Raw genomic sequence first — 57671 nt, forward strand, 5'->3', positions numbered from 1 at the left:
ACATTCATATGTCTGGTGACTATAGCAAGGAGGTCACACCTGTTCCCATGCCGAACACAGAAGTTAAGCTCCTTAGCGTCGATGGTAGTCGAACTTACGTTCCGCTAGAGTAGAACGTTGCCAGGCAAAAAATGGATGCGATGAGCCGCATTGAGACCGCAAGGTCTCTTTTTTTATGTCTAAAACGTCAAAATAAAAAGCAAACACAAAGAAAAATGGCTTGGCGAAGTGAAAACGTTTGAATCTGACGAAACGAGAAAAGAACGCAACGAGTTTAGTAGAGCTAAATGAGTAAGTGAGAGCCGTAGGAGAGGAAAGAAGCAAGCGATTGTCACAAGTCAAGAAAGGTTCTTAGCGACGATGGTAGCCAACTTACGTTCCGCTAGAGTAGAACGTTGCCAGGCAAAAATGGATGCGATGAGCCGCATTGAGACCGTGAGGTCTCTTTTTTTATGTCTAAAACGTCAAAATAAAAGTTAACACAAAGAAAATGGCTTGACGAAGTGAAAACGTTTGAATCTGACGAAACGAGAAAAGAGCGCAACGAGTTTAGTAGAGCTAAATGAGTAAGCGAGAGCCGAAGAAAATGATAATTTAATAATGTACACTTTCGATTGTCTAAGTATGTATAACTTTAATTTTGTGTTTATATAAATTTAAAATGATATCATCGAAAACAAAATATTGTATAAATAGAGAAGAGCAGTAAGACGGTATCTAATTGAAAATGATCTTACTGCTCTTTTATATACTTTATTGAAATACAAAATGGAAATTAATTATTATACAATAGACAAGCTATTGCATAAGTAACACTAACTTTTATCAAAGAAGTGTTACTTTATAATTAATGATTTTATTAGAGCGTCTACATGCGGTTTTAAAGCATCATCGTCTATACCGCCAAAGCCTAATATAAATTTAGGGGTTTTCTTATAGTCTTGATCATCATCAAAATTATAAACTTGTAATTTTAACTTTACTTTGTTTGCTCTATCAAGACACTCTTGTAATGTTAATCCATTTTTTACTGTAATTGTAAAATGCATACCCGTTTCAGCACCTTGAATATCAAGCTGCTCTTTGTAAGGTTTCAATCTTTTTAAAATATAGGTTAGTTTTCTACGATAAATTCGTCTCATTTTATTTAAATGCCTTTCAAAACCACCGGAAGATATAAACGTTGCAATAAGGTTTTGCATATGAACAGGTACAGTGTTGCCTTCAATGTGATTTTGAGAATGATATTTTTTCATTATAGAATAGGGTAACACCATATATGCAACTCGACAGCTAGGAAAAATAGACTTTGAAAATGTACTGATATAAATCACTTTTTCTCCTCTTGAATATAGACCTTGAATTGCTGGAATGGGTTTGCCGAAATATCTAAACTCGGAATCATAATCATCTTCTATAATAAATCGTTCTTCTTTTTCTTGAGCCCATTGTATTAATTGAGTTCGCTTTTTTAAGTCCATCACATATCCAGTTGGAAATTGATGGGAAGGCGTTATATATACTATATTTTTTTGTGATTTAATAACTTCATCTACGTTTATTCCATTATCTTCAACTTCAATTTGTTCATATTCAACTTGTTTTTTATCTAAAATATTTTTGATTGGTGGATAACTAGGTTTTTCGATAATAAATGTTGAAGTATAAAGTAAATCGACTAATTGATTTACTAATTGTTCGGTAGATGAGCCAATTATAATTTGATTAGGATCACAAATTACACCACGATTAGTAAATAAATAAAATGCCAGTTGAAATCTTAAATGTAATTCTCCTTGAAAATGTCCTCTACGTAATTGATTTAAATGATTTGTATCATAAAGATCTTTGGAATACTTTCTGAAAAGTTCTATAGGGAAATGTTTCGTATCTATTTCATCCAAATTAAAAGCATAATCATAAGCTTCATCACTCGCTTTTGGTTTATATGAATCATCATCAAAAAGAGAGGGGATAGGTTGATTGTTTAAAATTGTTAAAGATTCAATTTCGGACACAAAATATCCAGAGCGAGGTCTTGAATAAATGTAACCTTCGTCTAATAGAAGTTGATATGCATGCTCTACGGTTGTTTGGCTGATAGATAAATGTTTGCTTAATTGTCTTTTAGAATAAAATTTATCGCCTTCTTTAAATTGACCTTCAATTATTTGTTTTTTTAATTTTTCATAAAGTTGATGGTATAAAGTGTTTTTCAATTTTATAACTGACCTCCTAAATTTATCTTATTTTGTACCTTTTTAAATATCAGTTTATACATTACAATGTATTTAATCAACTTGAAAAGGGGTTTTATGTATAATGAGTAAAATTATTGGATCAGACAGAGTCAAAAGAGGTATGGCTGAAATGCAAAAAGGCGGCGTTATTATGGATGTCGTTAATGCTGAGCAAGCAAGAATTGCAGAAGAAGCAGGCGCGGTAGCAGTTATGGCATTAGAACGAGTACCTTCTGATATTAGAGCTGCTGGTGGCGTTGCACGTATGGCAAACCCTAAAATTGTAGAAGAAGTAATGAATGCTGTTTCTATTCCAGTCATGGCTAAAGCACGTATTGGTCATATCACTGAAGCAAGAGTATTAGAGGCGATGGGTGTTGACTATATTGATGAATCAGAAGTGTTAACACCAGCAGATGAGGAATATCACTTAAGAAAAGATCAATTTACAGTACCATTTGTATGTGGATGTCGTAATTTAGGTGAAGCTGCGCGTAGAATTGGTGAAGGTGCTGCTATGTTACGTACTAAAGGTGAACCAGGTACAGGTAATATTGTTGAAGCTGTAAGACATATGAGACAAGTTAATTCAGAAGTTAGTCGATTGACTGTAATGAATGATGATGAGATTATGACTTTTGCGAAAGATATCGGTGCGCCTTATGAAATTTTAAAACAAATTAAAGACAATGGTCGTTTACCGGTAGTTAACTTTGCAGCTGGTGGCGTTGCGACTCCTCAAGATGCTGCTTTAATGATGGAATTAGGTGCCGACGGTGTATTCGTTGGATCAGGTATTTTTAAATCAGAAGATCCAGAAAAATTTGCTAAAGCAATTGTTCAAGCAACAACACATTACCAAGACTATGAGCTAATTGGAAGATTAGCAAGTGAACTTGGCACTGCTATGAAAGGTTTAGATATCAATCAATTATCATTAGAAGAACGTATGCAAGAGCGTGGTTGGTAAGATATGAAAATAGGTGTATTAGCATTACAAGGTGCAGTACGTGAACATATTAGACATATTGAATTAAGTGGTCATGAAGGTATTGCAGTTAAAAAAGTTGAACAATTAGAAGAAATCGAGGGCTTAATATTACCTGGTGGCGAGTCTACAACGTTACGTCGATTAATGAATTTATATGGATTTAAAGAGGCTTTACAAAATTCAACTTTACCTATGTTTGGTACATGCGCAGGATTAATAGTTCTAGCGCAAGATATAGTTGGTGAAGAAGGATACCTTAACAAGTTGAATATTACTGTACAACGAAACTCATTCGGTAGACAAGTTGACAGCTTTGAAACAGAATTAGATATTAAAGGTATCGCTACAGATATTGAAGGTGTCTTTATAAGAGCGCCACATATTGAAAAAGTAGGCCAAGGCGTAGATATCCTATGTAAGGTTAATGAGAAAATTGTAGCCGTCCAGCAAGGTAAATATTTAGGCGTATCATTCCATCCTGAATTAACAGATGACTATAGAGTAACTGATTACTTTATTAATCATATTGTAAAAAAAGCATAGCTTAATGTATGCTAAATCAACGAATTATTGATATTTATAGATTTGTTGAGAAGACAATATCTCCTTCAAACTTAGCTTTGGAGGAGCTATTTTTTTATGTCAAAATTAAAAATGATAAAAAATAAAGATATACATAAAAAAACCCTTCAAAGAGACTGAGAATAGTCAAAATTTTGAAGGGGTTAATTCGATGTTGATGTATTTGTTAAATAAAGAATCCAGCGATTGCAGCTGAAATGAAAGATACTAGTGTTGCACCGAATAATAGTTTCAAACCAAAGCGGGCAACTGTATCTCCTTTTTTGTCATTAAGTGATTTAATCGCACCTGAAATAATACCAATAGAGCTAAAGTTAGCAAATGATACTAAGAATACAGATGTAACACCTTTTGCGTGTTCAGATAAATCACTAAGTTTACCAAGTGCTTGCATTGCTACAAATTCGTTAGATAATAGTTTTGTCGCCATAACTGAACCGGCTTGAACTGCATCTTGCCATGGCACACCGACTAAGAATGCAAATGGTGCAAAGACAAAACCAATTAATGTTTGGAAATCCCAAGAAATAGCGCCACCTGAAACTGTACTAAAGATATTGCTTACAATTCCATTTAATAGAGCGATAATAGCAATGTATCCGATTAACATTGCGCCTACAATGACAGCTACTTTAAATCCATCTAAAATATATTCTCCTAGCATTTCGAAGAATGATTGTTGTCTTTCTTCAGTTTCTTCAACTAATAATTTGTCATCTTCTTCATTAACTTTATAAGGGTTAATAATTGAAGCGATGATGAAACCACCAAATAAGTTTAAGACAACAGCCGTTACAACATATTTAGGTTCAATTAAGGTAAAGTATGCACCGATAATTGAAGCAGAAACAGTCGACATTGCTGAAGCTGTTAATGTGTATAAACGTTGCTTAGGTATGTATGGTAATTGTTTTTTAATTGAAATAAATACTTCAGATTGTCCCAAAATTGCTGCAGCAACTGCATTGTATGATTCTAAACGTCCCATACCATTAATTTTAGAAATTAAGAATCCTAAAACATTAATGATTAAAGGTAAAATCTTTGTGTATTGAAGGATACCGATAATCGCTGAAATAAATACGATAGGTAATAATACACTGAAGAAGAATGGTGGTTGCTTAGGATCGATATATTGAATACCACCGAATACAAAGTTAACACCATCTGCTGCTTTTAATAATAAGTAGTTAAAACCGTTTGAAATACCACCAATAACCTTGATTCCCATTGTAGTTTTAAGCAAGATAAATGCAAAGATAAGCTGAATTGCAAGTAAAATTCCTACATATTTCCAGCGAATATTTTTCCTGTCTGAGCTAAATAGAAACGCAAGTGCTAAAAAGAAGATAATTCCGATAATCCCAATTAGAATATGCATATATTTCTCATTCCTTTAGTTTTTTCTACAATCTATCATACAATAAAATGGAAGGGCTAACATCATAAATTTTTGAAAATATAAAAACAAATTAATTGAAAAAGGTCAAAATAGGTCATATAATATAGTCAAAGAAGGTCAAAAAGGGGTGATATACATGCACAATATGTCTGACATCATAGAACAATACATCAAACGTTTATTTGAAGAGTCGAATGAAGATGTCGTTGAAATTCAGAGAGCGAATATCGCACAGCGTTTTGATTGTGTACCATCACAATTAAATTATGTAATCAAAACACGATTCACTAATGAACATGGTTATGAAATCGAAAGTAAACGTGGTGGTGGTGGTTACATCCGAATCACTAAAATTGAAAATAAAGATGCAACAGGTTATATTAATCATTTGCTTCAGCTGATTGGACCTTCTATTTCTCAACAACAAGCTTATTATATTATTGATGGGCTTTTAGATAAAATGTTAATAAATGAACGTGAAGCTAAAATGATTCAAGCAGTTATTGATAGAGAAACGCTATCAATGGATATGGTTTCTAGAGATATTATTAGAGCAAATATTTTAAAACGTTTGTTACCAGTTATAAATTATTACTAAATGAAATGAGGTGTTGAAGTGCTTTGTGAAAATTGTCAACTTAATGAAGCGGAATTAAAAGTTAAAGTTACAAGTAAAAATAAAACAGAAGAAAAAATGGTGTGTCAAACTTGTGCTGAGGGGCACCATCCGTGGAATCAAGCTAATGAACAACCTGAATATCAAGAACATCAAGATAATTTCGAAGAAGCATTTGTTGTTAAGCAAATTTTACAACATTTAGCTACGAAACATGGCATTAATTTTCAAGAAGTAGCGTTTAAAGAAGAAAAACGTTGCCCATCATGTCATATGACTTTGAAAGATATTGCACATGTTGGTAAATTTGGGTGTGCTAATTGTTATGCAACATTTAAAGATGACATCATTGATATCGTCCGCAGAGTTCAAGGTGGACAATTTGAGCACGTTGGAAAGACACCACATTCTTCACATAAAAAGATAGCTTTAAAGCGAAAAATCGAAGAAAAGAATGAATATTTGAAAAAACTTATTGAAATCCAAGATTTTGAGGAAGCAGCCATTGTTAGAGATGAAATTAAAGCACTAAAAGCTGAGAGTGAGGTGCAACATGATGACGCATAATATTCATGATAATATCAGCCAATGGATGAAAAGTAATGAAGAAACACCAATTGTTATGTCTTCTAGAATTCGGTTAGCGCGTAATTTAGAAAATCATGTGCATCCACTAATGTATGCTACTGAAAATGATGGATTTAGAGTTATAAATGAGGTACAAGATGCCTTGCCAAATTTTGAATTAATGCGTCTTGATCAAATGGATCAACAAAGTAAAATGAAAATGGTTGCAAAGCATTTGATTAGTCCTGAACTAATAAAACAACCAGCAGCCGCAGTATTAGTGAATGATGATGAATCTTTAAGTGTCATGATAAATGAAGAGGACCATATTCGTATTCAAGCTATGGGAACTGACACGACATTACAGGCTTTATATAATCAAGCTTCATCAATTGATGATGAATTAGATCGAAGCCTTGATATAAGTTATGATGAACAACTTGGTTATTTAACTACATGTCCTACCAATATAGGTACTGGTATGAGAGCAAGCGTGATGCTACATTTACCAGGTCTATCTATTATGAAAAGAATGACACGGATTGCTCAAACCATTAATCGTTTTGGATATACAATCAGAGGTATTTACGGTGAAGGTTCGCAAGTTTATGGACATACTTATCAAGTATCCAACCAACTTACACTTGGTAAATCTGAGTTAGAAATCATAGAAACATTAACAGAAGTTGTTAATCAAATCATTCATGAAGAAAAACAAATACGACAAAAGTTAGACACTTATAATCAATTAGAAACACAAGACCGTGTTTTTCGCTCGCTAGGTATTTTACAAAACTGTAGAATGATAACTATGGAAGAGGCTTCTTATAGATTAAGCGAAGTTAAACTTGGTATAGATTTAAATTACATTGAATTACAAAACTTTAAATTTAATGAATTGATGGTAGCTATACAGTCACCATTTTTATTAGATGAAGAAGATGACAAATCTGTAAAAGAAAAACGAGCAGATATACTAAGAGAACATATAAAGTAGGAGGTCATTATTTATGTTATTTGGTAGATTAACTGAGCGTGCACAGCGCGTATTAGCACATGCACAAGAAGAAGCAATTCGTTTAAATCATTCAAATATAGGAACAGAACACCTATTATTGGGATTAATGAAAGAACCTGAAGGAATTGCTGCAAAAGTATTAGAAAGTTTTAATATCACTGAAGATAAAGTAATTGAAGAAGTTGAAAAATTAATCGGACATGGTCAAGATCATGTTGGTACATTGCATTATACACCTAGAGCTAAAAAAGTTATTGAATTATCGATGGATGAAGCTAGAAAATTACATCACAATTTTGTTGGAACGGAACATATTTTATTAGGCTTGATTCGTGAAAATGAAGGTGTTGCAGCAAGAGTTTTTGCAAATCTAGATTTAAATATTACTAAAGCACGTGCACAAGTTGTGAAAGCTTTAGGAAACCCTGAAATGAGTAATAAAAATGCACAAGCTAGTAAGTCAAATAATACTCCAACTTTAGATAGTTTAGCTCGTGACTTAACAGTCATTGCCAAAGACGGTACATTAGATCCTGTTATAGGACGTGATAAAGAAATTACACGTGTAATTGAAGTATTAAGTAGACGTACGAAAAACAATCCTGTACTTATTGGAGAGCCAGGTGTTGGTAAAACTGCTATTGCTGAAGGTTTAGCGCAAGCCATAGTGAATAATGAGGTACCAGAGACATTAAAAGATAAGCGTGTTATGTCTTTAGATATGGGAACAGTAGTTGCAGGTACTAAATATCGTGGTGAATTTGAAGAGCGTCTGAAAAAGGTTATGGAAGAAATCCAACAAGCAGGTAATGTCATCCTATTTATTGATGAGTTGCATACTTTAGTTGGTGCTGGTGGTGCTGAAGGTGCTATCGATGCTTCGAATATTTTGAAACCGGCATTAGCACGTGGTGAATTACAATGTATTGGTGCTACTACATTAGATGAATATCGCAAAAATATTGAAAAAGACGCGGCTTTAGAACGTCGTTTCCAACCTGTACAAGTTGATGAACCTTCAGTAGTAGATACAGTTGCTATTTTAAAAGGATTAAGAGATCGTTACGAAGCACACCATCGTATTAATATTTCAGACGAAGCTATTGAAGCAGCTGTTAAATTAAGTAACAGATACGTTTCAGATCGTTTCTTACCAGATAAAGCAATTGATTTAATTGATGAAGCAAGTTCTAAAGTAAGACTTAAGAGTCATACGACACCTAATAATTTAAAAGAAATTGAACAAGAAATTGAAAAAGTTAAAAATGAAAAAGATGCTGCAGTACATGCTCAAGAGTTTGAAAATGCTGCTAACCTGCGTGATAAACAAACAAAACTTGAAAAGCAATATGAAGAAGCTAAAAATGAATGGAAGAATGCACAAAATGGCATGTCAACTTCATTGTCAGAAGAAGATATTGCTGAAGTTATTGCAGGATGGACAGGTATCCCATTAACTAAAATCAATGAAACAGAATCTGAAAAACTTCTTAGTCTAGAAGATACATTACATGAGAGAGTTATTGGGCAAAAAGATGCTGTTAATTCAATCAGTAAAGCGGTTAGACGTGCCCGTGCAGGGTTAAAAGATCCTAAACGACCAATTGGTAGCTTTATCTTCCTTGGACCAACTGGTGTTGGTAAAACTGAATTAGCTAGAGCTTTAGCTGAATCAATGTTTGGCGATGATGATGCGATGATCCGTGTAGACATGAGTGAATTTATGGAAAAACACGCAGTGAGCCGATTAGTTGGTGCTCCTCCAGGATATGTTGGTCATGATGATGGTGGACAATTAACTGAAAAAGTTAGACGTAAACCATATTCTGTAATTTTATTTGATGAAATTGAAAAAGCTCATCCAGATGTATTTAATATTCTATTACAAGTTTTAGATGATGGACATTTGACAGATACAAAAGGACGTACAGTTGATTTCAGAAATACAATTATCATAATGACATCAAACGTTGGGGCACAAGAATTACAAGATCAACGATTTGCTGGATTCGGTGGTTCAAGTGATGGACAAGATTATGAAACAATTCGAAAAACGATGTTAAAAGAATTAAAAAATTCATTCCGTCCAGAATTTTTAAACCGTGTAGATGATATCATTGTATTCCATAAACTAACAAAAGAAGAATTAAAAGAAATTGTAACAATGATGGTTAATAAATTAACAAATCGATTATCTGAACAAAACATAAATATTATTGTTACTGATAAAGCGAAAGACAAAATCGCAGAAGAAGGATATGATCCAGAATATGGTGCAAGACCATTAATTAGAGCGATACAAAAAACTATCGAAGATAATTTAAGTGAATTAATATTAGATGGTAATCAAATTGAAGGTAAGAAAGTTACAGTAGATCATGATGGTAAAGAGTTTAAATATGACATTGCTGAACAAACTTCAGAAACTAAAACACCATCGCAAGCATAATTATAAAACAGTCCAAAACAAATTAAAGTTTTGGGCTGTTTTTTTAGTAGCATTGAACTATAGAAATTCGTGAAAGTATCCATCAACGAAACAATCTATAAAACAATCATCAAAGGATAGTTAAGAATTATATGTAACAAGTTAATGAGCCTACAGCGATAGCATAAAGGTATGAATTTTTATAAAGGTTTTTTGTTTGAAGATACTAGCAACTTACGTCAAAATAAAATAGGTCTATATAATATTGTGATAAATCTAGAGAAAAGAGTTTACTAAGAAATTATTAAGATTTTATCTTTGAAAGATACCGACTATCAACATGATGTAAGTTTATTTTATAATATTCATAAAAAATAAATCTGGTAAAACAGTTTGCGTTAGTAGTCATGTTAAAATACAAACAAATGTAACTCACATTTAATTTGTCATAATGGGAATGTGCGTTTAAAATAGATTTGTTCAAAGGAAAGTGGAGGTGCAATTTTGGCCAAGAAAAAAGTGATTTTTGAATGTATGGCTTGTGGTTATCAATCTCCTAAATGGATGGGGAAATGTCCTAATTGTGGCGCTTGGAATCAAATGGAGGAAATTGTTGAAAAAGCAGCCAATCCTAAACATGGAGTTAAAACCAAGGAATTAGCAGGTAAAGTACAAAAATTAAATAGTATTAAACATGAAACAACGCCGAGAGTGTTAACAGATTCAGCAGAATTCAACCGTGTATTAGGTGGAGGTATTGTGAGCGGATCGTTAGTACTTATTGGTGGGGATCCAGGTATTGGTAAGTCAACGTTACTTTTACAAATTTGTGCATCGTTATCTCAAAAGAAAAAAGTACTATATATTACTGGAGAAGAATCGCTTAGTCAGACTAAATTACGTGCAGAGCGATTAGATGAAGATTCAAGTGAATTGCAAGTATTAGCTGAAACAGATCTTGAAGTTATTTATCAAACAGTAAAAGAAGAACAACCTGATTTATTAGTAGTGGATTCGATTCAAACAATATATCATCCTGAAATCAGCTCTGCGCCAGGTTCTGTTTCACAAGTTCGTGAAAGTACACAAAGTTTAATGAATATTGCTAAACAAATGAACATTGCAACTTTTATAGTGGGTCATGTAACGAAAGAAGGTCAAATTGCTGGCCCAAGATTGCTAGAACACATGGTTGATACTGTGCTTTATTTTGAAGGCGATGAACACCACGCATATCGAATTTTGCGAGCTGTTAAAAACCGTTTTGGTTCAACGAATGAAATGGGAATCTTCGAAATGAAGCAAAGTGGATTAAAAGGTGTAAATAATCCATCTGAAATGTTTTTAGAAGAACGTTCAACAAATGTTCCAGGTTCAACAATTGTTGCAACCATGGAGGGAACCAGACCACTTTTAATAGAAGTTCAAGCGCTGGTAACTCCAACGACTTTTAACAATCCGAGACGAATGGCAACAGGGATTGATCATAATCGATTAAGTTTGTTGATGGCTGTTTTGGAAAAGAAAGAAAATTATCTATTACAACAACAAGATGCTTATATCAAAGTAGCTGGCGGTGTAAAGTTAACGGAGCCAGCAGTTGATTTAAGTGTAATTGTAGCAACTGCATCTAGCTTTAAAGATAAAGCTGTCGACGGATTAGATTGCTATATTGGAGAAGTTGGTTTAACGGGTGAGGTACGTCGTGTATCTCGGATAGAACAACGCGTGCAAGAGGCTGCAAAACTAGGTTTCAAACGTGTAATTATTCCTAAAAATAATATAGGCGGATGGACATATCCTGAAGGTATACAAGTAATAGGTGTAACTACTGTACATGAAGCATTGTCATTTGCTCTTCATTCATAAAACATCAAGAAAGGAGGACATTGTGTGAATATCGTTAAACTAATGGTTATTATTATTTACTTAATTATTGGGAGCGCATTAGGAATAATTATTATTCCTGAAATTGCAAATGATCTTGGATTACAAAACTCCAGCTTTTTAAAAAATCACTATGTAGATGGCATTATCGGTAGTATTTTTATGTTCTTAATTTTTGGTGTATTTATTAGACGAGTTACTAACGCTATAAAAGGTTTAGAACATTTTATTATGCGTAGAAGTGCTGTTGAAATACTATTCGCAACAATAGGTTTAATAATCGGATTACTTATTTCTGTTATGGTGTCGTTTATATTAGAATCAATTGGTAACTCTATTTTTAATCATTTCATTCCTGTCATAATTACGATATTACTATGTTATTTCGGTTTCCAATTTGGCCTTAAAAAACGAGATGAAATGTTAATGTTTTTACCTGAGAATATAGCGCGTTCCATGTCACAACATACTAAAAGTGCTACGCCAAAAATTATCGACACAAGCGCAATTATTGATGGTCGTATTTTAGAAGTCATTCGTTGCGGTTTTATCGATGGCAATATTTTAATTCCACAAGGTGTTATTAATGAATTACAAATTGTTGCAGATTCAAATGACAGTGTTAAACGTGAAAAGGGTAAAAGAGGCTTAGATATTTTAAATGAATTGTATGATTTAGACTATCCTACAAAGGTTATACATCCAACTAAAACACATAGTGATATTGATACGATGTTATTAAAACTAGCAAAACAATATCATGCAAGTATTATAACGACAGATTTCAACCTAAATAAAGTTTGTCATGTACATGGTATTAAAGCATTAAATGTTAATGATTTATCAGAAGCAATCAAACCTAATGTACATCAAGGTGATCAACTGCATATTTTACTGACAAAAATGGGTAAGGAGCCTGGTCAGGCAGTAGGATATCTAGATGATGGTACGATGGTGGTTGTTGATAATGCTAAAAATCTTATTGGCAGTCATGTCAATTTAGAAGTAGTCAGCTTATTGCAAACATCTTCAGGAAGAATTGTTTTTGCTAAAAAAATCGAAGATACAGTATCATTATAAAAACTGTAGTTGACGAAAACAAAATAGATATTAAAAGGTATATGAAATGGCGAAGTTTGTAATTTGAAGTATAACTATAAATAAATGCAAAACATATCAGTTATCAAAAAATGCAAATAGTGCTAATATATCATTGAAACAAGTTCATTAAGTGTTAAATTTTAGATATTAATAAAGTTATTCTTATAGCAATCAAGACATACAAAATTAGAATCAATTTTAACGTATTTGAATAGTTAATTTGAAGTTTAATTTCACAGTACATAATATTCATTTTTAAGTCGTTGAAATGTTTATGTAGTGCAGTCTTGATTCTTAGGGATAGCTTTTTTAAAGTGTTGAAAAAACAACTGCTTTCTATTTAAAATTTAAGCATATTACCCAGGGAATTATGTTATGATTAAACAATGAAATTATTTTAAGGTCATGTTAAAAAGCATTGTTTCGTTTTAACAATAAGACGAGTTAGACATTTGTTATGACGGTCGAAGATAGCAAATGAACAATTTATATGAACTAACTTGAAAATCTGATATTTAATTTAGGAGTGAAAAAAATGAGCGATCGTATAAGAGTAAGATATGCACCAAGTCCAACTGGTTATCTTCATATTGGTAATGCAAGAACAGCATTATTCAATTACTTGTATGCTAAACATTACAACGGAGATTTTGTGATTCGAATTGAAGATACTGATAAAAAACGTAATTTAGAAGATGGAGAAACATCACAATTTGATAATCTTAAATGGTTAGGATTAGATTGGGATGAGTCTGTAGATAAAGACAATGGCTACGGACCATATCGTCAATCTGAACGTCAACATATCTACCAACCATTAATAGATCAGTTACTAGCAGAAGATAAAGCATATAAATGCTATATGACAGAAGAAGAATTAGAAGCTGAACGTGAAGCACAAATCGCTCGTGGTGAAATGCCTCGCTATGGTGGACAACATGCGCATTTGACTGAAGAACAACGTCAACAATTTGAAGCAGAAGGACGCCAACCATCAATTCGTTTCCGAGTACCTCAAAACCAAACGTATTCATTTGATGATATGGTAAAAGGAAATATTTCATTTGATTCAAATGGTATTGGTGACTGGGTTATCGTAAAAAAAGATGGCATTCCAACGTACAATTTTGCAGTAGCTATAGATGATCATTACATGCAAATTTCAGATGTAATTCGTGGTGATGATCATATTTCAAACACGCCTAAACAAATTATGATTTATGAAGCATTTGGCTGGGAGCCACCTCGTTTTGGTCATATGTCATTAATTGTTAATGAAGAACGTAAAAAGTTAAGTAAACGTGATGGGCAAATTTTACAATTTATTGAGCAATATCGTGACTTAGGTTATTTACCTGAAGCGTTATTTAATTTTATTGCGTTATTAGGTTGGTCTCCTGAAGGTGAAGAAGAAATCTTTTCTAAAGAAGAATTTATCAAAATCTTTGATGAAAAGCGTTTGTCAAAATCACCAGCATTTTTCGATAAGCAAAAATTAGCATGGGTTAATAACCAATATATGAAACAAAAAGATACTGAAACAGTATTCCAATTAGCATTACCTCATTTAATTAAAGCAAATTTGATTCCTGAGGTGCCGTCAGAAGAGGATTTATCTTGGGGACGCAAATTAATTGCGCTTTATCAAAAAGAAATGAGTTATGCCGGTGAAATTGTACCTTTATCAGAAATGTTCTTTAAAGAAATGCCAGCTCTTGGTGAAGAAGAACAACAAGTGATTAATGGAGAGCAAGTACCAGAGTTAATGACGCACTTATTCAGTAAATTAGAAGCACTTGAACCATTTGAAGCGGCTGAAATTAAAAAGACAATTAAAGAAGTTCAAAAAGAAACAGGAATAAAAGGCAAGCAATTATTTATGCCTATTCGTGTTGCTGTAACAGGCCAAATGCATGGTCCTGAATTACCAAATACAATTGAAGTACTTGGTAAAGAAAAAGTGCTAAACCGTTTAAAACAATATAAGTAATGAAATAGACAAGATCAAGGTAGTATATACTTGAATTTTATAACGTAACCACATATGATAAAGTTGTATTAACAAATTACAACAATATGAATAAAGTATTTTATATAAAACGAAGGATTAGTAATTAAATTTATACGATGCAGAGAGTGTACGGTTGCTGTGAGTACAACGTAGAAATTAATGAATGCACCTTCGTAAAATGAATTAAATATATAATGAGAGTGATGAGCATTAAGTTGACTTAGTTTCCTTGATAATTTGGAAGCGCCCGCAATATTATTAATGTTATTCGCTAAATTCAGAGTGGAACCGTGCGGAAGCGCCTCTAACAATACAATTTGTATGTTAGTGGTGCTTTTTTGATATTTAATTTCGCAGGTACTTCAATTATGTATTTACGTAGTTCAATCATTGAGGAGGAAATGATCTTGTTAAAAAGAATGAGAGACGATATAAAAATGGTATTTGAGCAGGATCCAGCGGCACGTTCAACATTAGAAGTCATTACAACGTATGCAGGTTTACATGCAGTTTGGAGTCATTTGATTGCACATAAGTTATACAACCAAAAAAAATATGTTGCAGCACGCGCGATATCTCAAATTTCAAGATTTTTCACAGGTATAGAAATCCATCCAGGTGCTAAAATTGGAAAGCGTCTATTTATAGATCATGGTATGGGCGTTGTAATAGGAGAAACATGTACAATTGGTGATAATGTGACAATCTATCAAGGCGTGACACTTGGTGGGACAGGGAAAGAAAGAGGGAAAAGACACCCAGATATAGGAGACAATGTTTTAATAGCAGCCGGTGCGAAAGTTTTAGGAAATATTAAAATAAATTCAAATGTAAATATTGGTGCAAATTCAGTTGTTTTACAATCAGTTCCAAGTTATTCAACGGTTGTTGGTATACCAGGACATATTGTTAAGCAAGATGGTGTTCGAGTTGGAAAAACATTTGATCATCGCCATCTACCTGATCCAATTTATGAACAAATTAAGCATTTAGAACGACAACTTGAAAAGACTAGGAATGGAGAGATTCAAGATGATTACATTATATAATACGCTTACACGTCAAAAAGAAGTGTTCAAGCCTATAGAACCAGGGAAAGTAAAAATGTATGTATGTGGTCCTACTGTATATAACTACATTCATATTGGTAACGCAAGACCAGCAATTAATTATGACGTAGTGAGACGTTACTTTGAATACCAAGGATATAATGTAGAATATGTATCAAATTTTACAGACGTAGATGATAAATTAATTAAACGTTCTCAAGAATTAAATCAGTCTGTTCCCGAAATTGCAGAAAAATATATCGCTGCTTTTCATGAAGATGTTGGTGCGTTAAATGTTAGAAAAGCGACTTCAAATCCAAGGGTAATGGACCATATGGATGACATTATTCAATTTATTAAAGATTTGGTGGATCGAGGTTATGCATATGAAAGTGGTGGCGATGTTTACTTTAGAACACGTAAATTTGAAGGTTATGGTAAATTAAGTCATCAATCCATAGATGACTTAAAAGTGGGTGCTCGTATAGATGCAGGAGAGCATAAAGAAGATGCACTTGATTTTACATTGTGGAAAAAAGCGAAGCCTGGCGAGATTAGTTGGGATAGCCCATTTGGTGAAGGTAGACCAGGATGGCATATAGAATGTTCTGTAATGGCATTTCATGAGCTAGGACCTACAATTGATATACATGCGGGTGGTTCAGATTTACAATTTCCACATCATGAAAATGAAATAGCACAATCAGAAGCACATAATCATGCGCCATTTGCTAATTATTGGATGCATAATGGTTTCATTAATATTGATAATGAAAAAATGAGTAAATCACTAGGCAACTTTATTTTAGTTCACGATATTATTAAAGAAGTTGATCCAGATGTACTAAGATTCTTTATGATTAGCGTACATTATAGAAGCCCAATTAACTATAATCTAGAATTGGTAGAATCAGCACGTAGTGGACTAGAGCGTATTCGCAATAGTTATCAATTAATTGAAGAGCGCGCACAAATTGCTACTAATATTGAAAATCAACAGACATATATTGATCAAATTGATGCGATTTTAAATCGTTTTGAAACAGTTATGAATGATGATTTTAATACAGCTAATGCAATTACAGCTTGGTATGATTTAGCAAAACTTGCGAATAAATATGTACTAGAGAACACAACATCAACAGAAGTAATTGATAAATTTAAAGCAGTTTATCAAATTTTCAGCGATGTTTTAGGTGTACCGTTAAAATCTAAAAATGCAGATGAATTATTGGATGAAGATGTTGAAAAATTAATCGAAGAGCGTAATGAAGCAAGGAAAAACAAAGATTTTGCACGAGCAGATGAAATTCGAGACATGCTGAAATCACAAAACATTATATTAGAAGACACACCTCAAGGGGTTAGATTTAAACGTGGATAATCAACAAGATAATCACATTAAATTATTGAATCCATTGACCTTAGCATATATGGGAGACGCAGTCTTAGATCAATATGTACGTACCTATATCGTTTTAAAGCTTAAAAGTAAGCCTAATAAACTACATCAAATGTCTAAAAAATATGTATCTGCCAAAAGTCAGGCGCAAACGTTAGAATATTTAATGGAGCAAGAATGGTTTACAGACGAAGAAATGGATATTTTGAAGCGAGGGCGTAACGCGAAAAGTCATACTAAAGCTAAAAACACTGATGTTCAAACATATCGTAAAAGTTCAGCGATAGAAGCAGTGATAGGTTTTCTTTATTTAGAAAAAAGAGAAGAACGATTAGAGGCATTATTAAATAAAATAATAACAATAGTAAACGAAAGGTAGTGACGATGTGGAAGATACGGTTATTGTTGGTAGGCATGCTGTTAGAGAAGCGATTATTACTGGGCATCCGATAAATAAGATATTGATTCAAGAAGGTATTAAAAAGCAACAAATTAATGAAATTTTAAAAAATGCAAAAGATCAAAAAATCATTGTTCAAACTGTACCAAAATCTAAATTAGATTTTTTAGCAAATGCACCACATCAGGGTGTTGCAGCGCTTATTGCACCATATGAATATGCTGACTTCGATCAATTTTTAAAACAGCAAAAAGAAAAAGAAGGTTTATCGACAGTACTTATATTAGACGGCTTAGAAGACCCGCATAACTTGGGATCAATTTTAAGAACAGCCGATGCAACGGGAGTTGATGGTGTTATTATTCCTAAACGTCGTTCAGTTACACTAACGCAAACAGTTGCAAAAGCCTCAACAGGTGCAATTGAACATGTACCAGTTATTCGAGTGACAAATTTAGCTAAAACTATCGATGAACTAAAAGATAATGGCTTTTGGGTAGCTGGCACTGAAGCTAATAATGCAACAGATTATAGAAATCTAGAAGCGGACATGTCATTGGCTATTGTAATTGGTAGCGAAGGACAGGGTATGAGTCGCCTAGTAAGTGATAAATGCGATTTTTATATTAAGATTCCAATGGTTGGACATGTAAACAGTTTGAATGCTTCGGTTGCAGCAAGTTTAATGATGTACGAAGTATTTCGAAAAAGACATGATGTTGGAGAAATATAATGAAAGAACGTTACTTAATCATTGATGGATACAATATGATAGGACAATCACCAACGCTAAGCGCCATTGCAAAAGAGAATTTAGAAGAAGCTAGAATGCAATTAATAGATGCAATTGCAAATTATAATGCAGTTATTTCAGATGAAATTATTTGTGTTTTCGATGCTTATGACCAATCGGGTGTTGAAAGAGAATACATGTATCATGGCGTTAAAACGATTTTTACCAAGGAAAAAGAAACAGCTGATAGTTTCATAGAACGTTATGTTTATGAACTTTATGACAAGCATACTAAGCATATTACAGTTGTAACAAGTGATATGAGTGAGCAACATGCTATCTTTGGATCAGGTGCATATAGAATATCATCTCGCGAAATGTGGAGAGATTTAAAAGAAAATGAAATTGATGTGAGTAAATCATTAGATGATATAAGTGAAAACAAGCCAAGAACTCGAATTCCGTTATCTTCTGAAATCCTTGTAGAATTTGAAAAAATACGAAGAGGACATCATAAGAAATGACATTTCCGTCATCTTGAAATTTTGAATGTAACAATATTAAACTAACCTTAAATTTTAGATAGAAGGGGTTAGTTTAATATTTGAAATACGATTTGACAACTCAAGACAGTACAATCAAACGTAACAATGCAATAAATGATAAAGACTTCGAAAAGTTAGTAATGGATCTACAACCATTAATTATTCGACGCATCAAAACATTTGGATTTAATCATTATGATTTAGAAGACTTATATCAAGAAATACTTATACGGATGTATAGGTCGGTCCAAACATTTGATTTTAGTGGAGAGCAGCCTTTCACAAATTATGTTCAATGTTTAATTACGTCTGTAAAGTATGATTATTTGAGAAAATATTTAGCTACAAATAAAAGAATGGATAATTTGATTAATGAATATAGAGTTACGTATCCATGTGCAATAAAGCGTTATGATGTTGAAAACAATTATTTGAATAAATTAGCAATTAAAGAGTTGATTCGTCAGTTTAAGTATTTGAGTGTATTTGAAAAAGATGTCATGTATTTAATGTGTGAACAATATAAGCCGAGAGAAATTGCTCAACTGATGCATGTAAAAGAGAAAGTGATTTATAATGCCATACAACGATGTAAAAATAAAATAAAACGTTATTTCAAAATGATTTGAAAAGCGCCTTAGGACGTGAATTGAATTAGAACGTGTTACTTACTGATGGTTTGACATTTGTTATAAATTTTATGTATAGTATACTGGTATTATAATGAATAAAGGTGAATTATTGTGAGAAAAATACCTTTAAATTGTGAAGCTTGTGGCAATAGAAATTATAATGTTCCTAAGCAAGAAGGCTCGGCAACAAGATTAACCTTAAAGAAATATTGTCCAAAATGTAACGCGCACACAATTCATAAAGAATCGAAATAAATACATTCGAAATAATACTTTGATAATATGTTCAAAGGATTTGGAGGTTGAGCAGATGGCTAAAAAAGAAAGTTTCTTTAAAGGCGTTAAGTCTGAAATGGAAAAAACAAGTTGGCCGACGAAAGAAGAGCTATTTAAATATACTGTAATTGTAGTTTCTACTGTTATATTCTTCTTAGTCTTTTTCTATGCCTTAGATTTAGGAATTACAGCATTGAAAAATTTATTATTTGGTTAGAGGAGTGAAGACATGTCTGAAGAAGTTGGCGCAAAGCGTTGGTATGCAGTGCATACATATTCTGGATATGAAAATAAAGTTAAAAAGAATTTAGAAAAAAGAGTAGAATCTATGAATATGACTGAACAAATCTTTAGAGTAGTCATACCGGAAGAAGAAGAAACTCAAGTAAAAGATGGCAAAGCTAAAACGACTGTTAAAAAAACATTCCCTGGATATGTTTTAGTGGAATTAATCATGACAGATGAATCATGGTATGTGGTAAGAAATACACCAGGTGTTACTGGTTTTGTAGGTTCTGCAGGTGCAGGGTCTAAGCCAAATCCATTGTTACCAGAAGAAGTTCGCTTCATCTTAAAACAAATGGGTCTTAAAGAAAAGACTATCGATGTTGAACTCGAAGTTGGCGAGCAAGTTCGTATTAAATCAGGTCCATTTGCGAATCAAGTTGGTGAAGTTCAAGAAATTGAAACAGATAAGTTTAAGCTAACAGTATTAGTAGATATGTTTGGCCGAGAAACACCAGTAGAAGTTGAATTCGATCAAATAGAAAAGCTTTAATTAACAATTAAAGTTATTAAACTAACCAAAAGATAAAAAAGAGTATTGATTTTTTAATTAGAAAAGTGTTAAAATTATGTGGTCGCGCTTTTAGAGCGCCCATTTCGTCACGAAATGTTAAGAGTGGGAGGGCAAAACTGAGCCCTGTGACCACATCACGATATCAAGGAGGTGCACATCGTGGCTAAAAAAGTAGATAAAGTTGTTAAATTACAAATTCCTGCAGGTAAAGCGAATCCAGCACCACCAGTTGGTCCAGCATTAGGTCAAGCAGGTGTGAACATCATGGGATTCTGTAAAGAGTTCAATGCACGTACTCAAGATCAAGCAGGTTTAATTATTCCGGTAGAAATCAGTGTTTATGAAGATCGTTCATTTACATTTATTACAAAAACTCCACCGGCTCCAGTATTACTTAAAAAAGCAGCTGGTATTGAAAAAGGTTCAGGCGAACCAAACAAAACTAAAGTTGCTACAGTAACTAAAGATCAAGTACGCGAAATTGCTAACAGCAAAATGCAAGACTTAAACGCTGCTGACGAAGAAGCAGCTATGCGTATTATCGAAGGTACTGCACGTAGTATGGGTATCGTTGTAGAATAATTTTACGAATATTAAATTTGATTACATGATTTAAACGATGAAGCAGATAACAGAGATAATAATGATGAATTATAAATATAATCTGAATGACTAGATTAATGATTGATTTATTCATAAGATTAATTCTTCTGTTGTCTGCTCTTAACTTGCATATAGCAAGTAATGTGGGAGGAAATTCCGCTAAAACCACTAAAGGAGGAACTATAAATGGCTAAAAAAGGTAAAAAGTATCAAGAAGCAGCTAGTAAAGTTGACCGTACTCAGCACTACAGTGTTGAAGAAGCAATTAAATTAGCTAAAGAAACAAGCATTGCTAACTTTGACGCTTCTGTTGAAGTTGCATTCCGTTTAGGAATTGATACACGTAAAAATGACCAACAAATCCGTGGTGCAGTTGTATTACCAAACGGAACTGGTAAATCACAAAGTGTATTAGTATTCGCTAAAGGTGACAAAATTGCTGAAGCTGAAGCAGCAGGTGCTGACTATGTAGGTGAAGCAGAATACGTTCAAAAAATCCAACAAGGTTGGTTCGACTTCGATGTAGTAGTTGCTACACCAGACATGATGGGTGAAGTTGGTAAATTAGGTCGTGTATTAGGACCAAAAGGTTTAATGCCAAACCCTAAAACTGGAACTGTAACAATGGATGTTAAAAAAGCTGTTGAAGAAATCAAAGCTGGTAAAGTAGAATATCGTGCTGAAAAAGCTGGTATCGTACATGCATCAATTGGTAAAGTTTCATTTACTGATGAACAATTAATTGAAAACTTCAATACTTTACAAGATGTATTAGCTAAAGCTAAACCATCATCTGCTAAAGGTACATACTTCAAATCTGTTGCTGTAACTACAACAATGGGTCCTGGAGTTAAAATTGATACTGCAAGTTTCAAATAATAAATAATATAAACAATTACAGGCTGAAAGAAATATCTTTCAGTCTGTAAAAATATATTGACAATAAGTAATTTCCAAGTTATATTACTTATTGTGATTATTTTACCTAAGACAGTAGGAGTTATTTATAACTTAAAATTTATCCTGCCGAGGCTAAAATTGACTTGAACGTGATGATCTATGATCTTTCAAGCACTTTTTGCCGTGGGTAGAAAGTGCTTTTTTTATTAATTTTAAAAAAAGCACCAAAAATTTAAATGGAGGTGTCTGAATGTCTGCTATCATTGAAGCTAAAAAACAACTAGTTGATGAAATTGCTGAGGTACTATCAAATTCAGTTTCAACAGTAATCGTTGACTACCGTGGATTAACAGTAGCTGAAGTTACTGACTTACGTTCACAATTACGTGAAGCTGGTGTTGAGTATAAAGTATACAAAAACACTATGGTACGTCGTGCAGCTGAAAAAGCTGGTATCGAAGGCTTAGATGAATTCTTAACAGGTCCTACTGCTATTGCAACTTCAAGTGAAGATGCTGTAGCTGCAGCGAAAGTAATTTCTGGATTTGCTAAAGATCATGAAGCATTAGAAATTAAATCAGGCGTTATGGAAGGCAATGTTATTACAGCAGAAGAAGTTAAAACTGTTGGTTCATTACCTTCACACGATGGTCTTGTATCTATGCTTTTATCAGTATTACAAGCTCCTGTACGCAACTTCGCTTATGCGGTTAAAGCTATTGGAGAACAAAAAGAAGAAAGCGCTGAATAATTTTTAGCGTAAAAAAATTAAAAATAATGGAGGAATTATAAAATGGCTAATCATGAACAAATCATTGAAGCGATTAAAGAAATGTCAGTATTAGAATTAAACGACTTAGTAAAAGCAATTGAAGAAGAATTTGGTGTAACTGCAGCTGCTCCAGTAGCAGTAGCAGGTGCAGCTGGTGGCGCTGACGCTGCAGCAGAAAAAACTGAATTTGACGTTGAGTTAACTTCAGCTGGTTCATCTAAAATCAAAGTTGTTAAAGCTGTTAAAGAAGCAACTGGTTTAGGATTAAAAGATGCTAAAGAATTAGTAGACGGAGCTCCTAAAGTAATCAAAGAAGCTTTACCTAAAGAAGAAGCTGAAAAACTTAAAGAACAATTAGAAGAAGTTGGAGCTACTGTAGAATTAAAATAATTCAAGTATCTTAAACTTAATAATCAAAGTTTTATAGCAAGTATTGCTATAATATAATGATTCTTTGAGAAGTTAAAACCCCGTTATTTTGATAACGGGGTTTTATTCATTTAAAGACTGAGTGAAATGTTATAATTATAATGACGAGTTACAAAGTGAAGATGAGGTGGAATAATGAGTCATTATTACGATGAAGATCCAAGTGTAATTAGCAATGAACAACGTATTCAATATCAATTAAACCATCATAAAATTGATTTAATAACTGATAATGGAGTGTTTTCGAAAGATAAAGTAGATTATGGTTCAGATGTTCTTGTTCAAACTTTTTTAAAAGCGCATCCACCTGGTCCAAGTAAGCGAATTGCCGATGTTGGTTGTGGTTACGGACCAATTGGTTTGATGATTGCTAAAGTATCACCACATCATTCAATTACAATGCTAGATGTTAATCACAGAGCGCTAGCCTTAGTTGAAAAAAACAAAAAAATAAATGGTATTGATAATGCGATCGTAAAGGAAAGTGATGCTTTGTCTGCTGTGGAAGACAAAAGTTTTGATTTTATTTTAACCAATCCACCAATAAGAGCAGGGAAAGAAACCGTGCATCGTATATTCGAGCAAGCATTACATAGATTAGACTCGAACGGTGAACTATTCGTTGTAATTCAGAAGAAGCAAGGTATGCCATCTGCAAAGAAAAGAATGAATGAACTTTTTGGAAATGTAGAAGTGGTAAATAAAGATAAAGGATATTACATTCTGAGAAGTATAAAAGCTTGAAATGAAATGGATATTCTGTTATAGTTATATAATGTAAAAATTTATGTTCAATAAGTGTGTACTTTTACGTTAAATAGATAAGTTAATTAAGAATAAATATAGAATCGAAAATGGTGTCATCATTAGTGTTGCCGTTTTCTTTTTGTCTTTTTATTAATATGCTTATGGTATTTAGCTAAAAGCGGATCACATAATTTTTGAGGGGTGAATCTGTTTGGCAGGTCAAGTTGTCCAATATGGAAGACATCGTAAACGTAGAAACTACGCGAGAATTTCAGAAGTATTAGAATTACCAAACTTAATAGAAATTCAAACTAAATCTTACGAGTGGTTCCTAAGAGAAGGTTTAATCGAAATGTTTAGAGACATTTCTCCAATTGAAGATTTTACTGGTAATTTGTCATTAGAGTTTGTGGATTACCGTTTAGGAGAACCAAAATATGATTTAGAAGAATCTAAAAACCGTGACGCTACTTATGCTGCACCTCTTCGTGTAAAAGTGCGTCTAATCATTAAAGAAACAGGAGAAGTTAAAGAACAAGAAGTCTTTATGGGTGATTTCCCATTAATGACTGATACAGGTACGTTCGTTATCAATGGTGCAGAACGTGTAATCGTATCTCAATTAGTTCGTTCACCATCCGTTTATTTCAATGAAAAAATCGACAAAAATGGTCGTGAAAACTATGATGCAACAATTATTCCAAACCGTGGTGCATGGTTAGAATATGAAACAGATGCTAAAGATGTTGTATACGTACGTATTGATAGAACACGTAAACTACCATTAACAGTATTGTTACGTGCATTAGGTTTCTCAAGCGACCAAGAAATTGTTGACCTTTTAGGTGACAATGAATATTTACGTAATACTTTAGAGAAAGACGGCACTGAAAACACTGAACAAGCGTTATTAGAAATCTATGAACGTTTACGTCCAGGTGAACCACCAACTGTTGAAAATGCTAAAAGTCTATTGTATTCACGTTTCTTTGATCCAAAACGCTATGACTTAGCAAGCGTGGGTCGTTATAAAACAAACAAAAAATTACATTTAAAACATCGTTTATTTAATCAAAAATTAGCTGAGCCAATTGTAAATACTGAAACTGGTGAAATTGTAGTTGAAGAAGGTACAGTGCTTGATCGTCGTAAAATCGACGAAATCATGGATGTACTTGAATCAAATGCAAACAGCGAAGTGTTTGAATTGCATGGTAGCGTTATAGACGAGCCAGTAGAAATTCAATCAATTAAAGTATATGTTCCTAACGATGATGAAGGTCGTACGACAACTGTAATTGGTAATGCTTTCCCTGACTCAGAAGTTAAATGCATTACACCAGCAGATATCATTGCTTCAATGAGTTACTTCTTTAACTTATTAAGCGGTATTGGATATACAGATGATATTGACCATTTAGGTAACCGTCGTTTACGTTCTGTAGGTGAATTACTACAAAACCAATTCCGTATCGGTTTATCAAGAATGGAAAGAGTTGTACGTGAAAGAATGTCAATTCAAGATACTGAGTCTATCACACCTCAACAATTAATTAATATTCGACCTGTTATTGCATCTATTAAAGAATTCTTTGGTAGCTCTCAATTATCACAATTCATGGACCAAGCAAATCCATTAGCTGAGTTAACGCATAAACGTCGTCTATCAGCATTAGGACCTGGTGGTTTAACACGTGAACGTGCTCAAATGGAAGTACGTGACGTTCACTACTCTCACTATGGCCGTATGTGTCCAATTGAAACACCTGAGGGACCAAACATTGGATTGATTAACTCATTATCAAGTTATGCACGTGTAAATGAATTCGGCTTTATTGAAACACCATATCGTAAAGTTGATTTAGATACACATGCTATCACTGATCAAATTGACTATTTAACAGCTGACGAAGAAGATAGCTATGTTGTAGCACAAGCAAACTCTAAATTAGATGAAAATGGTCGTTTCATGGATGATGAAGTTGTATGTCGTTTCCGTGGTAACAACACAGTTATGGCTAAAGAAAAAATGGATTATATGGATGTATCGCCGAAGCAAGTTGTTTCAGCAGCGACAGCATGTATTCCATTCTTAGAAAATGATGACTCAAACCGTGCATTGATGGGTGCGAACATGCAACGTCAAGCAGTGCCTTTGATGAATCCAGAAGCACCATTTGTTGGTACAGGTATGGAACACGTTGCAGCACGTGATTCTGGTGCAGCTATTACAGCTAAGCACAGAGGTCGTGTTGAACATGTTGAATCTAATGAAATTCTTGTACGTCGTCTAGTTGAAGAGAACGGCGTTGAGCATGAAGGTGAATTAGATCGCTATCCATTAGCTAAATTTAAACGTTCAAACTCAGGTACATGTTACAACCAACGTCCAATCGTTGCAGTTGGAGATGTTGTTGAGTATAACGAGATTTTAGCAGATGGACCATCTATGGAATTAGGAGAAATGGCATTAGGTAGAAACGTAGTAGTTGGTTTCATGACTTGGGACGGTTACAACTATGAGGATGCCGTTATCATGAGTGAAAGACTTGTGAAAGATGACGTGTATACTTCTATTCATATTGAAGAGTATGAATCAGAAGCACGTGATACTAAGTTAGGACCTGAAGAAATCACAAGAGATATTCCTAATGTTTCTGAAAGTGCACTTAAGAACTTAGACGATCGTGGTATCGTTTATATTGGTGCAGAAGTAAAAGATGGAGATATTTTAGTTGGTAAAGTAACGCCTAAAGGTGTAACTGAGTTAACTGCCGAAGAAAGATTGTTACATGCAATCTTTGGTGAAAAAGCACGTGAAGTTAGAGATACTTCATTACGTGTACCTCACGGCGCTGGCGGTATCGTTCTTGATGTAAAAGTATTCAATCGCGAAGAAGGCGACGATACATTATCACCTGGTGTAAACCAATTAGTACGTGTATACATCGTTCAAAAACGTAAAATTCATGTTGGTGATAAGATGTGTGGTCGACATGGTAACAAAGGTGTCATTTCTAAGATTGTTCCTGAAGAAGATATGCCTTACTTACCAGACGGACGTCCGATCGATATCATGTTAAACCCTCTTGGTGTACCATCTCGTATGAACATCGGACAAGTATTAGAGCTACACTTAGGTATGGCTGCTAAAAATCTTGGTATTCACGTTGCATCACCAGTATTTGACGGCGCAAACGATGACGATGTATGGTCAACAATTGAAGAAGCTGGTATGGCTCGTGATGGTAAAACTGTACTTTATGATGGACGTACAGGTGAACCATTCGATAACCGTATTTCAGTAGGTGTAATGTACATGTTGAAACTTGCGCACATGGTTGATGATAAATTACATGCGCGTTCAACAGGACCATATTCACTTGTTACACAACAACCACTTGGAGGTAAAGCGCAATTCGGTGGACAACGTTTCGGTGAGATGGAGGTATGGGCACTTGAAGCATATGGTGCTGCATACACATTACAAGAAATCTTAACTTACAAATCCGATGATACAGTAGGACGTGTGAAAACATACGAGGCTATTGTTAAAGGTGAAAACATCTCTAGACCAAGTGTTCCAGAATCATTCCGAGTATTGATGAAAGAATTACAAAGTTTAGGTTTAGATGTAAAAGTTATGGATGAGCAAGATAATGAAATCGAAATGACAGACGTTGATGACGATGATGTTGTAGAACGTAAAGTAGATTTACAACAAAATGATGCTCCTGAAACACAAAAAGAAGTTACTGATTAATACGCAATTTACAAAACAGGCAAAAAGATACTAAGCTGAATTTTATTGATGATTCAGTTTAGTACTTTAAGCCATTTTAAATAAATGCAAATCAATCAAATAGCACAGCTAATCTAAATTGAAGGAGGTAGGCTCCTTGATTGATGTAAATAATTTCCATTATATGAAAATAGGATTGGCTTCACCTGAAAAAATCCGTTCTTGGTCTTTTGGTGAAGTTAAAAAACCTGAAACAATCAACTACCGTACATTAAAACCTGAAAAAGATGGTCTATTCTGTGAAAGGATTTTCGGACCTACAAAAGACTGGGAATGTAGTTGTGGTAAATACAAACGTGTTCGCTACAAAGGCATGGTCTGTGACAGATGTGGAGTTGAAGTAACTAAATCTAAAGTACGTCGTGAAAGAATGGGTCACATTGAACTTGCTGCTCCAGTTTCTCACATTTGGTATTTCAAAGGTATACCAAGCCGTATGGGATTATTACTTGACATGTCACCAAGAGCATTAGAAGAAGTTATTTACTTTGCTTCTTATGTTGTTGTAGATCCAGGTCCAACTGGTTTAGAAAAGAAAACTTTATTATCTGAAGCTGAATTCAGAGATTATTATGATAAATACCCAGGTCAATTCGTTGCAAAAATGGGTGCAGAAGGTATTAAAGATTTACTTGAAGAGATTGATCTTGACGAAGAACTTAAATTGTTACGCGATGAGTTGGAATCAGCTACTGGTCAAAGACTTACTCGTGCAATTAAACGTTTAGAAGTTGTTGAATCATTCCGTAATTCAGGTAACAAACCTTCATGGATGATTTTAGATGTACTTCCAATCATCCCACCAGAAATTCGTCCAATGGTTCAATTAGATGGTGGACGATTTGCAACAAGTGACTTAAACGATTTATACCGTCGTGTAATTAATCGAAATAATCGTTTGAAACGTTTATTAGATTTAGGTGCACCTGGTATCATCGTTCAAAACGAAAAACGTATGTTACAAGAAGCCGTTGACGCTTTAATTGATAATGGTCGTCGTGGTCGTCCAGTTACTGGCCCAGGTAACCGTCCATTAAAATCTTTATCTCATATGTTAAAAGGTAAACAAGGTCGTTTCCGTCAAAACTTACTTGGTAAACGTGTTGACTATTCAGGACGTTCAGTTATTGCAGTAGGTCCAAGCTTGAAAATGTACCAATGTGGTTTACCAAAAGAAATGGCACTTGAACTATTTAAACCATTCGTAATGAAAGAATTAGTTCAACGTGAAATTGCAACTAACATTAAAAATGCGAAGAGTAAAATCGAACGCATGGATGATGAAGTTTGGGACGTATTGGAAGAAGTAATTAGAGAACATCCTGTATTACTTAACCGTGCACCAACACTTCATAGACTTGGTATTCAAGCATTTGAACCAACTTTAGTTGAAGGTCGTGCGATTCGTCTACATCCACTTGTAACAACAGCTTATAACGCTGACTTTGACGGTGACCAAATGGCGGTTCACGTTCCTTTATCAAAAGAGGCACAAGCTGAAGCAAGAATGTTGATGTTAGCAGCACAAAACATCTTGAACCCTAAAGATGGTAAACCTGTAGTTACACCATCACAAGATATGGTACTTGGTAACTATTACCTTACTTTAGAAAGAAAAGATGCAGTAAATACAGGCGCAATCTTTAATAATACAAATGAAGTATTAAAAGCATATGCAAATGGCTTTATACATTTACACACTAGAATTGGTGTACATGCAAGTTCGTTCAATAATCCAACATTTACTGAAGAACAAAACAAAAAGATTCTTGCTACGTCAGTAGGTAAAATTATATTCAATGAAATCATTCCAGATTCATTTGCTTATATTAATGAACCTACGCAAGAAAACTTAGAAAGAAAGACACCAAACAGATATTTCATCGATCCTACAACTTTAGGTGAAGGTGGATTAAAAGAATACTTTGAAAATGAAGAATTAATTGAACCTTTCAACAAAAAATTCTTAGGTAATATTATTGCAGAAGTATTCAACAGATTTAGCATCACTGATACATCAATGATGTTAGACCGTATGAAAGACTTAGGATTCAAATTCTCATCTAAAGCTGGTATTACAGTAGGTGTTGCTGATATCGTAGTATTACCTGATAAGCAACAAATACTTGATGAGCATGAAAAATTAGTCGACAGAATTACAAAACAATTCAACCGTGGTTTAATCACTGAAGAAGAAAGATATAATGCAGTTGTTGAAATTTGGACAGATGCAAAAGATCAAATTCAAGGTGAATTGATGCAATCACTTGATAAAACTAACCCAATCTTCATGATGAGTGATTCAGGTGCCCGTGGTAACGCATCTAACTTTACACAGTTAGCAGGTATGCGTGGATTGATGGCCGCACCATCTGGTAAGATTATCGAATTACCAATCACATCTTCATTCCGTGAAGGTTTAACAGTACTTGAATACTTCATCTCAACTCACGGTGCACGTAAAGGTCTTGCCGATACAGCACTTAAAACAGCTGACTCAGGATATCTTACTCGTCGTCTTGTTGACGTGGCACAAGATGTTATTGTTCGTGAAGAAGACTGTGGTACTGATAGAGGTTTATTAGTTTCTGATATTAAAGAAGGTACAGAAATGATTGAACCATTTATCGAACGTATTGAAGGTCGTTATTCTAAAGAAACAATTCGTCATCCTGAAACTGATGAAATAATCATTCGTCCTGATGAATTAATTACACCTGAAATTGCTAAGAAAATTACAGATGCTGGTATTGAACAAATGTATATTCGCTCAGCATTTACTTGTAACGCACGACATGGTGTTTGTGAAAAATGTTACGGTAAAAACCTTGCTACTGGTGAAAAAGTTGAAGTTGGTGAAGCAGTTGGTACAATTGCAGCCCAATCTATCGGTGAACCAGGTACACAGCTTACAATGCGTACATTCCATACAGGTGGGGTAGCAGGTAGCGATATCACACAAGGTCTTCCTCGTATTCAAGAGATTTTCGAAGCACGTAACCCTAAAGGTCAAGCGGTAATTACGGAAATCGAAGGTGTCGTAGAAGATATTAAATTAGCAAAAGATAGACAACAAGAAATTGTTGTTAAAGGTGCTAATGAAACAAGATCATACCTTGCTTCAGGTACTTCAAGAATTATTGTAGAAATCGGTCAACCAGTTCAACGTGGTGAAGTATTAACTGAAGGTTCTATTGAACCTAAGAATTACTTATCTGTTGCTGGATTAAACGCGACTGAAAGCTACTTATTAAAAGAAGTACAAAAAGTTTACCGTATGCAAGGTGTAGAAATCGACGATAAACACGTTGAGGTTATGGTTCGACAAATGTTACGTAAAGTTAGAATTATCGAAGCAGGTGATACGAAGTTATTACCAGGTTCATTAGTTGATATTCATAACTTTACAGATGCAAATAGAGAAGCATTTAAACACCGTAAGCGTCCTGCAACAGCTAAACCAGTATTACTTGGTATTACTAAAGCATCACTTGAAACAGAAAGTTTCTTATCTGCAGCATCATTCCAAGAAACAACAAGAGTTCTTACAGATGCAGCAATTAAAGGTAAGCGTGATGACTTATTAGGTCTTAAAGAAAACGTAATTATTGGTAAGTTAATTCCAGCTGGTACTGGTATGAGACGTTATAGCGACGTAAAATACGAAAAAACAGCTAAACCAGTTGCAGAAGTTGAATCTCAAACTGAAGTAACGGAATAACAAGTATATAACAGAGGCTAATGCTTTAGCCTCTTGTTATTTTTATGTAAATTATTTGATTTAATGTTGACGAATTCTCTTGTTCAATGTTAATATATTAAAGGTTGATGCAAGCAGAACTTTGGAGGATAAATTATTGTCTAAGGAAAAAGTTGCACGCTTTAACAAACAACATTTTGTAGTTGGTCTTAAAGAAACGCTTAAAGCGTTAAAGAAAGATCAAGTTACATCTTTGATTATTGCTGAAGACGTTGAAGTATATTTAATGACTCGCGTGTTAAGCCAAATCAATCAGAAAAATATACCTGTATCTTTTTTCAAAAGCAAACATGCTTTGGGTAAACATGTAGGTATTAACGTCAATGCGACAATAGTAGCATTGATTAAATGAGAATTAGTAAGTGTTTTACTTACTAAATTTTATTTAACCTAAAAATGAACCACCTGGATGTGTGGGATTAAAAAGTGAAGAGAGGAGGACATATCACATGCCAACTATTAACCAATTAGTACGTAAACCAAGACAAAGCAAAATCAAAAAATCAGATTCTCCAGCTTTAAATAAAGGTTTCAACAGTAAAAAGAAAAAATTTACTGACTTAAACTCACCACAAAAACGTGGTGTATGTACTCGTGTAGGTACAATGACACCTAAAAAACCTAACTCAGCGTTACGTAAATATGCACGTGTGCGTTTATCAAACAACATCGAAATTAACGCATACATCCCTGGTATCGGCCATAACTTACAAGAACACAGTGTTGTACTTGTACGTGGTGGACGTGTAAAAGACTTACCAGGTGTGCGTTACCATATTGTACGTGGAGCACTTGATACTTCAGGTGTTGACGGACGTAGACAAGGTCGTTCATTATACGGAACTAAGAAACCTAAAAACTAAGAATTTAGTTTTTAATTAAATCTTAAACTTAAAATATTTAATATAAGGAAGGGAGGATTTACATTATGCCTCGTAAAGGATCAGTACCTAAAAGAGACGTATTACCAGATCCAATTCATAACTCTAAGTTAGTAACTAAATTAATTAACAAAATTATGTTAGATGGTAAACGTGGAACAGCACAAAGAATTCTTTATTCAGCATTCGACCTAGTTGAACAACGCAGTGGTCGTGATGCATTAGAAGTATTCGAAGAAGCAATCAACAACATTATGCCAGTATTAGAAGTTAAAGCTCGTCGTGTAGGTGGTTCTAACTATCAAGTACCAGTAGAAGTTCGTCCAGAGCGTCGTACTACTTTAGGTTTACGTTGGTTAGTTAACTATGCACGTCTTCGTGGTGAAAAAACGATGGAAGATCGTTTAGCTAACGAAATTTTAGATGCAGCAAATAATACAGGTGGTGCCGTTAAGAAACGTGAGGACACTCACAAAATGGCTGAAGCAAACAAAGCATTTGCTCACTACCGTTGGTAAGATAAAAGCTTTTACCCTGAGTGTGTTCTATATTAATGAATTTTCATTAAGCGTTCATGCTTAGGGCATCGCCATATCTATCGTATTTATTCAGTAATATAAACTGGAAGGAGAAAAAATACATGGCTAGAGAATTTTCATTAGAAAAAACTCGTAATATCGGTATCATGGCTCACATTGATGCTGGTAAAACGACTACGACTGAACGTATTCTTTATTACACTGGCCGTATCCACAAAATTGGTGAAACACACGAAGGTGCTTCACAAATGGACTGGATGGAGCAAGAACAAGACCGTGGTATTACTATCACATCTGCTGCAACAACAGCAGCTTGGGAAGGTCACCGTGTAAACATTATCGATACACCTGGACACGTAGACTTCACTGTAGAAGTTGAACGTTCATTACGTGTACTTGACGGAGCAGTTACAGTACTTGATGCACAATCAGGTGTTGAACCTCAAACTGAAACAGTTTGGCGTCAGGCTACAACTTATGGTGTTCCACGTATCGTATTTGTAAACAAAATGGACAAATTAGGTGCTAACTTCGAATACTCTGTAAGTACATTACATGATCGTTTACAAGCTAACGCTGCTCCAATCCAATTACCAATTGGTGCGGAAGACGAATTCGAAGCAATCATTGACTTAGTTGAAATGAAATGTTTCAAATATACAAATGATTTAGGTACTGAAATTGAAGAAATTGAAATTCCTGAAGACCACTTAGATAGAGCTGAAGAAGCTCGTGCTAGCTTAATCGAAGCAGTTGCAGAAACTAGCGACGAATTAATGGAAAAATATCTTGGTGACGAAGAAATTTCAGTTTCTGAATTAAAAGAAGCTATCCGCCAAGCTACTACTAACGTAGAATTCTACCCAGTACTTTGTGGTACAGCTTTCAAAAACAAAGGTGTTCAATTAATGCTTGACGCTGTAATTGATTACTTACCTTCACCACTAGACGTTAAACCAATTATTGGTCACCGTGCTAGCAACCCTGAAGAAGAAGTAATCGCGAAAGCAGACGATTCAGCTGAATTCGCTGCATTAGCGTTCAAAGTTATGACTGACCCTTATGTTGGTAAATTGACATTCTTCCGTGTGTATTCAGGTACAATGACATCTGGTTCATACGTTAAGAACTCTACTAAAGGTAAACGTGAACGTGTAGGTCGTTTATTACAAATGCACGCTAACTCACGTCAAGAAATCGATACTGTATACTCTGGAGATATCGCTGCTGCGGTAGGTCTTAAAGATACAGGTACTGGTGATACTTTATGTGGTGAGAAAAATGACATTATCTTGGAATCAATGGAATTCCCTGAGCCAGTTATTCACTTATCAGTAGAGCCAAAATCTAAAGCTGACCAAGATAAAATGACTCAAGCTTTAGTTAAATTACAAGAAGAAGACCCAACATTCCATGCACACACTGACGAAGAAACTGGACAAGTTATCATCGGTGGTATGGGTGAGCTTCACTTAGACATCTTAGTAGACCGTATGAAGAAAGAATTCAACGTTGAATGTAACGTAGGTGCTCCAATGGTTTCATATCGTGAAACATTCAAATCATCTGCACAAGTTCAAGGTAAATTCTCTCGTCAATCTGGCGGTCGTGGTCAATACGGTGATGTTCACATTGAATTCACACCAAACGAAACAGGCGCAGGTTTCGAATTCGAAAACGCTATCGTTGGTGGTGTAGTTCCTCGTGAATACATTCCATCAGTAGAAGCTGGTCTTAAAGATGCTATGGAAAATGGTGTCTTAGCAGGTTATCCTTTAATTGATGTTAAAGCTAAATTATATGATGGTTCATACCATGATGTCGATTCATCTGAAATGGCCTTCAAAATTGCTGCATCATTAGCACTTAAAGAAGCTGCTAAAAAATGTGATCCTGTAATCTTAGAACCAATGATGAAAGTAACTATTGAAATGCCTGAAGAGTACATGGGTGATATCATGGGTGACGTAACATCTCGTCGTGGACGTGTTGATGGTATGGAACCTCGTGGTAATGCACAAGTTGTTAATGCTTATGTACCACTTTCAGAAATGTTCGGTTATGCAACATCATTACGTTCAAACACTCAAGGTCGCGGTACTTACACTATGTACTTCGATCACTATGCTGAAGTTCCAAAATCAATCGCTGAAGATATTATCAAGAAAAATAAAGGTGAATAATATAACTTGTTTTGACTAGCTAGCCTAGGTTAAAATACAAGGTGAGCTTAAATGTAAGCTATCATCTTTATAGTTTGATTTTTTGGGGTGAATGCATTATAAAAGAATTGTAAAATTCTTTTTGCATCGCTATAAATAATTTCTCATGATGGTGAGAAACTATCATGAGAGATAAATTTAAATATTATTTTTAATTAGAATAGGAGAGATTTTATAATGGCAAAAGAAAAATTCGATCGTTCTAAAGAACATGCCAATATCGGTACTATCGGTCACGTTGACCATGGTAAAACAACATTAACAGCAGCAATCGCTACTGTATTAGCAAAAAATGGTGACTCAGTTGCACAATCATATGACATGATTGACAACGCTCCAGAAGAAAAAGAACGTGGTATCACAATCAATACTTCTCACATTGAGTACCAAACTGACAAACGTCACTACGCTCACGTTGACTGCCCAGGACACGCTGACTACGTTAAAAACATGATCACTGGTGCTGCTCAAATGGACGGCGGTATCTTAGTAGTATCTGCTGCTGACGGTCCAATGCCACAAACTCGTGAACACATTCTTTTATCACGTAACGTTGGTGTACCAGCATTAGTAGTATTCTTAAACAAAGTTGACATGGTTGACGATGAAGAATTATTAGAATTAGTAGAAATGGAAGTTCGTGACTTATTAAGCGAATATGACTTCCCAGGTGACGATGTACCTGTAATCGCTGGTTCAGCATTAAAAGCTTTAGAAGGCGATGCTCAATACGAAGAAAAAATCTTAGAATTAATGGAAGCTGTAGATACTTACATTCCAACTCCAGAACGTGATTCTGACAAACCATTCATGATGCCAGTTGAGGACGTATTCTCAATCACTGGTCGTGGTACTGTTGCTACAGGCCGTGTTGAACGTGGTCAAATCAAAGTTGGTGAAGAAGTTGAAATCATCGGTTTACATGACACATCTAAAACAACTGTTACAGGTGTTGAAATGTTCCGTAAATTATTAGACTACGCTGAAGCTGGTGACAACATTGGTGCATTATTACGTGGTGTTGCTCGTGAAGACGTACAACGTGGTCAAGTATTAGCTGCTCCTGGTTCAATTACACCACATACTGAATTCAAAGCAGAAGTATACGTATTATCAAAAGACGAAGGTGGACGTCACACTCCATTCTTCTCAAACTATCGTCCACAATTCTATTTCCGTACTACTGACGTAACTGGTGTTGTTCACTTACCAGAAGGTACTGAAATGGTAATGCCTGGTGATAACGTTGAAATGACAGTAGAATTAATCGCTCCAATCGCGATTGAAGACGGTACTCGTTTCTCAATCCGTGAAGGTGGACGTACTGTAGGATCAGGCGTTGTTACTGAAATCATTAAATAATTTCTAATTTCTTAGATTTTATATAAAAAGAAGATCCCTCAATCGAGGGGTCTTTTTTTAATGTGTAAATTTTGTAATGGCTATTCGATTTAGAAGAACAATAATTGATGAAAGACTGACTAATAAAACTTATAACTGATAATACTGTTTAAATAAAATTGTTGAGTCTTGGACATTGTAAAATGCTCCCTTCAAAGTTTTCATTTTTTCAATGTCTACTTTGAAGGGAGCATTTCATTAGTTTATGTCTCAGATTCATATCTTTCAATTAATTTAAATGCTTAATTTGTTTTAAATACTTGCTCTAATTCAATGATTTTTAAAAATACAGCTACAGCGTATTTTAATGATTTTTCATCAATATCAAATTTGGGATTATGGTGTGGCGCTGTAATACCTTTACTTTCATTACCACAACCAGTCAGAAAGAATGCACCTGGTCGTACTTTCAAATAATGTGAAAAATCTTCTCCAATCATCATTAAATCTGATTCATTAAAGCGTACATGTAAGTCATTTGTTGCTTCTTTAATAACTTGATATGCTTTCTCGTTATTATGGACAGGCAAATACCCTTTAATATAATTCAAATCATAGTTAATATCATTTGCTATTGCTAAACCTTGTAAAAGCTTATCCATTTTGTCCATTACATGATTCTGTATATCTGAATCGAAAGTTCTAACTGTACCTTTACAAAATGCTTGATCAGGAATAACGCTATCTGTGGTGCCTGCTTGAATCATTCCAAATGAAAGTACAGCTTGTTTAACTGGATCGATCGTACGTGAAATTATTTTTTGTGCACTTAAAATGAACTCTGCCATGATTACTATTGGGTCAATGGTTTCATGAGGTTTGGCACCATGACCGCCACGACCTTTAATTGTGACACTAAATTCATCTGGAGAGGCCATGATTGCCCCCGCACGTGAATGAATAGTTCCAGTAGGATAACCACTCCATAAATGTGTACCGTAAATTCTATCTACATTTTCCAGACATCCAGCATCTATCATTTCTTGAGAACCACCTGGCATGATTTCTTCACCGTACTGGAATATTAATACAACATTACCTTCTAATAAATGTTTATGTTCATCTAAAATCTCTGCTACAGTAAGTAAAATTGCTGTATGACCATCATGCCCACACGCATGCATACATCCTGGATTTTTAGACTTATAAGGCACATCGTTTAATTCCTCGACAGGTAACGCATCAAAGTCAGCTCTTAATGCAATGGTAGGTCCTGTGCCCAAGCCTTTAAATGTGGCTTTGATACCATTGCGGCCGATAGGAGTTTCAATATCACAAGATAACTGGCTTAATTGGTTAACAATATAATCATGTGTTTGAAATTCTTCAAAAGATAACTCAGGGTATTGGTGTAAATAACGTCTGAGTTGAATTGTTTTATTTTCTTTATTATTTGCTAGTTGGAACCAATCTAACACCCTTATCACTACTTTCTAAAATAATGTTTATAGTATAACATTTTATGAAATTATCGTACTAAATGATTGCTTTGAGATATTTTATCTATGAATGATAAGGCTTTCAAGTTATGTAGAATTACTGTATGATAAAGGTATTACCAAACAATACTTAAGGGGGATTATATACTGTGGTTCAATCATTACATGAGTTTTTAGAGGAAAATATAAATTATCTAAAAGAAAATGGTTTGTATAATGAAATAGATACAATTGAAGGTGCAAACGGACCAGAAATCAAAATCAATGGGAAATCATACATTAACTTATCTTCAAATAATTATTTAGGACTAGCAACAAATGAAGATTTGAAATCAGCTGCAAAAGCAGCTATTGATACACATGGAGTAGGTGCAGGCGCTGTTCGTACAATCAATGGTACATTAGATTTACACGACGAATTAGAAGAAACACTAGCAAAATTTAAAGGAACAGAAGCTGCAATAGCTTATCAATCAGGATTTAATTGTAATATGGCTGCTATTTCAGCTGTCATGAATAAAAATGATGCTATTTTATCAGATGAGCTTAATCATGCATCAATTATTGATGGATGTCGCTTATCTAAAGCTAAAATTATTCGAGTTAACCATTCAGACATGGATGATTTACGTGCGAAAGCAAAAGAAGCAGTTGAATCAGGTCAATACAATAAAGTGATGTATATCACTGATGGCGTTTTTAGTATGGATGGTGATGTGGCTAAATTACCTGAAATTGTAGAAATTGCAGAAGAATTTGGTTTATTAACTTATGTAGACGACGCTCATGGTTCAGGTGTTATGGGTAAAGGCGCTGGTACGGTTAAACATTTTGGTTTACAAGATAAAATCGATTTCCAAATAGGTACGCTTTCTAAAGCAATTGGTGTCGTTGGCGGTTATGTAGCAGGTACAAAAGAGTTAATAGATTGGTTAAAAGCACAATCACGACCATTCTTATTCTCTACATCATTAGCACCTGGGGATACCAAAGCAATAACTGAAGCAGTTAAAAAGTTAATGGATTCAACTGAATTACATGATAAATTATGGGACAATGCACAATATTTAAAAAATGGATTGTCAAAATTAGGATATGATACAGGTGAGTCAGAAACTCCAATTACACCAGTAATTATTGGTGATGAAAAAACAACTCAAGAATTTAGTAAGCGTTTAAAAGACGAAGGTGTCTATGTGAAATCTATCGTTTTCCCAACAGTACCAAGAGGTACAGGACGTGTAAGAAATATGCCTACAGCTGCACATACAAAAGACATGTTAGATGAAGCAATTGCGGCTTATGAAAAAGTAGGAAAAGAAATGAAGTTGATTTAATATTTATTTATTCCCACGGCAAATATTGTCGTGGGCTTTTTTTAAATGTTTAGTTTATTAACAGTAAGTTCTTATAACAATGTTTAGTGCTCCCAAAAATTAAAGTTTTAATTTTAAAAGCATCTTGTAAAATTTAGTTGTATTTTTTTCAAAGAAATTCATTTTGATTATTTTTGATAATGAGCATTTTAATAGTAATACATGTTTATAGTGTGTAGTATATGTCTATACTAGTAGTAACTATATAGAGAAAGTAGGAATAAACTATGTCACAAGATGTAAATGAATTAAGTAAGCAACCAACGCCAGATAAAGCAGAAGATAACGCATTTTTCCCATCACCATATTCCCTTAGTCAATATACAGCACCTAAAACAGATTTTGATGGTGTTGAACACAAAGGTGCCTATAAAGATGGTAAATGGAAAGTATTGATGATTGCTGCTGAAGAGAGATATGTATTATTGGAAAATGGAAAAATGTTCTCTACGGGTAATCATCCTGTTGAAATGTTATTACCTTTACATCATTTAATGGAAGCAGGTTTTGACGTTGATGTTGCGACATTATCTGGTTATCCAGTTAAATTAGAATTATGGGCTATGCCAACTGAAGACGAGGCAGTTATAAGTACTTATAATAAATTGAAAGAAAAATTAAAACAGCCAAAAAAATTAGCAGATGTGATTAAAAATGAATTAGGACCTGATTCAGATTATTTATCTGTCTTTATCCCAGGCGGACATGCTGCAGTTGTTGGTATTTCTGAAAGTGAGGATGTTCAACAAACATTAGATTGGGCATTAGACAATGACCGCTTTATAGTTACATTATGTCATGGACCAGCAGCACTACTTTCAGCAGGGCTTAACAGAGAAAAATCTACATTAGAAGGATACTCTGTTTGTGTCTTCCCTGACTCATTAGATGAAGGTGCAAATATTGAAATAGGTTATTTACCTGGACGCTTGAAATGGTTAGTTGCTGATTTATTAACTAAACAAGGATTAAAAGTAGTTAACGACGATATGACAGGAAGAACGTTAAAAGATCGTAAATTATTAACAGGTGACAGTCCTTTAGCTTCAAATGAGTTAGGAAAATTAGCAGTTAATGAAATGTTAAATGCAATACAAAATAAATAATTAAATATTAATTAGAGGAGCCTCATATGTAAATGTATGAGGGCTCTTTTTTTTGGCAAAATTTAAGTGATACTTGTAAAATAGAACCTATTATGAGTATGATTTAAGAAAACGCTTGCAAAACTAATAACCGCAACTAGCGATATGGAGGAAACATGATGTCTTATAGCATTGGAATTGATTATGGAACAGCTTCAGGCCGTGTGTTTTTAATTAATACAACTAACGGTCAAGTAGTATCAAAATTTGTGAAACCATATACACATGGTGTCATTGAAAGTGAATTAAATGGTTTGAAAATACCACATACATATGCACTTCAAAATAGTAATGATTATTTAGAAATTATGGAAGAAGGAATATCATATATAGTACGTGAATCAAAAATAGATCCAGACAATATAGTAGGTATTGGTATAGACTTTACTTCATCTACTATTATTTTTACTGACGAAAATCTTAACCCGGTACATAATTTAAAACAATTTAAAAACAATCCACATGCGTATGTGAAACTTTGGAAACATCATGGTGCATATAAAGAAGCAGAGAAATTATATCAAACTGCTATTGAAAATAATAATAAGTGGTTAGGCCATTATGGATATAATGTTAGTAGTGAATGGATGATTCCCAAAATAATGGAAGTCATGAATCGAGCACCAGAAATTATGGAAAAAACGGCTTATATTATGGAAGCGGGCGATTGGATTGTAAATAAATTAACTAATAAAAATATACGCTCGAATTGTGGATTAGGTTTCAAAGCATTTTGGGAAGAAGAAACAGGGTTTCATTATGATTTATTTGATAAAATAGACCCCAAATTATCAAAAGTAATTCAAGATAAAGTATCTGCACCGGTTGTTAATATTGGTGAAGCAGTAGGGAAACTGGATGATAAAATGGCACAGAAATTAGGATTATCAAAAGAGACTATGGTAAGTCCTTTTATTATTGATGCCCATGCTAGTTTATTAGGTATTGGGTCTGAAAAAGATAAAGAAATGACTATGGTGATGGGAACAAGCACATGCCATCTTATGTTAAATGAAAAGCAACATCAAGTGCCAGGTATATCAGGTTCTGTAAAAGGAGCAATTATTCCAGAATTATTTGCTTATGAAGCGGGGCAATCAGCAGTAGGTGATTTGTTTGAGTATGTCGCTAAGCAAGCACCAAAGTCATATGTAGATGAAGCAGCAAATAGAAATATGACTGTATTTGAATTAATGAATGAAAAGATAAAACATCAAATGCCAGGTGAAAGTGGGCTCATTGCTCTTGATTGGCATAATGGAAATCGAAGTGTATTAAGTGATAGCAATTTAACAGGTTGTATCTTTGGATTAACTTTACAAACTAAGCATGAAGATATTTATAGAGCATATTTAGAAGCTACAGCATTTGGTACTAAGATGATTATGCAACAGTATCAAGATTGGCATATGGAAGTAGAAAAGGTATTTGCATGTGGCGGTATACCTAAAAAGAATGCTGTTATGATGGATATCTATGCGAATGTACTGAATAAAAAACTAATTGTTATGGATAGTGAGTATGCACCAGCAATAGGCGCAGCAATATTAGGTGCAGTCAGTGGTGGCGCACATAATTCAATTAATGATGCAGTTGATGCTATGAAAGAGCCAATTTTATACGAAATTAATCCAGAAGCGGAAAAAGTACAAAGGTATGAAACATTATTTAAAGCTTATAAGGCTTTACATGATATCCATGGTTATAAAAAAGCTAATATAATGAAAGATATCCAGAGTTTAAGAGTTGAGGGATAAAAAATTTAATTTGACAGTAATTAGCAATAATAAACGCTATAAATTACTAAAATCAATTAATACAACTAGAATTTCCATTTACAGAAATATCAGCAACATGTACATGTCATATATACAAGAAAGCGCTTTTATATTATAATTATTATGAAAATGAATATTATGTCCGCTTGTGATGGACTATAGCTATATAGAAGAGACAAAGGAGATATTTCTATGAAAAAAATTATGATTACTGGTGCATTAGGACAAATTGGTACAGAATTAGTTGTTAAGTGCAGAGAAATTTATGGGACAGATAATGTTCTTGCTACAGATATTAGGGAACCTGAAGCAGACTCACCTGTACAAAATGGACCATTTGAAATCTTAGACGTAACAGATCGTGACCGTATGTTTGAGTTAGTTAGGGACTTTGAAGCGGATAGTCTAATGCATATGGCAGCATTATTATCAGCAACTGCTGAGAAAAATCCAATTCTAGCTTGGGATTTAAATATGGGTGGATTAATGAATGCATTAGAAGCTGCAAGAACTTATAATTTGCACTTTTTCAAACCAAGTTCAATTGGTGCATTTGGAGACTCAACTCCTAAAGTTAATACGCCACAAGTAACGATTCAGCAACCTACGACAATGTATGGTGTAAATAAAGTAGCTGGAGAATTATTGTGTCAATACTATTTCAAACGTTTTGGTGTAGATACAAGAAGTGTTAGATTCCCAGGTTTAATCTCGCATGTTAAAGAGCCAGGTGGCGGTACTACAGACTATGCTGTTGAAATATACTTCAAAGCAGTAAGAGAGGGTCATTATACAAGCTTCATAGATAAAGGCACGTATATGGATATGATGTATATGGATGATGCAATTGAAGCAATTATTAAACTTATGGAAGCAGACGACGCTAAATTAGAAACTAGAAATGGTTATAATTTGAGCGCAATGAGTTTTGATCCAGAGATGGTAAAAGAAGCAATTCAAGAATACTATCCCAATTTTACATTAGATTACGATGTTGATCCTATTAGACAAGGTATCGCTAATAGTTGGCCGGATTCTATTGATACAAGCTGTTCACGTGGCGAATGGGGATTTGATCCTAAATATGATTTAGCGAGCATGACTAAATTAATGTTAGAAGCTATTGAACAAAAAGATACTGTTAAAAATAATAACTAATCATTTCCATTCACTTTAATACACGGAATGATATTTTAAATTACTCTTTATTTTAATAAACTAGTGCATGAATTCTAATATTATTCATTATACATATTGAATTCGCGAGCTTAGTTCATTTTAAAGTAAAGAGTTTTTTGTATGTAAAGTATATTAGTAAAACACAGATTACTTGTCTCTGTGAAATTAATACGTTTATACTAAAAGATATAGTCTTTCTAGAAATCTGTTAATTAATTTTGAATTTTTAGAAAATTTGTTGAACAGCAAAATATGGATTGTTATAATTTAAGTTAAACAAATTCTTATACAATATTATTAGGAGGCAATCACCATGTCACAAGCAGTTAAAGTTGAACGACGAGAAACATTAAAACAAAAACCAAATACATCTCAACTAGGTTTTGGTAAATATTTTACTGATTATATGTTGAGTTATGATTATGATGCAGATAAAGGATGGCATGATTTGAAGATAGTACCTTATGGTCCTATTGAAATTTCACCTGCTGCACAAGGTGTTCATTATGGTCAATCGGTATTCGAAGGATTAAAAGCATATAAAAGAGATGGGGAAGTTGCACTTTTCCGTCCTGAAGAAAATTTTAAGCGTCTTAATAACTCGTTAGCACGATTAGAAATGCCTCAAGTAGACGAAGCAGAATTGTTAGAGGGGCTAAAACAATTAGTTGATATAGAAAGAGATTGGATTCCTGAAGGGGAAGGTCAATCATTATATATTCGTCCATTTGTTTTTGCAACAGAAGGGGCACTTGGCGTTGGTGCATCACATCAGTATAAATTATTAATTATTTTATCTCCTTCAGGTGCATATTATGGTGGTGAGACTTTAAAACCAACTAAAATCTATGTAGAAGATGAATATGTGCGTGCTGTTCGTGGCGGTGTAGGCTTTGCAAAAGTTGCAGGTAACTATGCGGCAAGTTTATTAGCACAAACAAATGCAAATAAATTAGGTTATGACCAAGTATTATGGCTTGATGGTGTTGAACAGAAATATATCGAAGAAGTTGGTAGCATGAATATTTTCTTCGTTGAAAATGGAAAAGTAATTACACCAGAGTTGAATGGCAGTATTTTACCTGGTATTACACGTAAATCTATTATCGAATTAGCTAAAAACTTAGGATATGAAGTCGAAGAGCGCCGCGTTTCAATCGATGAATTATTCGAATCATATGATAAAGGTGAGTTAACAGAAGTATTTGGTAGTGGTACTGCAGCAGTTATTTCACCTGTGGGTACATTGAGATACGAAGATCGTGAAATCGTTATTAATAATAATGAGACTGGTGAAATTACTCAAAAATTATACGACGTCTATACTGGTATTCAAAATGGTACTTTAGAAGATAAAAATGGTTGGAGAGTCGTTGTACCAAAATATTAATAAAAATTGAATATAATCATGAAAACAATATGTAAAAGTTAATCATGACTAAAATCCCTTTCAATGAAGCGAAGCATGGTAATAAATTAAGTTTACAATGTTTATTGTTAAGTATTGAAGGGGATTTCACTTATTATTATATTTAATTCAATATTTAAAAAGAACAATACTACGAGTTCATTTTCAGGGAAATAACGAACATCATAGAATCAGCATAATACGAAATAAATAAATAGGAGTATTGATATTAATGGAATGGATATTATTTGATAAAGATGGCACGTTAATTGAATTTGATAGAAGTTGGGAAAAAATAGGGGTACGATTTGTACAATCATTGCTTGAGACTTTCCCAGTACATAATAAAGAAGCTGCTTTAAGACAACTCGGTGTCATTAAAGAATCTATTGATCCAAAATCAGTGATGGGTTCAGGATCTTTACAACAAATTATCCAGGCATTTAATGATGTGACGGGACAAGATACAACCGACTGGTCCAAGTCAACAAGTCAAAAGCTGGTAGATGAACGTATTCCTGAAATTAATTGGGTAGAAGGTGTTAAAGAAGCACTTATCGATTTGAAAGCAAAAGGCTATCAACTTGGTATTGTTACGAGTGATACTAAAAAAGGTGTAGAACAATTTTTAGCACATACCAATGCTACCTCGTTGTTCGATTTGATCATTTCTACCGAAGCGGATGCCTATGAGAAGCCAAATCCTAAAGTATTATCGCCTTTATTTGAGCAATATAATGTAGATCCTCAGAAAGTAGCTATAGTAGGAGACACTGCTAATGATATGAAGACAGCAAGTAATGCAAATTTAGGTATGGCAATAGGTGTATTAACAGGTATTGCAACAAAAGAAGAATTACATGAAGCTGATATTATTTTAAATAGTGCGGCAGATATTTTAGAAGCTTTAAATTAAAAAGAAAGACATAGTGTATATGTGAATTAATGTATTCGATAGAATTGATAATGTAATCGATGATATCTATGGAATATACATTGAATATAAACATATACGCTATGTCTTTAGTCTTTTATCGTGTATCTACTTGTCGATATGTTTGAATAATTCGAGCAATTTTGTCTATCATAGGATTTAAAGATTCGGGGTCCTTATGGATATCATATTCATTAATATTGATACGTACAACTGGACATGCATTAAAGCTATTAATCCAATCGTCATAGCGTTTAAATAGCTTTTTCCAGTATTCAGGGTCTGTATTAATTTCCATTTCGCGACCACGTTCAATAATACGATCAATGACCTCATCATAGTTACATTCTAAATAAATCATTACATCAGGTTTAGGAAAATAAGGTGTCATGACCATGGCATTAAATAAGTCTGAATATGTTTTGAAATCTTCTTTACTCATTGTGCCTTCTTCTTCATGCATTTTTGCAAAAATATCAACATCTTCATAAATTGATCGATCTTGGACAAAGCCACCACCATATTCAAACATACGCTTTTGTTCTTTAAAACGTTCAGCTAAGAAGTAAATTTGCAAATGGAAACTCCATCGTTCAAAATCGCTGTAAAATTTATCTAAATATGGATTATGTTCGACATTTTCAAAAGACGTTTTAAAGTTTAATTTATCTGCAAGTGCTTGCGTTAGTGTTGATTTTCCAACACCAACTGTACCTGCAATGGTTATAATGGCATTTTGTGGAATACCGTAATTATTCATTGGTAATATCTCCTATCATAGGTAATATAATATGTAATATATCTTCGTAATCTTGTTCATTTTTAAGAAAATCAATAGAAGTTGTATCGATTAAAACTACATTTGAACCATTACTTTGTAAGGACTCATAATACTCACGATAATCTTTTTTTAACTTTAACAGATATTCATCTTCTATTTGATGCTCAAAACTACGGTTACGTTTAGCAATTCTAGATTTTAACACATCAAGGTCTGCATCTAAAAAGATAATCATATTCGGCATAATCATATCTTCAGTTAAAATATCATAAATTTTACTGAATTTCTGAAATTCAACAGAACTCAAAGTATTTTTAGCAAATATCTTATTTTTATGTATATGATAATCACTAACTACACCTTGATTTAGTTGTGTTACATCTTGAAATTGCTTATATCTATTGCATAAAAAGAACATTTCAGTTTGAAAACTCCATTTAGAGATATCTTCATAAAAGTCTGATAAAAATGGATTTTCTGTGATGATTTCTTTTTCTTCATAAAAATCTAAAGTTTGACTTAATTTGTGTGCAAGTGAAGATTTACCTACGCCAATAGGACCTTCAATTGCTATAAAAGGTTTGTTCATATTCACATCTCCAAATGTTAAAATAGACATTGAGTATTGTACCATAAGTGAGGTATCTGGACATAAATGACAAATGATATATATTTTATGACATTAGCGATTGAAGAAGCTAAAAAAGCAGCTCAACTAGGCGAAGTACCTATAGGTGCTATCATCACTAAAGATGATGAAGTTATCGCTAGAGCACATAATTTAAGAGAAACACTACAACAACCAACGGCGCATGCTGAACATATTGCAATTGAACGTGCAGCCAAAGTGTTAGGTAGTTGGCGTTTAGAAGGTTGCACATTATATGTAACCTTAGAACCATGTGTCATGTGCGCAGGAACAATTGTAATGAGTCGCATTCCAAGAGTCGTCTATGGCGCAGATGATCCTAAAGGTGGTTGTAGTGGCAGTTTAATGAATTTATTGCAACAATCTAATTTTAATCATCGTGCAATTGTTGATAAAGGTGTACTTAAAGAAGCATGTAGCACATTATTAACAACATTTTTTAAAAACTTAAGAGCCAATAAGAAATCCACCAATTAGACGATAGTACATACTAATTAAAATTTGTTAGAATTACATTATATGATAAATTAATGACAATATAAATGTTAATAGAAAAGTATGTGCGCTGAGTATATATTCTTATTTAAGAACAAGATTTTAAATTTACGAAACGAGGTAACATAATGATAAAACTAATAGCCACTGATATGGATGGCACGCTACTTAATGCAGCACATGAAATTTCTCAACCTAATATTGATGCGATTAAATACGCTCAAGAACAAGGGATAACGGTTGTTATCGCGACAGGTCGAGCATTTTATGAAGCACAAGCACCAGTTGCTGACACAGATTTAACAGTACCATATATTTGTTTGAATGGTGCTGAAGTACGTGATGAAACTTTCAATGTAATGAGCACTTCACACCTTAATAAATCGCTAGTACACAAAATTACAAATGTTTTAAAAGATGCAGGTATTTATTATCAAGTATACACGAGTCGTGCGATTTATACTGAAGATCCACAAAGAGATTTAGACATTTACATAGATATTGCTGAGCGTGCAGGTCAACATGCAAACGTTGAGCGTATTAAAAATGGTATTCAAAGACGCATAGATAATGGTACGTTGAAAGTTGTTGATAATTATGATGCTATTGAAAACATACCTGGTGAATTAATTATGAAAATATTAGCATTTGATGGAAATTTAGAAAAAATTGACAAAGCTAGTAAAATTTTAGCTGAATCTCCGAATTTAGCTATATCATCATCTTCGAGAGGAAATATAGAAATAACGCATTCAGATGCACAAAAAGGTATTGCGCTAGAAACAATTGCCGAAAGATTAGGGATTGAAATGAAAGAAGTCATGGCAATAGGTGACAATTTAAATGACTTATCAATGTTAGAGAAAGTTGGCTATCCAGTTGCGATGGAAAATGGTGCAGAAGAAGTTAAAAAAATAGCGAAATATGTCACAGATACGAATGAAAATAGTGGTGTTGGAAAAGCTATTATGAAATTATTACGTGAACAACAAGTTTAATAAAAAAAGAGGGGTCAAATATGAAAGGATTAATTATTATTGGCAGTGCACAAGTGAATTCACATACAAGTGCACTAGCAAGATACTTAACTGAGCATTTTAAAACACATGATATTGAAGCGGAAATATTCGATTTAGCAGAAAAACCGTTAAATCAATTAGATTTTTCAGGAACAACACCGTCTATTGATGAAATCAAACAAAATATGAAAGATTTAAAAGAGAAAGCAATGGCGGCGGACTTTTTAATATTAGGAACGCCAAACTATCATGGTTCATATTCTGGAATATTGAAAAATGCATTAGATCATCTAAATATGGATTATTTTAAAATGAAACCTGTAGGCTTAATAGGAAATAGTGGTGGTATTGTTAGTTCAGAGCCATTGTCACATTTAAGAGTAATCGTCAGAAGTTTACTAGGCATTGCTGTACCAACTCAAATAGCAACACATGATTCTGATTTTGCTAAAAATGAAGATGGTTCATATTACTTAAATGATAGTGAATTCCAATTACGAGCAAGATTATTTGTCGATCAAATTGTATCTTTTGTGAATAATAGTCCATATGAACATTTAAAATAATATTAAAAAATATGTAAATATACATTAAAAATAGGTATGTAGCTTAAGGTATTTCATTGAGAATGCTTTTAAGTCACATGCCTATTTTTTGTTCTAATGCACCAATAGTAAGCCTTTGATATTACTGTTGTGAGCAATGTTATTAATTAAAATAAGATGTAATAGCGAATTGAAAACAAGCTTAGATTAAAAGTGAGTTTTAAAAATATAGATAAATAATTTAAAGCAATTAAAGAAAAAAAGTATTAAAAATTGCAATTCTTAAACTGTGATTCATATTAATATTTGTAGCAAATAACATTGTAAAATAAAGAAAAATAATTAAAGTATTGCACTTTATTGAAATTTATATTACGATAGCAATGCAGAAATTTATATATGCAAAATATTATATTTATCAAATTTTGATATTTTAAAGGAGTATTATTAAATGAATAATAAAAAGACAGTAACAAATAGAAAAGGCATGATACCAAATCGATTAAACAAATTTTCGATAAGAAAGTATTCTGTAGGTACTGCTTCAATTTTAGTAGGGACAACATTGATTTTTGGGTTAAGTGGTCATGAAGCTAAAGCGGCAGAACATACGAATGGAGAATTAAATCAATCAAAAAATGAAACGACAGCCCCAAGTGAGAATAAAACAACTGAAAAAGTTGATAGTCGTCAACTAAAAGACAATACGCAAACTGCAACTGCAGATCAGCCTAAAGTGACAATGAGTGATAGTGCAACAGTTAAAGAAACTAGTAGTAACATGCAATCACCACAAAACGCTACAGCTAGTCAATCTACTACACAAACTAGCAATGTAACAACAAATGATAAATCATCAACTACATATAGTAATGAAACTGATAAAAGTAATTTAACACAGGCTAAAGATGTTTCAGCTACTCCTAAAACAACGACTATTAAACCAAGAACATTAAACCGTATGGCTGTGAACACAGTAGCAGCACCACAACAAGGTACAAATGTTAATGATAAAGTTCATTTTTCAAATATTGATATTGCTATTGATAAAGGACACTTAAATAAAGATACTGGCAAAACAGAATTTTGGGCAACTTCAAGTGATGTTTTAAAATTAAAAGCGAATTACACAATCGATGATTCTGTTAAAGAGGGCGATACATTTACTTTTAAATATGGTCAATATTTCCGTCCAGGATCAGTAAGATTACCTTCACAAACTCAAAATTTATATAATGCCCAAGGTAATATTATTGCAAAAGGTATTTATGACAGTACAACAAACACAACAACGTATACTTTTACGAATTATGTAGATCAATATACAAATGTTAGCGGTAGCTTTGAACAAGTCGCATTTGCGAAACGTGAAAATGCAACAACTGATAAAACTGCTTATAAAATGGAAGTAAGTTTAGGTAATGATACATATAGCGAAGAAATCATTGTCGATTATGGTAATAAAAAAGCACAACCGCTTATTTCAAGTACAAACTATATCAACAATGAAGATTTATCGCGTAATATGACTGCATATGTAAATCAACCTAAAAATACATATACTAAACAAACGTTTGTTACTAATTTAACTGGATATAAATTTAATCCAAATGCAAAAAACTTCAAAATTTACGAAGTGACAGATCAAAATCAATTTGTCGACAGTTTCACCCCAGATACTTCAAAACTTAAAGATGTTACTAATCAATTTAATATTACTTACAGCAATGATAATAAGACTGCAACAGTTGATTTAATGAATGGTCAAACAAGTAGTAATAAACAATACATCATTCAACAAGTTGCGTATCCAGATAATACATCAACAGATAATGGAAAAATTGATTATACTTTAGACACTGACAAAACTAAATATAGTTGGTCAAATAGTTATTCAAATGTGAATGGCTCATCAACTGCTAATGGCGACCAAAAGAAATATAATCTAGGTGACTATGTATGGGAAGATACAAATAAAGATGGTAAACAAGATGCCAATGAAAAAGGGATTAAAGGTGTTTATGTCATTCTTAAAGATAGTAACGGTAAAGAATTAGATCGTACGACAACAGATGAAAATGGTAAATATCAGTTCACTGGTTTAAGCAATGGAACTTATAGTGTAGAGTTTTCAACACCAGCCGGTTATACACCGACAACTGCAAATGCAGGTACAGATGATGCTGTAGATTCTGATGGACTAACTACAACAAGTGTCATTAAAGACGCTGACAATATGACATTAGATAGTGGATTCTACAAAACGCCAAAATATAGTTTAGGTGATTATGTTTGGTACGACAGTAATAAAGATGGTAAACAAGATTCGACTGAAAAAGGAATTAAAGGTGTTAAAGTTACTTTGCAAAACGAAAAAGGCGAAGTAATTGGTACAACTGAAACAGATGAAAATGGTAAATACCGCTTTGATAATTTAGATAGTGGTAAATACAAAGTTATCTTTGAAAAGCCTGCTGGTTTAACTCAAACAGGTACAAATACAACTGAAGATGATAAAGATGCCGATGGTGGCGAAGTTGATGTAACAATTACGGATCATGATGATTTCACACTTGATAATGGCTACTACGAAGAAGAAACATCAGATAGTGACTCAGATTCAGACAGCGACTCAGACTCAGATTCAGACAGCGACTCAGACTCAGATAGCGACTCAGATTCGGACAGCGACTCAGATTCAGATAGCGACTCAGATTCGGACAGCGATTCAGACTCAGACAGCGACTCAGACTCAGACAGTGATTCAGATTCAGACAGCGATTCAGACTCAGATAGCGACTCAGATTCGGACAGCGATTCAGACTCAGATAGCGACTCAGATTCAGACAGCGACTCAGACTCAGACAGTGATTCAGATTCAGACAGCGACTCAGATTCAGATAGCGACTCAGACTCAGACAGTGATTCAGATTCAGACAGCGATTCAGATACAGATAGCGATTCAGACTCGGATAGCGACTCAGACTCGGATAGCGATTCAGACTCAGATAGCGATTCAGACTCAGACTCGGATAGCGATTCAGATTCAGACAGCGACTCAGATTCGGACAGCGATTCAGACTCAGATAGCGACTCAGACTCAGAAAGTGATGCCGATTCAGATACAGATAGCGATTCAGATGCAGGTAAACATACTCCGGCTAAACCAATGAGTACGGTTAAAGATCAGCATAAAACAGCTAAAGCATTACCAGAAACAGGTAGTGAAAATAATAATTCAAATAATGGCACATTATTCGGTGGATTATTCGCGGCATTAGGATCATTATTGTTATTCGGTCGTCGTAAAAAACAAAATAAATAATATGATTAACTTAACCAGGTCCATGTGGCCTGGTTTTTTCTGTTTAGAAATTCCCAGATATAAAACAAAAAACCTTTAAGGAATAGATACAATTTAATTTGTTACAGAAATGTAATTGTCTATGAATTAGAAAAGCTAAGATATTAATTTTAAGGGCAAATAATACTATTTTTTATGATAATTAAATAAAGATTACAAAACTCATAAAAACTTTTATTTAAACGCAAATGTTAAATAACGTTTTACGATAAAGAAAAATAATTAAAGTATTGTGCTTTATCTAAAAGTGTAATACTATATTGATATACATTTTTGTATTTAAAACAATTGTATTATTTAAAAATTTGATGAATTAGGAGTAATCTAATGCTAAACAGAGAAAATAAAACGGCAATAACAAGAAAAGGCATGGTATCCAATCGATTAAATAAATTTTCGATTAGAAAGTACACAGTGGGAACAGCATCAATTTTAGTAGGTACAACATTAATTTTTGGTCTGGGGAACCAAGAAGCAAAGGCTGCAGAAAGTACTAATAAAGAATTGAACGAAGCGACAACTTCAGCAAGTGATAATCAATCGAGTGATAAAGTTGATATGCAGCAACTAAATCAAGAAGACAATACTAAAAATGATAATCAAAAAGAAATGGTATCATCTCAAGGTAATGAAACGACTTCAAATGGGAATAAATCAATAGAAAAAGAAAGTGTACAATCTACCACTGGAAATAAAGTTGAAGTTTCAACTGCCAAATCAGATGAGCAAGCTTCACCAAAATCTACGAATGAAGATTTAAACACTAAACAAACTATAAGTAATCAAGAAGCGTTACAACCTGATTTGCAAGAGAATAAATCAGTGGTAAATGCTCAACCAACTAATGAGGAAAACAAAAAGGTAGATGCCAAAACTGAATCAACTACATTAAATGTTAAAAGTGATGCTATCAAGAGTAATGCTGAAACTCTTGTTGATAACAATAGTAATTCAAATAATGAAAATAATGCAGATATCATTTTGCCAAAAAGTACAGCACCTAAACGTTTGAATACAAGAATGCGTATAGCAGCAGTACAGCCATCATCAACAGAGGCTAAAAATGTTAATGATTTAATTACATCAAATACAACATTAACTGTCGTTGATGCAGATAAAAACAATAAAATCGTACCAGCACAAGATTATCTAGAATTAAAATCACAAATTAAAGTTGATGACAAAGTTAAATCAGGTGATTATTTCACAATAAAATACTCAGATACAGTACAAGTATATGGATTGAATCCGGAAGATATTAAAAATATTGGAGATATTAAAGATCCAAATAATGGTGAAACAATTGCGACTGCAAAACATGATACTGCAAATAATTTAATTACATATACATTTACAGATTATGTCGATAGATTTAATTCTGTACAAATGGGAATTAATTATTCAATTTATATGGATGCTGATACAATTCCTGTTAGTAAAAACGATGTTGAGTTTAATGTTACGATAGGTAATACTACAACAAAAACAACTGCTAACATTCAATATCCAGATTATGTTGTAAATGAGAAAAATTCAATTGGATCAGCGTTCACTGAAACAGTTTCACATGTTGGAAATAAAGAAAATCCAGGGTACTATAAACAAACGATTTATGTAAATCCATCGGAAAATTCTTTAACAAATGCCAAACTAAAAGTTCAAGCTTACCACTCAAGTTATCCTAATAATATCGGGCAAATAAATAAAGAGGTAACAGATATAAAAATATATCAAGTTCCTAAAGGTTATACATTAAATAAAGGATACGATGTGAATACTAAAGAGCTTACAGATGTAACAAATCAATACTTGCAGAAAATTACATATGGCGACAACAATAGCGCTGTTATTGATTTTGGAAATGCAGATTCTGCTTATGTTGTAATGGTTAATACAAAATTCCAATATACAACTAGCGAAAGCCCAACACTTGTTCAAATGGTTACATTAAGTTCAGACAATAGTAAATCTGCCTCAATGGGTAATGCTTTAGGATTCACTAATAACCAAAGTGGCGGAGCTGGTCAAGAAGTATATAAAATTGGTAACTACGTATGGGAAGATACTAATAAAAACGGTGTTCAAGAATTAGGAGAAAAAGGCGTTGGCAATGTAACTGTAACTGTATTTGATAATAATACAAATACAAAAGTAGGAGAAGCAGTTACTAAAGAAGATGGGTCATACTTGATTCCAAACTTACCTAATGGAGATTACCGTGTAGAATTTTCAAACTTACCAAAAGGTTATGAAGTAACCCCTTCAAAACAAGGTAATAACGAAGAATTAGATTCAAACGGCTTATCTTCAGTTATTACAGTTAATGGCAAAGATAACTTATCTGCAGACTTAGGTATTTACAAACCTAAATACAACTTAGGTGACTATGTCTGGGAAGATACAAATAAAAATGGTATCCAAGACCAAGATGAAAAAGGTATATCTGGCGTAACGGTAACATTAAAAGATGAAAACGGTAACGTGTTAAAAACAGTTACAACAGACGCAGATGGCAAATATAAATTTACTGATTTAGATAATGGTAATTATAAAGTTGAATTTACTACACCAGAAGGCTATACACCGACTACAGTAACATCTGGTAGCGACATTGAAAAAGACTCTAATGGTTTAACAACAACAGGTGTTATTAATGGTGCTGATAACATGACATTAGATAGTGGATTCTACAAAACACCAAAATATAATTTAGGTAATTATGTATGGGAAGATACAAATAAAGATGGTAAGCAGGATTCAACTGAAAAAGGTATTTCAGGCGTAACAGTTACATTGAAAAATGAAAACGGTGAAGTTTTACAAACAACTAAAACAGATAAAGATGGTAAATATCAATTTACTGGATTAGAAAATGGAACTTATAAAGTTGAATTCGAAACACCATCAGGTTACACACCAACACAAGTAGGTTCAGGAACTGATGAAGGTATAGATTCAAATGGTACATCAACAACAGGTGTCATTAAAGATAAAGATAACGATACTATTGACTCTGGTTTCTACAAACCGACTTACAACTTAGGTGACTATGTATGGGAAGATACAAATAAAAACGGTGTTCAAGATAAAGATGAAAAGGGTATTTCAGGTGTAACAGTTACGTTAAAAGATGAAAACGACAAAGTTTTAAAAACAGTTACAACAGATGAAAATGGTAAATATCAATTCACTGATTTAAACAATGGAACTTATAAAGTTGAATTCGAGACACCATCAGGTTATACACCAACTTCAGTAACTTCTGGAAATGATACTGAAAAAGATTCTAATGGTTTAACAACAACAGGTGTCATTAAAGATGCAGATAACATGACATTAGACAGTGGTTTCTATAAAACACCAAAATATAGTTTAGGTGATTATGTTTGGTACGACAGTAATAAAGACGGCAAACAAGATTCAACTGAAAAAGGTATCAAAGATGTTAAAGTTACTTTATTAAATGAAAAAGGCGAAGTAATTGGAACAACTAAAACAGATGAAAATGGTAAATATCGTTTCGATAATTTAGATAGCGGTAAATACAAAGTTATTTTTGAAAAGCCTGCTGGCTTAACACAAACAGGTACAAATACAACTGAAGATGATAAAGATGCAGATGGTGGCGAAGTTGACGTAACAATTACGGATCATGATGATTTCACACTTGATAACGGATACTTCGAAGAAGATACATCAGATAGCGACTCAGATTCAGATAGCGATTCAGATTCAGATAGCGACTCAGACTCAGACAGCGACTCAGATTCAGACAGCGACTCAGACTCGGATAGCGATTCAGATTCAGACAGCGATTCAGATTCAGACAGCGATTCGGATTCAGACAGCGACTCAGACTCAGATAGCGACTCAGACTCAGATAGCGATTCAGATTCAGATAGCGATTCGGACTCAGACAGTGATTCAGATTCAGACAGCGACTCAGATTCAGATAGCGATTCAGACTCAGACAGTGATTCAGATTCAGATAGCGACTCAGACTCAGATAGCGATTCAGAATCAGACAGCGATTCAGACAGCGACTCAGACTCGGATAGCGACTCAGACTCAGACAGCGATTCAGACTCGGATAGCGATTCAGATTCGGACAGCGACTCAGACTCAGACAGTGATTCAGATTCAGATAGCGACTCAGACTCAGATAGCGACTCAGATTCAGACAGCGATTCAGACTCAGATAGTGACTCAGATTCGGACAGCGATTCAGACTCAGATAGCGACTCAGATTCAGACTCAGATGCAGGTAAGCACACACCTGTTAAACCAATGAGTACTACTAAAGACCATCACAATAAAGCAAAAGCATTACCAGAAACAGGTAATGAAAATAGCGGCTCAAATAACGCAACGTTATTTGGCGGATTATTCGCAGCATTAGGATCATTATTGTTATTCGGTCGTCGTAAAAAACAAAATAAATAATACAGCTTATACCAGGTCCGTGAGGCCTGGTTTTTTATTTCAAAATTTATGAAATGTATCTTATGTTTGAGATTAAATAGTGCAATTTTTTAAAAAATATAACATAAATCAACATAAATTTAATTCATCTTTACATTAAAAGTACAAACGAATAAGAAAAGCAATTAAACACAGTATCAAACCATTTAAAACAATTGATATAAAAAACAAACGAATAATTAAAAATTACTAGAATTAATTTATTCAAACCAAAGTGTAAAATAACAGTCTTAGATAAATAAATTTATTTAAAGTATTGTGCTTTATCTAAAAATGTATTACGATGGTAATACAAATTTTTATATGTAAAAATATTAATTTTTTGCAAATATTGATATTTTA

46 protein-coding genes, 1 rRNA gene and 1 other annotated feature are annotated in these 57671 nt (G+C 33.7%); of the genes, 42 read left to right on the forward strand and 5 right to left on the reverse strand.

The window, feature by feature from the left end; genetic code table 11:
- Nucleotides 1–11: 11 nt before the first annotated feature.
- Nucleotides 12–126 (forward strand): 5S ribosomal RNA (rrf, locus tag IDG66_RS13050).
- 710 nt (nt 127–836) lie between these two features.
- On the opposite strand, the gene pdxR is transcribed toward rrf, so the two are convergent.
- The gene (gene pdxR, locus IDG66_RS13055; protein ID WP_000799248.1) at nt 837–2219 is read right to left on the reverse strand and encodes a MocR-like pyridoxine biosynthesis transcription factor PdxR; all 1383 of its coding nucleotides are present in this window, start codon (nt 2217–2219) and stop codon (nt 837–839) included.
- Between the two features lie 103 nt (nt 2220–2322).
- Between pdxR and pdxS the strand changes: the two genes are divergently transcribed.
- Nucleotides 2323–3210, forward strand: coding sequence for a pyridoxal 5'-phosphate synthase lyase subunit PdxS (gene pdxS, locus IDG66_RS13060; RefSeq protein WP_000034728.1), 888 nt, complete (start codon nt 2323–2325; stop codon nt 3208–3210).
- Between the two features lie 3 nt (nt 3211–3213).
- Nucleotides 3214–3774 (forward strand): pyridoxal 5'-phosphate synthase glutaminase subunit PdxT, encoded by a 561-nt coding sequence (gene pdxT, locus IDG66_RS13065; RefSeq protein WP_000690439.1) that lies wholly within the window; start codon nt 3214–3216, stop codon nt 3772–3774.
- Nucleotides 3775–3979: 205 nt separating this feature from the next.
- Here pdxT and IDG66_RS13070 read toward each other — a convergent pair whose 3' ends face one another.
- Nucleotides 3980–5194 carry a NupC/NupG family nucleoside CNT transporter gene (locus IDG66_RS13070; RefSeq protein ID WP_000547794.1) on the reverse strand — a complete coding sequence of 405 codons (1215 nt, stop codon included), beginning with the start codon at nt 5192–5194 and terminating at the stop codon, nt 3980–3982.
- A gap of 157 nt (nt 5195–5351) precedes the next feature.
- On the opposite strand from IDG66_RS13070, the gene IDG66_RS13075 reads away from it, so the two are divergent.
- From IDG66_RS13075 to tuf, 28 genes are all read left to right on the forward strand, one after another.
- Nucleotides 5352–5813 carry a CtsR family transcriptional regulator gene (locus IDG66_RS13075; RefSeq protein WP_000551762.1) on the forward strand — a complete coding sequence of 154 codons (462 nt, stop codon included), beginning with the start codon at nt 5352–5354 and terminating at the stop codon, nt 5811–5813.
- Between the two features lie 18 nt (nt 5814–5831).
- The gene (locus IDG66_RS13080; RefSeq protein ID WP_000882069.1) at nt 5832–6398 is read left to right on the forward strand and encodes a UvrB/UvrC motif-containing protein; all 567 of its coding nucleotides are present in this window, start codon (nt 5832–5834) and stop codon (nt 6396–6398) included.
- Nucleotides 6388–7395 carry a protein arginine kinase gene (locus IDG66_RS13085; RefSeq protein ID WP_000149503.1) on the forward strand — a complete coding sequence of 336 codons (1008 nt, stop codon included), beginning with the start codon at nt 6388–6390 and terminating at the stop codon, nt 7393–7395. The genes IDG66_RS13080 and IDG66_RS13085 overlap by 11 nt, the downstream gene beginning before the upstream one ends.
- A 13-nt stretch (nt 7396–7408) precedes the next feature.
- Complete coding sequence (locus tag IDG66_RS13090; RefSeq protein WP_000897132.1) at nt 7409–9865, forward strand: ATP-dependent Clp protease ATP-binding subunit; 2457 nt, start codon at nt 7409–7411, stop codon at nt 9863–9865.
- A gap of 483 nt (nt 9866–10348) precedes the next feature.
- The gene (radA, locus tag IDG66_RS13095; protein WP_001085219.1) at nt 10349–11713 is read left to right on the forward strand and encodes a DNA repair protein RadA; all 1365 of its coding nucleotides are present in this window, start codon (nt 10349–10351) and stop codon (nt 11711–11713) included.
- 24 nt (nt 11714–11737) lie between these two features.
- Nucleotides 11738–12811 carry a PIN/TRAM domain-containing protein gene (locus tag IDG66_RS13100; RefSeq protein WP_001028376.1) on the forward strand — a complete coding sequence of 358 codons (1074 nt, stop codon included), beginning with the start codon at nt 11738–11740 and terminating at the stop codon, nt 12809–12811.
- Nucleotides 12812–13367: 556 nt separating this feature from the next.
- Nucleotides 13368–14822: a glutamate--tRNA ligase gene (gltX, locus tag IDG66_RS13105; protein ID WP_001283792.1), complete on the forward strand. Its 1455-nt coding sequence runs from the start codon at nt 13368–13370 to the stop codon at nt 14820–14822.
- Nucleotides 14823–15244: 422 nt separating this feature from the next.
- A complete protein-coding gene (cysE, locus tag IDG66_RS13110) occupies nt 15245–15892 on the forward strand; it encodes a serine O-acetyltransferase (RefSeq protein WP_001805237.1) in 648 nt (215 codons plus the stop codon).
- Complete coding sequence (gene cysS, locus IDG66_RS13115) at nt 15876–17276, forward strand: cysteine--tRNA ligase (RefSeq protein WP_000631973.1); 1401 nt, start codon at nt 15876–15878, stop codon at nt 17274–17276. The genes cysE and cysS overlap by 17 nt, the downstream gene beginning before the upstream one ends.
- Nucleotides 17269–17673, forward strand: a complete 405-nt coding sequence (locus IDG66_RS13120; RefSeq protein WP_000370182.1) for a Mini-ribonuclease 3 — start codon at nt 17269–17271, stop codon at nt 17671–17673. Before cysS ends, IDG66_RS13120 begins: the two co-directional genes overlap by 8 nt.
- Nucleotides 17674–17680: 7 nt before the next feature.
- The gene (gene rlmB, locus IDG66_RS13125) at nt 17681–18427 is read left to right on the forward strand and encodes a 23S rRNA (guanosine(2251)-2'-O)-methyltransferase RlmB (protein ID WP_000390332.1); all 747 of its coding nucleotides are present in this window, start codon (nt 17681–17683) and stop codon (nt 18425–18427) included.
- A complete protein-coding gene (locus tag IDG66_RS13130) occupies nt 18427–18951 on the forward strand; it encodes an NYN domain-containing protein (RefSeq protein WP_103143672.1) in 525 nt (174 codons plus the stop codon). Before rlmB ends, IDG66_RS13130 begins: the two co-directional genes overlap by 1 nt.
- A gap of 80 nt (nt 18952–19031) precedes the next feature.
- Nucleotides 19032–19601, forward strand: coding sequence for a sigma-70 family RNA polymerase sigma factor (locus IDG66_RS13135; protein WP_000872877.1), 570 nt, complete (start codon nt 19032–19034; stop codon nt 19599–19601).
- Nucleotides 19602–19715: 114 nt separating this feature from the next.
- Nucleotides 19716–19859: a 50S ribosomal protein L33 gene (gene rpmG / locus IDG66_RS13140; RefSeq protein WP_001788193.1), complete on the forward strand. Its 144-nt coding sequence runs from the start codon at nt 19716–19718 to the stop codon at nt 19857–19859.
- Nucleotides 19860–19914: 55 nt separating this feature from the next.
- Entirely contained in the window at nt 19915–20097 is a 183-nt protein-coding gene (secE, locus tag IDG66_RS13145) for a preprotein translocase subunit SecE (protein ID WP_001074473.1), read from the forward strand.
- A 12-nt stretch (nt 20098–20109) separates the two neighbouring features.
- The gene (gene nusG / locus IDG66_RS13150; protein WP_001288302.1) at nt 20110–20658 is read left to right on the forward strand and encodes a transcription termination/antitermination protein NusG; all 549 of its coding nucleotides are present in this window, start codon (nt 20110–20112) and stop codon (nt 20656–20658) included.
- Between the two features lie 180 nt (nt 20659–20838).
- The gene (rplK, locus tag IDG66_RS13155; protein ID WP_001085792.1) at nt 20839–21261 is read left to right on the forward strand and encodes a 50S ribosomal protein L11; all 423 of its coding nucleotides are present in this window, start codon (nt 20839–20841) and stop codon (nt 21259–21261) included.
- A gap of 207 nt (nt 21262–21468) precedes the next feature.
- The gene (gene rplA, locus IDG66_RS13160; RefSeq protein WP_001074619.1) at nt 21469–22161 is read left to right on the forward strand and encodes a 50S ribosomal protein L1; all 693 of its coding nucleotides are present in this window, start codon (nt 21469–21471) and stop codon (nt 22159–22161) included.
- An 87-nt stretch (nt 22162–22248) separates the two neighbouring features.
- Nucleotides 22249–22395, forward strand: a sequence feature (ribosomal protein L10 leader region).
- A gap of 37 nt (nt 22396–22432) precedes the next feature.
- Entirely contained in the window at nt 22433–22933 is a 501-nt protein-coding gene (gene rplJ, locus IDG66_RS13165) for a 50S ribosomal protein L10 (protein ID WP_001273087.1), read from the forward strand.
- Nucleotides 22934–22975: 42 nt separating this feature from the next.
- Nucleotides 22976–23344, forward strand: a complete 369-nt coding sequence (rplL, locus tag IDG66_RS13170) for a 50S ribosomal protein L7/L12 (protein WP_001273586.1) — start codon at nt 22976–22978, stop codon at nt 23342–23344.
- A gap of 174 nt (nt 23345–23518) precedes the next feature.
- Nucleotides 23519–24127: a class I SAM-dependent methyltransferase gene (locus IDG66_RS13175; protein ID WP_000020302.1), complete on the forward strand. Its 609-nt coding sequence runs from the start codon at nt 23519–23521 to the stop codon at nt 24125–24127.
- 214 nt (nt 24128–24341) lie between these two features.
- Nucleotides 24342–27893: a DNA-directed RNA polymerase subunit beta gene (gene rpoB, locus IDG66_RS13180; RefSeq protein WP_000918667.1), complete on the forward strand. Its 3552-nt coding sequence runs from the start codon at nt 24342–24344 to the stop codon at nt 27891–27893.
- A 163-nt stretch (nt 27894–28056) separates the two neighbouring features.
- The gene (gene rpoC / locus IDG66_RS13185) at nt 28057–31653 is read left to right on the forward strand and encodes a DNA-directed RNA polymerase subunit beta' (RefSeq protein ID WP_103143674.1); all 3597 of its coding nucleotides are present in this window, start codon (nt 28057–28059) and stop codon (nt 31651–31653) included.
- 136 nt (nt 31654–31789) lie between these two features.
- Nucleotides 31790–32044: a ribosomal L7Ae/L30e/S12e/Gadd45 family protein gene (locus tag IDG66_RS13190; RefSeq protein WP_000031892.1), complete on the forward strand. Its 255-nt coding sequence runs from the start codon at nt 31790–31792 to the stop codon at nt 32042–32044.
- Between the two features lie 97 nt (nt 32045–32141).
- A complete protein-coding gene (rpsL, locus tag IDG66_RS13195; RefSeq protein ID WP_001142337.1) occupies nt 32142–32555 on the forward strand; it encodes a 30S ribosomal protein S12 in 414 nt (137 codons plus the stop codon).
- A gap of 65 nt (nt 32556–32620) precedes the next feature.
- On the forward strand, nt 32621–33091 hold the full coding sequence (rpsG, locus tag IDG66_RS13200) for a 30S ribosomal protein S7 (protein WP_001137495.1): 471 nt from the start codon (nt 32621–32623) through the stop codon (nt 33089–33091).
- A gap of 122 nt (nt 33092–33213) precedes the next feature.
- Complete coding sequence (gene fusA / locus IDG66_RS13205) at nt 33214–35295, forward strand: elongation factor G (RefSeq protein ID WP_000090315.1); 2082 nt, start codon at nt 33214–33216, stop codon at nt 35293–35295.
- Nucleotides 35296–35511: 216 nt separating this feature from the next.
- The gene (tuf, locus tag IDG66_RS13210; RefSeq protein ID WP_001040568.1) at nt 35512–36696 is read left to right on the forward strand and encodes an elongation factor Tu; all 1185 of its coding nucleotides are present in this window, start codon (nt 35512–35514) and stop codon (nt 36694–36696) included.
- A gap of 281 nt (nt 36697–36977) precedes the next feature.
- On the opposite strand, the gene IDG66_RS13215 is transcribed toward tuf, so the two are convergent.
- A complete protein-coding gene (locus IDG66_RS13215) occupies nt 36978–38153 on the reverse strand; it encodes a M20 family metallopeptidase (protein WP_000887920.1) in 1176 nt (391 codons plus the stop codon).
- 170 nt (nt 38154–38323) lie between these two features.
- Here IDG66_RS13215 and IDG66_RS13220 point away from each other — a divergent pair, with 170 nt between their 5' ends.
- The 6 genes from IDG66_RS13220 to IDG66_RS13245 all read left to right on the forward strand — a co-directional run bounded on the left by IDG66_RS13220 (nt 38324) and on the right by IDG66_RS13245 (nt 45976).
- Nucleotides 38324–39511 (forward strand): glycine C-acetyltransferase, encoded by a 1188-nt coding sequence (locus IDG66_RS13220; protein ID WP_000250823.1) that lies wholly within the window; start codon nt 38324–38326, stop codon nt 39509–39511.
- Between the two features lie 266 nt (nt 39512–39777).
- Nucleotides 39778–40656: a glyoxalase III HchA gene (hchA, locus tag IDG66_RS13225; RefSeq protein ID WP_000076405.1), complete on the forward strand. Its 879-nt coding sequence runs from the start codon at nt 39778–39780 to the stop codon at nt 40654–40656.
- A 158-nt stretch (nt 40657–40814) separates the two neighbouring features.
- On the forward strand, nt 40815–42452 hold the full coding sequence (locus tag IDG66_RS13230) for a ribulokinase (RefSeq protein ID WP_000122337.1): 1638 nt from the start codon (nt 40815–40817) through the stop codon (nt 42450–42452).
- 213 nt (nt 42453–42665) lie between these two features.
- Nucleotides 42666–43631: an NAD-dependent epimerase/dehydratase family protein gene (locus IDG66_RS13235; RefSeq protein ID WP_103143673.1), complete on the forward strand. Its 966-nt coding sequence runs from the start codon at nt 42666–42668 to the stop codon at nt 43629–43631.
- A gap of 334 nt (nt 43632–43965) precedes the next feature.
- Entirely contained in the window at nt 43966–45042 is a 1077-nt protein-coding gene (locus IDG66_RS13240; protein WP_000076036.1) for a branched-chain amino acid aminotransferase, read from the forward strand.
- A gap of 250 nt (nt 45043–45292) precedes the next feature.
- The gene (locus IDG66_RS13245) at nt 45293–45976 is read left to right on the forward strand and encodes an HAD family hydrolase (RefSeq protein WP_000454784.1); all 684 of its coding nucleotides are present in this window, start codon (nt 45293–45295) and stop codon (nt 45974–45976) included.
- A gap of 115 nt (nt 45977–46091) precedes the next feature.
- Here the strand turns inward: IDG66_RS13245 and IDG66_RS13250 are convergent, their stop codons facing one another.
- Together IDG66_RS13250 and IDG66_RS13255 are read right to left on the reverse strand one after the other, a co-directional pair.
- A complete protein-coding gene (locus IDG66_RS13250; protein WP_001067261.1) occupies nt 46092–46754 on the reverse strand; it encodes a deoxynucleoside kinase in 663 nt (220 codons plus the stop codon).
- Entirely contained in the window at nt 46747–47364 is a 618-nt protein-coding gene (locus IDG66_RS13255; protein WP_001039519.1) for a deoxynucleoside kinase, read from the reverse strand. Before IDG66_RS13255 ends, IDG66_RS13250 begins: the two co-directional genes overlap by 8 nt.
- A 66-nt stretch (nt 47365–47430) precedes the next feature.
- Here IDG66_RS13255 and tadA point away from each other — a divergent pair, with 66 nt between their 5' ends.
- The 5 genes from tadA to sdrD all read left to right on the forward strand — a co-directional run bounded on the left by tadA (nt 47431) and on the right by sdrD (nt 57290).
- On the forward strand, nt 47431–47901 hold the full coding sequence (tadA, locus tag IDG66_RS13260; RefSeq protein ID WP_000180281.1) for a tRNA adenosine(34) deaminase TadA: 471 nt from the start codon (nt 47431–47433) through the stop codon (nt 47899–47901).
- Nucleotides 47902–48047: 146 nt separating this feature from the next.
- Complete coding sequence (locus IDG66_RS13265; protein ID WP_000593366.1) at nt 48048–48917, forward strand: Cof-type HAD-IIB family hydrolase; 870 nt, start codon at nt 48048–48050, stop codon at nt 48915–48917.
- A 20-nt stretch (nt 48918–48937) separates the two neighbouring features.
- Complete coding sequence (locus tag IDG66_RS13270) at nt 48938–49504, forward strand: NADPH-dependent FMN reductase (RefSeq protein WP_000677261.1); 567 nt, start codon at nt 48938–48940, stop codon at nt 49502–49504.
- 430 nt (nt 49505–49934) lie between these two features.
- Nucleotides 49935–52808 carry an MSCRAMM family adhesin SdrC gene (sdrC, locus tag IDG66_RS13275; RefSeq protein WP_103150429.1) on the forward strand — a complete coding sequence of 958 codons (2874 nt, stop codon included), beginning with the start codon at nt 49935–49937 and terminating at the stop codon, nt 52806–52808.
- 366 nt (nt 52809–53174) lie between these two features.
- Nucleotides 53175–57290 (forward strand): MSCRAMM family adhesin SdrD, encoded by a 4116-nt coding sequence (gene sdrD, locus IDG66_RS13280; RefSeq protein ID WP_000934438.1) that lies wholly within the window; start codon nt 53175–53177, stop codon nt 57288–57290.
- The last annotated feature ends 381 nt before the right edge of the window (nt 57291–57671 follow it).

Source organism: Staphylococcus sp. EG-SA-18, from assembly GCF_017151825.1.
Taxonomy (GTDB): Bacteria; Bacillota; Bacilli; order Staphylococcales; family Staphylococcaceae; genus Staphylococcus; species Staphylococcus aureus.

Coding starts and splice junctions, on each gene's coding strand:
- pdxS (WP_000034728.1), top strand. CDS start 2,323: ATGAGTAAAATTATTGGATCAGACAGAGTCAAAAGAGGTATGGCTGAA.
- pdxT (WP_000690439.1), top strand. CDS start 3,214: ATGAAAATAGGTGTATTAGCATTACAAGGTGCAGTACGTGAACATATT.
- IDG66_RS13070 (WP_000547794.1), bottom strand. CDS start 5,194: ATGCATATTCTAATTGGGATTATCGGAATTATCTTCTTTTTAGCACTT.
- IDG66_RS13075 (WP_000551762.1), top strand. CDS start 5,352: ATGCACAATATGTCTGACATCATAGAACAATACATCAAACGTTTATTT.
- IDG66_RS13085 (WP_000149503.1), top strand. CDS start 6,388: ATGACGCATAATATTCATGATAATATCAGCCAATGGATGAAAAGTAAT.
- IDG66_RS13090 (WP_000897132.1), top strand. CDS start 7,409: ATGTTATTTGGTAGATTAACTGAGCGTGCACAGCGCGTATTAGCACAT.
- gltX (WP_001283792.1), top strand. CDS start 13,368: ATGAGCGATCGTATAAGAGTAAGATATGCACCAAGTCCAACTGGTTAT.
- cysE (WP_001805237.1), top strand. CDS start 15,245: ATGATCTTGTTAAAAAGAATGAGAGACGATATAAAAATGGTATTTGAG.
- cysS (WP_000631973.1), top strand. CDS start 15,876: ATGATTACATTATATAATACGCTTACACGTCAAAAAGAAGTGTTCAAG.
- IDG66_RS13130 (WP_103143672.1), top strand. CDS start 18,427: ATGAAAGAACGTTACTTAATCATTGATGGATACAATATGATAGGACAA.
- secE (WP_001074473.1), top strand. CDS start 19,915: ATGGCTAAAAAAGAAAGTTTCTTTAAAGGCGTTAAGTCTGAAATGGAA.
- nusG (WP_001288302.1), top strand. CDS start 20,110: ATGTCTGAAGAAGTTGGCGCAAAGCGTTGGTATGCAGTGCATACATAT.
- rplA (WP_001074619.1), top strand. CDS start 21,469: ATGGCTAAAAAAGGTAAAAAGTATCAAGAAGCAGCTAGTAAAGTTGAC.
- rplJ (WP_001273087.1), top strand. CDS start 22,433: ATGTCTGCTATCATTGAAGCTAAAAAACAACTAGTTGATGAAATTGCT.
- rplL (WP_001273586.1), top strand. CDS start 22,976: ATGGCTAATCATGAACAAATCATTGAAGCGATTAAAGAAATGTCAGTA.
- IDG66_RS13175 (WP_000020302.1), top strand. CDS start 23,519: ATGAGTCATTATTACGATGAAGATCCAAGTGTAATTAGCAATGAACAA.
- rpoC (WP_103143674.1), top strand. CDS start 28,057: ATGAAAATAGGATTGGCTTCACCTGAAAAAATCCGTTCTTGGTCTTTT.
- rpsL (WP_001142337.1), top strand. CDS start 32,142: ATGCCAACTATTAACCAATTAGTACGTAAACCAAGACAAAGCAAAATC.
- rpsG (WP_001137495.1), top strand. CDS start 32,621: ATGCCTCGTAAAGGATCAGTACCTAAAAGAGACGTATTACCAGATCCA.
- fusA (WP_000090315.1), top strand. CDS start 33,214: ATGGCTAGAGAATTTTCATTAGAAAAAACTCGTAATATCGGTATCATG.
- tuf (WP_001040568.1), top strand. CDS start 35,512: ATGGCAAAAGAAAAATTCGATCGTTCTAAAGAACATGCCAATATCGGT.
- hchA (WP_000076405.1), top strand. CDS start 39,778: ATGTCACAAGATGTAAATGAATTAAGTAAGCAACCAACGCCAGATAAA.
- IDG66_RS13230 (WP_000122337.1), top strand. CDS start 40,815: ATGTCTTATAGCATTGGAATTGATTATGGAACAGCTTCAGGCCGTGTG.
- IDG66_RS13235 (WP_103143673.1), top strand. CDS start 42,666: ATGAAAAAAATTATGATTACTGGTGCATTAGGACAAATTGGTACAGAA.
- IDG66_RS13240 (WP_000076036.1), top strand. CDS start 43,966: ATGTCACAAGCAGTTAAAGTTGAACGACGAGAAACATTAAAACAAAAA.
- IDG66_RS13245 (WP_000454784.1), top strand. CDS start 45,293: ATGGAATGGATATTATTTGATAAAGATGGCACGTTAATTGAATTTGAT.
- IDG66_RS13250 (WP_001067261.1), bottom strand. CDS start 46,754: ATGAATAATTACGGTATTCCACAAAATGCCATTATAACCATTGCAGGT.
- IDG66_RS13255 (WP_001039519.1), bottom strand. CDS start 47,364: ATGAACAAACCTTTTATAGCAATTGAAGGTCCTATTGGCGTAGGTAAA.
- tadA (WP_000180281.1), top strand. CDS start 47,431: ATGACAAATGATATATATTTTATGACATTAGCGATTGAAGAAGCTAAA.
- IDG66_RS13265 (WP_000593366.1), top strand. CDS start 48,048: ATGATAAAACTAATAGCCACTGATATGGATGGCACGCTACTTAATGCA.
- IDG66_RS13270 (WP_000677261.1), top strand. CDS start 48,938: ATGAAAGGATTAATTATTATTGGCAGTGCACAAGTGAATTCACATACA.
- sdrC (WP_103150429.1), top strand. CDS start 49,935: ATGAATAATAAAAAGACAGTAACAAATAGAAAAGGCATGATACCAAAT.
- sdrD (WP_000934438.1), top strand. CDS start 53,175: ATGCTAAACAGAGAAAATAAAACGGCAATAACAAGAAAAGGCATGGTA.